The 56052-nt window shown below is 71.9% G+C and carries 56 protein-coding genes and 1 pseudogene (1 of these 57 only partly in view); 23 read left to right on the forward strand and 34 right to left on the reverse strand.

Going from position 1 to position 56052, the window contains the following annotated elements:
- Together ABT070_RS41095 and ABT070_RS41100 are read left to right on the forward strand one after the other, a co-directional pair.
- Positions 1–156 (forward strand): alpha/beta fold hydrolase (locus tag ABT070_RS41095; protein WP_451103037.1); only part of this gene is annotated, 156 nt, incomplete at its 5' end.
- A gap of 136 nt (positions 157–292) precedes the next feature.
- Positions 293–799 (forward strand): hypothetical protein, encoded by a 507-nt coding sequence (locus tag ABT070_RS41100; RefSeq protein WP_351768070.1) that lies wholly within the window; start codon positions 293–295, stop codon positions 797–799.
- A gap of 26 nt (positions 800–825) precedes the next feature.
- Here the strand turns inward: ABT070_RS41100 and kstD are convergent.
- Positions 826–2603 (reverse strand): annotated as a pseudogene (gene kstD, locus ABT070_RS41105) (3-oxosteroid 1-dehydrogenase).
- Between the two features lie 121 nt (positions 2604–2724).
- Complete coding sequence (locus ABT070_RS41110) at positions 2725–3186, reverse strand: ATP-binding protein (RefSeq protein WP_351768071.1); 462 nt, start codon at positions 3184–3186, stop codon at positions 2725–2727.
- Positions 3187–3310: 124 nt separating this feature from the next.
- Between ABT070_RS41110 and ABT070_RS41115 the strand changes: the two genes are divergently transcribed.
- Complete coding sequence (locus tag ABT070_RS41115; RefSeq protein ID WP_502990201.1) at positions 3311–4177, forward strand: helix-turn-helix domain-containing protein; 867 nt, start codon at positions 3311–3313, stop codon at positions 4175–4177.
- On the forward strand, positions 4174–4416 hold the full coding sequence (locus tag ABT070_RS41120; protein ID WP_351768074.1) for a DUF397 domain-containing protein: 243 nt from the start codon (positions 4174–4176) through the stop codon (positions 4414–4416). The genes ABT070_RS41115 and ABT070_RS41120 overlap by 4 nt, the downstream gene beginning before the upstream one ends.
- A 5-nt stretch (positions 4417–4421) precedes the next feature.
- On the opposite strand, the gene ABT070_RS41125 is transcribed toward ABT070_RS41120, so the two are convergent.
- Complete coding sequence (locus tag ABT070_RS41125) at positions 4422–5507, reverse strand: DUF5937 family protein (protein WP_351768075.1); 1086 nt, start codon at positions 5505–5507, stop codon at positions 4422–4424.
- 98 nt (positions 5508–5605) lie between these two features.
- Here ABT070_RS41125 and ABT070_RS41130 point away from each other — a divergent pair, with 98 nt between their 5' ends.
- Positions 5606–6898: an MFS transporter gene (locus ABT070_RS41130; protein WP_351768076.1), complete on the forward strand. Its 1293-nt coding sequence runs from the start codon at positions 5606–5608 to the stop codon at positions 6896–6898.
- Here ABT070_RS41130 and ABT070_RS41135 read toward each other — a convergent pair.
- The 3 genes from ABT070_RS41135 to ABT070_RS41145 all read right to left on the reverse strand — a co-directional run bounded on the left by ABT070_RS41135 (position 6814) and on the right by ABT070_RS41145 (position 10853).
- On the reverse strand, positions 6814–7308 hold the full coding sequence (locus ABT070_RS41135; protein WP_451102816.1) for a hypothetical protein: 495 nt from the start codon (positions 7306–7308) through the stop codon (positions 6814–6816). The two genes, ABT070_RS41130 and ABT070_RS41135, sit on opposite strands and share 85 nt — an antisense overlap.
- Positions 7309–7350: 42 nt before the next feature.
- Entirely contained in the window at positions 7351–9285 is a 1935-nt protein-coding gene (locus ABT070_RS41140) for an AMP-dependent synthetase/ligase (protein ID WP_351768079.1), read from the reverse strand.
- A 209-nt stretch (positions 9286–9494) separates the two neighbouring features.
- The gene (locus ABT070_RS41145) at positions 9495–10853 is read right to left on the reverse strand and encodes an acetyl-CoA C-acetyltransferase (RefSeq protein ID WP_351768081.1); all 1359 of its coding nucleotides are present in this window, start codon (positions 10851–10853) and stop codon (positions 9495–9497) included.
- A gap of 101 nt (positions 10854–10954) precedes the next feature.
- Between ABT070_RS41145 and ABT070_RS41150 the strand changes: the two genes are divergently transcribed.
- The 3 genes from ABT070_RS41150 to ABT070_RS41160 all read left to right on the forward strand — a co-directional run bounded on the left by ABT070_RS41150 (position 10955) and on the right by ABT070_RS41160 (position 15111).
- On the forward strand, positions 10955–12301 hold the full coding sequence (locus tag ABT070_RS41150) for a 3-oxoacyl-ACP reductase (protein ID WP_351768082.1): 1347 nt from the start codon (positions 10955–10957) through the stop codon (positions 12299–12301).
- Entirely contained in the window at positions 12301–13161 is an 861-nt protein-coding gene (locus tag ABT070_RS41155; protein ID WP_351768083.1) for a MaoC family dehydratase, read from the forward strand. The genes ABT070_RS41150 and ABT070_RS41155 overlap by 1 nt, the downstream gene beginning before the upstream one ends.
- Before the next feature lie 195 nt (positions 13162–13356).
- Positions 13357–15111 carry an eCIS core domain-containing protein gene (locus ABT070_RS41160; RefSeq protein WP_351768084.1) on the forward strand — a complete coding sequence of 585 codons (1755 nt, stop codon included), beginning with the start codon at positions 13357–13359 and terminating at the stop codon, positions 15109–15111.
- A 28-nt stretch (positions 15112–15139) separates the two neighbouring features.
- On the opposite strand, the gene ABT070_RS41165 is transcribed toward ABT070_RS41160, so the two are convergent.
- From ABT070_RS41165 to ABT070_RS41200, 8 genes are all read right to left on the reverse strand, one after another.
- On the reverse strand, positions 15140–15820 hold the full coding sequence (locus ABT070_RS41165; RefSeq protein WP_351768085.1) for a TetR/AcrR family transcriptional regulator: 681 nt from the start codon (positions 15818–15820) through the stop codon (positions 15140–15142).
- Between the two features lie 61 nt (positions 15821–15881).
- On the reverse strand, positions 15882–16190 hold the full coding sequence (locus ABT070_RS41170) for a DUF4229 domain-containing protein (protein ID WP_351768086.1): 309 nt from the start codon (positions 16188–16190) through the stop codon (positions 15882–15884).
- Positions 16191–16292: 102 nt separating this feature from the next.
- Positions 16293–16817 carry a GNAT family N-acetyltransferase gene (locus ABT070_RS41175; protein ID WP_351768087.1) on the reverse strand — a complete coding sequence of 175 codons (525 nt, stop codon included), beginning with the start codon at positions 16815–16817 and terminating at the stop codon, positions 16293–16295.
- Positions 16818–16943: 126 nt separating this feature from the next.
- Positions 16944–18107, reverse strand: a complete 1164-nt coding sequence (gene mqnE / locus ABT070_RS41180; protein WP_351768088.1) for an aminofutalosine synthase MqnE — start codon at positions 18105–18107, stop codon at positions 16944–16946.
- Between the two features lie 144 nt (positions 18108–18251).
- Positions 18252–18707: an Lrp/AsnC family transcriptional regulator gene (locus ABT070_RS41185; RefSeq protein ID WP_020130097.1), complete on the reverse strand. Its 456-nt coding sequence runs from the start codon at positions 18705–18707 to the stop codon at positions 18252–18254.
- Between the two features lie 68 nt (positions 18708–18775).
- Entirely contained in the window at positions 18776–19447 is a 672-nt protein-coding gene (locus ABT070_RS41190) for a UbiX family flavin prenyltransferase (protein ID WP_351768125.1), read from the reverse strand.
- A gap of 146 nt (positions 19448–19593) precedes the next feature.
- Positions 19594–20496, reverse strand: a complete 903-nt coding sequence (mqnP, locus tag ABT070_RS41195) for a menaquinone biosynthesis prenyltransferase MqnP (RefSeq protein WP_351768089.1) — start codon at positions 20494–20496, stop codon at positions 19594–19596.
- A complete protein-coding gene (locus ABT070_RS41200) occupies positions 20493–21950 on the reverse strand; it encodes a menaquinone biosynthesis decarboxylase (RefSeq protein ID WP_351768090.1) in 1458 nt (485 codons plus the stop codon). Before ABT070_RS41200 ends, mqnP begins: the two co-directional genes overlap by 4 nt.
- 157 nt (positions 21951–22107) lie before the next feature.
- Between ABT070_RS41200 and ABT070_RS41205 the strand changes: the two genes are divergently transcribed.
- Complete coding sequence (locus ABT070_RS41205) at positions 22108–22521, forward strand: PLD nuclease N-terminal domain-containing protein (protein ID WP_351768091.1); 414 nt, start codon at positions 22108–22110, stop codon at positions 22519–22521.
- Between the two features lie 96 nt (positions 22522–22617).
- Here the strand turns inward: ABT070_RS41205 and ABT070_RS41210 are convergent, their stop codons facing one another.
- Complete coding sequence (locus ABT070_RS41210; RefSeq protein WP_351768092.1) at positions 22618–23928, reverse strand: S8 family peptidase; 1311 nt, start codon at positions 23926–23928, stop codon at positions 22618–22620.
- A gap of 140 nt (positions 23929–24068) precedes the next feature.
- Between ABT070_RS41210 and ABT070_RS41215 the strand changes: the two genes are divergently transcribed.
- Positions 24069–24893 carry a MerR family transcriptional regulator gene (locus ABT070_RS41215; protein WP_351768093.1) on the forward strand — a complete coding sequence of 275 codons (825 nt, stop codon included), beginning with the start codon at positions 24069–24071 and terminating at the stop codon, positions 24891–24893.
- Here ABT070_RS41215 and ABT070_RS41220 read toward each other — a convergent pair.
- Positions 24832–25617, reverse strand: a complete 786-nt coding sequence (locus ABT070_RS41220) for a CDP-alcohol phosphatidyltransferase family protein (protein WP_351768094.1) — start codon at positions 25615–25617, stop codon at positions 24832–24834. The two genes, ABT070_RS41215 and ABT070_RS41220, sit on opposite strands and share 62 nt — an antisense overlap.
- Before the next feature lie 251 nt (positions 25618–25868).
- On the opposite strand from ABT070_RS41220, the gene ABT070_RS41225 reads away from it, so the two are divergent.
- The 4 genes from ABT070_RS41225 (at position 25869) to ABT070_RS41240 (ending at position 31196) form a co-directional block, all read left to right on the forward strand.
- Positions 25869–26327, forward strand: coding sequence for a nucleoside deaminase (locus tag ABT070_RS41225; RefSeq protein ID WP_351768095.1), 459 nt, complete (start codon positions 25869–25871; stop codon positions 26325–26327).
- A 61-nt stretch (positions 26328–26388) separates the two neighbouring features.
- Positions 26389–27339, forward strand: coding sequence for an isopenicillin N synthase family dioxygenase (locus tag ABT070_RS41230; protein ID WP_351768126.1), 951 nt, complete (start codon positions 26389–26391; stop codon positions 27337–27339).
- 120 nt (positions 27340–27459) lie between these two features.
- Entirely contained in the window at positions 27460–29640 is a 2181-nt protein-coding gene (locus ABT070_RS41235) for a hypothetical protein (protein ID WP_351768096.1), read from the forward strand.
- Positions 29640–31196 (forward strand): type 1 periplasmic-binding domain-containing protein, encoded by a 1557-nt coding sequence (locus tag ABT070_RS41240; RefSeq protein WP_351768097.1) that lies wholly within the window; start codon positions 29640–29642, stop codon positions 31194–31196. The genes ABT070_RS41235 and ABT070_RS41240 overlap by 1 nt, the downstream gene beginning before the upstream one ends.
- A gap of 69 nt (positions 31197–31265) precedes the next feature.
- On the opposite strand, the gene ccsB is transcribed toward ABT070_RS41240, so the two are convergent.
- The 7 genes from ccsB to hemL form a co-directional block, all read right to left on the reverse strand.
- Entirely contained in the window at positions 31266–32360 is a 1095-nt protein-coding gene (gene ccsB / locus ABT070_RS41245) for a c-type cytochrome biogenesis protein CcsB (RefSeq protein WP_351768098.1), read from the reverse strand.
- Positions 32357–34093 (reverse strand): cytochrome c biogenesis protein ResB, encoded by a 1737-nt coding sequence (gene resB, locus ABT070_RS41250; protein WP_351768099.1) that lies wholly within the window; start codon positions 34091–34093, stop codon positions 32357–32359. The genes ccsB and resB overlap by 4 nt, the downstream gene beginning before the upstream one ends.
- A 3-nt stretch (positions 34094–34096) precedes the next feature.
- Positions 34097–34867 carry a cytochrome c biogenesis CcdA family protein gene (locus ABT070_RS41255; RefSeq protein WP_351768100.1) on the reverse strand — a complete coding sequence of 257 codons (771 nt, stop codon included), beginning with the start codon at positions 34865–34867 and terminating at the stop codon, positions 34097–34099.
- 1 nt (position 34868) lies between these two features.
- On the reverse strand, positions 34869–35501 hold the full coding sequence (locus ABT070_RS41260) for a TlpA family protein disulfide reductase (RefSeq protein WP_351768101.1): 633 nt from the start codon (positions 35499–35501) through the stop codon (positions 34869–34871).
- Positions 35502–35567: 66 nt separating this feature from the next.
- A complete protein-coding gene (locus ABT070_RS41265; protein ID WP_351768127.1) occupies positions 35568–36881 on the reverse strand; it encodes a polysaccharide deacetylase family protein in 1314 nt (437 codons plus the stop codon).
- A gap of 177 nt (positions 36882–37058) precedes the next feature.
- Positions 37059–37706 carry a histidine phosphatase family protein gene (locus ABT070_RS41270; RefSeq protein WP_351768128.1) on the reverse strand — a complete coding sequence of 216 codons (648 nt, stop codon included), beginning with the start codon at positions 37704–37706 and terminating at the stop codon, positions 37059–37061.
- A 110-nt stretch (positions 37707–37816) separates the two neighbouring features.
- Complete coding sequence (gene hemL / locus ABT070_RS41275) at positions 37817–39136, reverse strand: glutamate-1-semialdehyde 2,1-aminomutase (protein WP_351768102.1); 1320 nt, start codon at positions 39134–39136, stop codon at positions 37817–37819.
- Positions 39137–39699: 563 nt separating this feature from the next.
- Between hemL and ABT070_RS41280 the strand changes: the two genes are divergently transcribed.
- The gene (locus ABT070_RS41280) at positions 39700–40137 is read left to right on the forward strand and encodes a hypothetical protein (protein WP_351768129.1); all 438 of its coding nucleotides are present in this window, start codon (positions 39700–39702) and stop codon (positions 40135–40137) included.
- A 245-nt stretch (positions 40138–40382) separates the two neighbouring features.
- Positions 40383–41240, forward strand: coding sequence for an SAM-dependent methyltransferase (locus tag ABT070_RS41285; RefSeq protein ID WP_351768103.1), 858 nt, complete (start codon positions 40383–40385; stop codon positions 41238–41240).
- 157 nt (positions 41241–41397) lie between these two features.
- On the opposite strand, the gene ABT070_RS41290 is transcribed toward ABT070_RS41285, so the two are convergent.
- Both ABT070_RS41290 and ABT070_RS41295 read right to left on the reverse strand, forming a co-directional pair.
- Positions 41398–42027: a sigma-70 family RNA polymerase sigma factor gene (locus ABT070_RS41290; protein WP_351768104.1), complete on the reverse strand. Its 630-nt coding sequence runs from the start codon at positions 42025–42027 to the stop codon at positions 41398–41400.
- Between the two features lie 177 nt (positions 42028–42204).
- On the reverse strand, positions 42205–42891 hold the full coding sequence (locus tag ABT070_RS41295; protein WP_351768105.1) for a hypothetical protein: 687 nt from the start codon (positions 42889–42891) through the stop codon (positions 42205–42207).
- Positions 42892–43153: 262 nt separating this feature from the next.
- On the opposite strand from ABT070_RS41295, the gene ABT070_RS41300 reads away from it, so the two are divergent.
- Both ABT070_RS41300 and ABT070_RS41305 read left to right on the forward strand, forming a co-directional pair.
- The gene (locus tag ABT070_RS41300) at positions 43154–43765 is read left to right on the forward strand and encodes a response regulator transcription factor (protein WP_351768106.1); all 612 of its coding nucleotides are present in this window, start codon (positions 43154–43156) and stop codon (positions 43763–43765) included.
- Between the two features lie 219 nt (positions 43766–43984).
- Positions 43985–44362: a hypothetical protein gene (locus ABT070_RS41305; protein ID WP_351768107.1), complete on the forward strand. Its 378-nt coding sequence runs from the start codon at positions 43985–43987 to the stop codon at positions 44360–44362.
- Positions 44363–44432: 70 nt separating this feature from the next.
- Here ABT070_RS41305 and ABT070_RS41310 read toward each other — a convergent pair whose 3' ends face one another.
- From ABT070_RS41310 to ABT070_RS41325, 4 genes are all read right to left on the reverse strand, one after another.
- On the reverse strand, positions 44433–45863 hold the full coding sequence (locus tag ABT070_RS41310; protein WP_351768108.1) for a sensor histidine kinase: 1431 nt from the start codon (positions 45861–45863) through the stop codon (positions 44433–44435).
- An 85-nt stretch (positions 45864–45948) separates the two neighbouring features.
- A complete protein-coding gene (locus ABT070_RS41315; protein ID WP_351768109.1) occupies positions 45949–46686 on the reverse strand; it encodes a response regulator transcription factor in 738 nt (245 codons plus the stop codon).
- Between the two features lie 203 nt (positions 46687–46889).
- On the reverse strand, positions 46890–47531 hold the full coding sequence (locus ABT070_RS41320) for an FMN reductase (RefSeq protein ID WP_351768110.1): 642 nt from the start codon (positions 47529–47531) through the stop codon (positions 46890–46892).
- Complete coding sequence (locus ABT070_RS41325) at positions 47528–48655, reverse strand: LLM class flavin-dependent oxidoreductase (RefSeq protein WP_351768112.1); 1128 nt, start codon at positions 48653–48655, stop codon at positions 47528–47530. Before ABT070_RS41325 ends, ABT070_RS41320 begins: the two co-directional genes overlap by 4 nt.
- Positions 48656–49148: 493 nt before the next feature.
- Here ABT070_RS41325 and ABT070_RS41330 point away from each other — a divergent pair, with 493 nt between their 5' ends.
- Positions 49149–49946 (forward strand): AraC family transcriptional regulator, encoded by a 798-nt coding sequence (locus ABT070_RS41330; protein WP_351768113.1) that lies wholly within the window; start codon positions 49149–49151, stop codon positions 49944–49946.
- A gap of 162 nt (positions 49947–50108) precedes the next feature.
- On the opposite strand, the gene ABT070_RS41335 is transcribed toward ABT070_RS41330, so the two are convergent.
- Entirely contained in the window at positions 50109–51002 is an 894-nt protein-coding gene (locus ABT070_RS41335) for an NADP-dependent oxidoreductase (RefSeq protein ID WP_351768114.1), read from the reverse strand.
- Between the two features lie 144 nt (positions 51003–51146).
- Between ABT070_RS41335 and ABT070_RS41340 the strand changes: the two genes are divergently transcribed.
- Complete coding sequence (locus ABT070_RS41340) at positions 51147–51599, forward strand: winged helix-turn-helix transcriptional regulator (protein WP_351768115.1); 453 nt, start codon at positions 51147–51149, stop codon at positions 51597–51599.
- A gap of 5 nt (positions 51600–51604) precedes the next feature.
- Here the strand turns inward: ABT070_RS41340 and ABT070_RS41345 are convergent, their stop codons facing one another.
- From ABT070_RS41345 to ABT070_RS41360, 4 genes are all read right to left on the reverse strand, one after another.
- Positions 51605–52381 carry a TIGR03943 family putative permease subunit gene (locus ABT070_RS41345; protein WP_351768116.1) on the reverse strand — a complete coding sequence of 259 codons (777 nt, stop codon included), beginning with the start codon at positions 52379–52381 and terminating at the stop codon, positions 51605–51607.
- Positions 52378–53415 (reverse strand): permease, encoded by a 1038-nt coding sequence (locus tag ABT070_RS41350; RefSeq protein ID WP_351768117.1) that lies wholly within the window; start codon positions 53413–53415, stop codon positions 52378–52380. Before ABT070_RS41350 ends, ABT070_RS41345 begins: the two co-directional genes overlap by 4 nt.
- Before the next feature lie 7 nt (positions 53416–53422).
- Complete coding sequence (locus tag ABT070_RS41355; protein WP_351768118.1) at positions 53423–53896, reverse strand: MarR family winged helix-turn-helix transcriptional regulator; 474 nt, start codon at positions 53894–53896, stop codon at positions 53423–53425.
- 68 nt (positions 53897–53964) lie between these two features.
- A complete protein-coding gene (locus ABT070_RS41360) occupies positions 53965–54438 on the reverse strand; it encodes a hypothetical protein (RefSeq protein WP_351768119.1) in 474 nt (157 codons plus the stop codon).
- 173 nt (positions 54439–54611) lie between these two features.
- Between ABT070_RS41360 and ABT070_RS41365 the strand changes: the two genes are divergently transcribed.
- From ABT070_RS41365 to ABT070_RS41375, 3 genes are all read left to right on the forward strand, one after another.
- On the forward strand, positions 54612–54950 hold the full coding sequence (locus tag ABT070_RS41365) for a YnfA family protein (RefSeq protein ID WP_351768120.1): 339 nt from the start codon (positions 54612–54614) through the stop codon (positions 54948–54950).
- Positions 54951–55012: 62 nt separating this feature from the next.
- Positions 55013–55789 (forward strand): SDR family NAD(P)-dependent oxidoreductase, encoded by a 777-nt coding sequence (locus tag ABT070_RS41370; protein WP_351768130.1) that lies wholly within the window; start codon positions 55013–55015, stop codon positions 55787–55789.
- 37 nt (positions 55790–55826) lie between these two features.
- A protein-coding gene (locus ABT070_RS41375; protein ID WP_351768121.1) for a GNAT family N-acetyltransferase crosses the window boundary here: on the forward strand, positions 55827–56052 show its beginning. 1031 nt of this gene lie beyond the right edge of the window; the window shows 226 of its 1257 coding nt (coding positions 1–226); its start codon is at positions 55827–55829; its stop codon lies beyond the right edge, outside the window.

Consider the following 56052-nt stretch of genomic DNA (forward strand, 5'->3'; position numbering starts at 1 on the left):
GACGCCATCGCGCCCCCGGGGGTCGGCGCCTACGTCCACCGGTCGATCCCCGGCTCGACGCTGATCACGCTCGACGCCACCGGGCACTGCCCGCACCTCTCCGCCCCCGAGGCCACCAACGAGGCGATCACCGGCTTCCTCGCGGGACTGCGCTGATGTGCCGCCCCGGCGACGCTCTCCCGCTCCGCACCGACGGACTCACCGAGGCCCGGACCGGCGAGGACCGGAGCGACCTGTACTGAACGAGCGCCCCACTATTGAACGCGTTCAAAAAATCTGACAGGGTCTCGGCATGAGATGGCGCCTGAGAAGGGCGGCGCTCGCGCTGTCCGTGACGTCGGCGGTCGCGCTGAGCGCGTGCACCGCCGGACCGGCCGGCCCCTACCAGTACTACGGCGGCACCGGCCTGCACGACGCCACGGCGGCCGAGGCGTCGGGGACCTGGTCGGGCGCCGAGGAGACACAGCTGACGCTCCGGCCCGACGGGACGGCCGCCCTGCGCCTGCTCGACGGCCAGGACTTCGACTTCGACGACGCCTGGCGCGTGACCGGTTCGGGGACCTGGAAGCTCACCGACGACTCCGACGGCCAGGAGATCAGCCTCTCCCTGACGACCCGGACGGCGACCGGGACACGCGCGGCCACCCCGGCGCCGACGGCGTCGCCCGAAGCGCCCTCGACGTACACCTGGCGGTTCCACGTGGACCGCGACACGGACAGGGAGCTGGTGCTGTTCTTCTTCTACGGCGATCCCGACGCCGGCAACACCTACCTGCTGACCCGCGCCGACGGCGGGTGACGCCGGTGGGTGACGCCGGCGGGCCCCTAGAGTCCCCCGGCGAGATCGAGGGCCGCGAGGTAGCCGAAGGTCATCGCGGGGCCGATCGTCGAGCCCGCGCCGGCGTAGCTGTGGCCCATGACGGCGGCGCTGGCGTTCCCGGCGGCGTACAGGCCGGGGATCGTCGATCCGTCGGCGCGCAGGACGCGGGCCCGGGCGTCCGTGCGCAGGCCGCCCTTGGTGCCGAGGTCGCCGGGGACGATCCGGAAGGCGTAGTACGGGGGCAGCCACAGGGGCGCGAGGCAGGAGTTGGGCAGGACGGAGGGGTCCGTTAGTAGTGGTCGTAGGCGCTGTCGCCGCGCTGGAAGTCCGTGTCCTTGCCCCTGAGGGCCAGGGAGTTGAAGCGGTCGACGGTGGAACGGAGCGCGGCGGCCGGGACGCCGATCGAGGCGGCCAGGGCGTCGAGGGTCCAGGCCTTGCGCGCGGCTCCCGAGGTGTACCAGTCGTCGGGGAGCACGAAGGTCGGGGCGACGTCCTTGAAGAGGTACCGGTTGCGGTAGTTCTGGTCGACGACCAGCCACGCCGGGATGTCGGGGGCGGTGGGGTGACGGTCGTACATCGTGTGCACCACGTCGCTGTAGGGGCCGGCCTCGTTGACGAAGCGGGCACCGGCCTGGTCGACCATCAGGCCGCCGGGAAGGGTGCGTTCGGCGAGGCAGAAGTAGGGCTCGCCGGGGAGCGGGATCGCGGGCCCCCACCAGGCGTCGTCCATCAGCGCCAGCGCCCCGCCCGCGCGCTGACCGGCGCGTATCCCGTCCCCGGTGTTCTCCTTCGCCCCGATGGTCCACTCGGTCCCGATCGGCTGCCGCTGGTACTGCGCCCGCATCGCCGCGTTGTGCTCGAAGCCGCCCGAGCCGACGATCACACCCCGCCGGGCCCGCAGGAGTCCCGGCACGCCGTCGCGCGCGACGACGGCCCCCGTCACCACCCCGCCCTCGGCGTACAGATCGGTGAGCGGGGTGTTCAGCCACACCGGCACCTGGGCGGCGAGCAGGCCCGCGCGCAGGCCGGCGGCCAGCGACTGGCCCATGGTGAGCGGCTTCTGCCCGAGCAGGGCCGCCCTGGTCCCCCGCGCCAGACACTCGGTGGCGACGGCGGCCCCCTTGACGTTCACGGCGGCCAGCGCGAGCCACTTGTAGTCCGCGCTGAAGACGACCATGCCCGCCGGCACGGCCATGTACGGCGGGTTGAGGCGGGCGAGTTCGGCTCCGAGGAGGTTGCCGTCCAGTTGGTCGGGCTCGACGGAGCGGCCGCCGGGCAGCCCGCCCGGCAACTGCGGGTAGTAGTCGCTGTACCCCTCCATCCAGCGGAAGCGCAGCGGACTGTTGGCCATGACGAAGGAGAGCATGGCCGGCCCGTGCGCGAGGAAGGCGGCCTGCCGGTCGGCCGGGACGTCCGCCCCGACCACGGCGGCCAGATAGGCGGCCGCCTTGGCGGGCGTGTCCGGGACCCCGGCGGACAGGATCACGGAGTTGTTCGGGATCCAGATCCCGGCCCCCGAGCGGGCGGCCGACCCGCCGAACGTCGGCGCCTTCTCGACCACGACACAGCTGAGTCCACGCTTCGCCGCCGTCAGCGCGGCGGTCATCCCGGCGGCGCCGGAGCCGATGACGACGACATCGTAGGTACCGAGGACGGGAAGGTCGGCGGCGGTCGCCTCCCGGCCGGCGGCGGCCAGCGCCAGCCCGGCACCGGCGGAGGCGCCGAGCACGGCCCTCCGGGAGGGAAGGCCGACATGTCTCGCAGGGTCCGCGCTCGTGGTCATGGCCACTCCAGCCGGCTGGGAACGAATGGATGGATTCGGGTGCGGAGCCCGGAATGTCGCGCGGGGGTCTTGTGAAGTCAAGAGCCGTGCGGTGGCCGGAACTCCTCCCTCGGGTCCCGCCTCAGGTCCTCCCGCCGCGGAGAGGCAGTTCGGCCCAGACCGTCTTGCCGACGTCCCGCTCCGCGACACCCCATGTGCGGGCCAGCACCCAGACGAGGATCAGTCCCCGGCCGCCCTCCTCCTCCGGGTCCGTGACGATCCGCAGTCGCCGGTCCGCGCGGGCGTCGCTCACCTCGACACGCAGCGTGTCCTCCGGGAGCAGCCGGAGCCGCAGCTCGAAGTCCCGGCCCGGGACGCGTCCGTGCGTGACGGCGTTGGCGGCGAGCTCCGCGACGACCTGCTGCGCGGTGTGGTTGGCGTCGCCGCCGTACGGATGTCCCCAGGCCGTGAGCTGATGACCGGTGAGACGGCGGGCCAGGCGGGCCCCGCGCGGCGTCGCGCTGAGGCGCAGGGTCAGTTCACCGAGAGGGGTGTCCCGGGCGGGTTCCCGGGTGGAGATCTGGGTGGAGATTTCGGAGTTCACCTGACTGAGCGTGGCCGGTTGTCCCTACCCTGACCAGGAGCGGCTCGGCGACTCTGGGTAGTTGTACGGCTGCGGTGGGGCAGGCGTACGGGTCGTCGGCCGTGACCACGGAGGCGGGAGGGTGGTGGCGTACGTGACGGACGACCGCAGGCCGGAGACACCGGCGGAGGCCGACGGGACGACAGGGCTCTTCACGGCCCTGGGCAAGATGCTGAAACTGCTGCGGGAGCGCAAGGGGCTCACCCAGAAGGAGTTCGGGGAGCTGGTGGGGTACGGCCCGGACGCCATCTCCGCGATGGAGCGGGGCGTACGGACGATCCGGCCCGAGGTGCTGGAGAAGGCGGATGAACTGCTGTCCGCCGGGGGCCTGTTCAAGGAGGCCGTCCCCGAGGTCAGGGAGGCGATGAGCCGGGTCCGGACCCGGCATCCGGAGTGGTATCGCGGATATGCGGCGATGGAGGCCGAGGCCGTCGAGCTGCACCAGTACTCCATCAACGCGGTGCATGGGCTGCTCCAGACCGCGGACCACGCCCACGCGGTGTTCGCGAACCGGCGTCCCTTCCTGAACGAGGAGACCATCGAGAGGCGGGTGGCCGACAGGCTTTCGCGGCAGCAGGTCTTCGACCGTTGGCCTGTGCCGATTGTGAGTTACGTGATCGAGGAGACCGTCCTGGACCGGCCGATCGGCGGGCGGGACGTCCATGCGGAACAGTTGCGGCGCTTGCTGACGGTCAGCCACATGCGGAACGTCGAAATCCAGGTGATGCCGACCAGGGTGGAAGAACACCCCAACCTGGGTAGTGCATTCAACCTTCTGACGCCCAAGAAGCATTCACAGGTCGCCTACACAGAGGCGCAGGGATATCCCCGGTTGATCACCGACCCGGAAGAGGTCCGGAAGATCGCCGACCGCTATGGGAGCATGCGGGCAATGGCTCTCCCGCCCAGGGAAACCCGAACGCTGATCGAGAAAAAGCTGGAGGAGCTGTGAACAGCGAGGACCTCACCTGGTTCAAGTCCAGCTACAGCGACGGCGAGGGCGGCGATTGCCTCGAAGTCGCTTACGTCTGGCGGAAGTCGACGTACAGCGGTGGCGAAGGCGGCGAATGCCTCGAAGTGGCCGTCTGTCCTCGGGCCATCCATGTCCGGGACTCCAAGAACCCCGACGGCCCCCGCCTCTCCCTCGCCACCGGCGCCTGGGCCGAGTTCCTCGCGTACGCCGTGAAGTGACCGCCTCAGCGCAGCACGGCCGCCAGCAGGTCGGCGCCCAGTGCCGTCAGGCCGGGCGCGTCGAGCGTGTACCGGACGTAGCGACCGTCCCGCTGGGCCGTGAGCAGGCCCGCGCGGCGCAGGACGGCGAGGTGGCGGGAGACCTCCGGGGGCGTGAGATCCCATGCGTAGGCCAGCTCACGGTTGGTCTGCGGGCTGCGGGCCAGGGTGCGCAGCAGCCGCAGCCGTACCGGATGGGCGAGTGCCTCCAGCCGTAGGGTGACCGTCTCCAGCGACACCGGCTCCGCCGGACCCGGCTCGCCCACCGGGTACTGCACCACCGGCTGCCACCCGGGCGCGTGGACCGCCACCAGGTGCGGGCGGCCGAAGACGCTGGGGATGAAGGTGACCCCGGCGCCGTGGGCGGCCGTCGCCTTGTCCTGCAGCTTGTCGACGACGATGCAGTCGCCGTCCGGTGCCAGGGTGACGGCGTCGGAGACCGACGCGAGGGCCGCCCCGATGCCCTGGCGCCTCAGCAGGTCGTTCTTCAGGCGCAGGTCGGTGGCGAGTCGCACGGCGACACCCGCCCAGGTGGCGTCGAAGAAGGCCTCGGCGCACTGTTCGAGGGTGTCGCGCACCCGCGCCCGCACGGCGGCCGGGTCGGCGAGCAGCCGTTCCGCGAAGGCCTCCTGCAGCGCGCCGCGGGACTGGGCCAGGTCCAGGGCCCGCTCGCGCGCGGTCGCGTCGGTGAGCGGCGACGGCATACCGAAGTGGACCCGGTTGCTGCCGCACGTGGTGACGAGCGCGGCGGTCACATACCGCTCGTCGTCGATCCGGTCCACGTCGTCCAGCTCCTCGGCGAGGGTCGGCCGGGGCCGGGCGGGGATCAGGAAGTCCGCCTGCGAGGAACGCCAGAGGAACTCCGCCTCCCGCAACCGCTCGGCCAGCTCCGGCCGCAGCCCGGTCCAGACGTCCCCGGCCCAGCCGGCGAGCTGCGGATGGTGCCCGGGTTCCGCCAGCACGTGCAGCATCGCGGTCAGCTCGGCCAGCGGGGAGGCGGCGAACCGCAGTCGCTCCGACGGCAGTCCGCTGATGTCGATCCTCAACGTCATCCCTCATCATCACCGACCGGGCGGCCGACGACGGCGTCGGTTGACGGTCTCCGTCAACCGACGTGCCCGGCCCGGCGGCCGAACCCACCGTTGCCGCCATGGCAACCACCACCAGAATCCGGGCCCGCGCCCTCGTCCGTGCCTCCGGAGGCCCCCGCTACGCCGTCGCCCTGACCGTGGACGCGCTCGGCACCGGCATGCTGCGGCCCTTTCTGCTGATCTACGGGGTGACGGTGCTGAGGCTGTCCGCGCCGGTCACCGGCATCGCCATGACGGCCGGCGTCGTCGTGGGCCTGGCGTGCATGCCCCTCGTGGGCCGATGGCTGGACCGGGGCGCCCGCAGCACCGTCGTGGCGGCGTCGATGCTGGTACGGGTGCTGGGTGTGGTCCTGTTGCTGGCCACCCCGGCGGGACACGCCTGGCCGTTCGCGACGGCGGCGCTCGTCCTCGGCGTCGGCAACCAGGCCTGGCCGGCCGCCCACGCCGCTCTCGTGGCCACGATCGCCCACGGCCGGGAACGCGACACCGCTCTCGCGGCTGGCCGCGCCCTGCGCAACGCCGGCCTGGGCACCGGCGCGCTCCTCGCCACCGCGTGCCTGGCGGGCGGCACCGCCGCGTTGCAGGCGCTGGCGGCCGTCACCGGCGTCGCCTATCTCGCGGCGGCGGCCCTGGCCCGGTCGGTCCACCTGCGCGCGTATCCGGCCGCGTCCCCGGCCGAGGACAGCGCCGACGGGCCCGCTCCCGCTCCCGCGCCCGCCCCTCGGATGCGCGCGCTGCTGGCCGCCAACGTGATCTACGCCTTCTGCCTCAACGTCCCCGAGATCGCGCTCCCCCTGGTCCTGCTGACCTGGTTGCACGCGTCCCCGGTGTGGTCGGCGGCCATCTTCGTGGCCAACACGGTGCTGGTGGTCACCCTGCAGGTCCCGGTCACCGTCCTGATGTCCCGCTTCTCCCGGCGGACCGTGCTGGCTCTGGCCGGCGTGGTACTCACCGTGTCCTACCTGGGCTTCCTCGCGGCCACCTCGCTCGGACACGGCTGGGGTGCGCCGGCCGTCGCCGCGGTGTCCGTGGTCTGCACCCTCGGCGAGATCATCTATGCCGGCAGCGCCACCGCGCTCGTCACCGTCCTCGCCCCGGCACGTCTCCTGGGACGCACCCTCGCCCGCTTCGAGCTGTCCACGGGCTTCGGCCTGGCCGTCTCCCCGGCGGTCATCACCGCCCTCGCGCCGCACGGCCCGGCCGCGCTCTGGGGCGGTCTCGCCGGTGCCACGCTCCTGTCCGCCTCCGCCGTCGCCACCGAGAAGGATCAGGGAACGCGGCCCAAGGAGTCCGGGGCCGGGCCCAGCGGGTCCGCCGCCGGCACCTCCGGCGCGCTCAGCGCCTCCTCGTAGGCCTGCCGCTCGAAGACGAACGGGCCCAGGGGCAGTTCGCCCCACTCCTCACGCTCCGGGTAGCGGAAGCCGGACCAGGTGACCGTCGTGGGCGTCATGGCGACACGGGCCATGAGGGGCCAGCACTGCCAGATGCCACAGGGGCAGCCGAGGAGCGGGGTCCGGTCTGCCGTACGCAGAAACGGGTTCTCGGTGAAGTCGAGAACGCCCAGCCCGCCGTGCTGACCCCAGATCAGCTCGGCCGACTCACGCTCCTGGTCCTCGAACTGCCCCTCCAGCTCCGGCCGCCACAGCTCCCGCGTCGCACGGGCGGTCAGCGCCCGCAGATCGACGCCGTCGACACGGACACCCCAGACCGGGGCGGCGGGGCGCTCGTCCCAGGGACAGTGGAAGAACTCGACGCGGTTCACCGTCCGCATGCTCCCGGGCCGGGGGCCGTCCGCGCGAATCCTTTACCGCGTCTGCTGTTCGTACAGCCCCTCCACCTGGTCCGCGAAGTCGCGCAGGACCGCCTCGCGGCGGAGTTTCATCGAGGGGGTGAGGTGGCCGGTGTGTTCCGAGAAGTCGGTCGGGAGGATGGCGAAGCGGCGGATCGACTCCGGGCGGGAGACCAGCTTGTTGGCCTCGTCGATCGCTCGCTGGAGGACGGCGTGCAGTTCCGGGTCGTCCATCAGCAGCTCCACCGGGACCGGGTGCTTGCCGTGCATCTGGCGCCAGTGGGTGAGGCCGTCCGGGTCGAGGGTGAGGAGGACGGAGACGTAGGGGCGGCCGTCGCCGAGGACCATGGCCTGCGAGATCAGGGGGTGGGAGCGCAGCCAGTTCTCCAGGGGCGCGGGGGCGACGCTCTTGCCGCCCGCGGTGATGATCATCTCCTTCTTGCGGCCGGTGATCGTCAGATAGCCCTCGTCGTCCAGTTCGCCGAGGTCGCCGGTGGGCAGCCAGCCGTCGGGGGCGGCGGGGACCACTCCCCCGGCCGCCGGGTCCCAGTAGCCCCGCAGGACGTGGTCGCCGGCGATCAGGATCTCGCCGTCCGCCGCTATGCGGATCTTCGTCCCCGGCAGGGGCCAGCCGACCGTGCCCAGGCGGGGTTTGAGCGGCGGGGTGACCGTGGACGCGCCCGTCGTCTCCGTCAGGCCGTAGCCCTCGTAGATCTCGATGCCCGCGCCGAGGTAGAAGGCGGACAGGCGTTGGCCGAGGGGGGAGCCGCCGCAGATGGCGTGGCGGACGCGGCCGCCCATGGCGTTGCGGATGCGGCGGTAGACGAGCGGGTCGTAGAAGGTGCGGGCGGCGCGGAGGGTGGCCGCCGGACCGGATCCCCGGCCGGTCTTCTGCGCCTCGACCGCCTCGCCGTAGCGGCGGGCCACGTTGACCGCGCGGTCGAAGGAGGACAGCTTGCCGCCGGCCTCGGCCTTCGCGCGGGCGGTGTTGAAGATCTTCTCCAGCATGTACGGGATGGCCAGCAGACAGGTGGGTCTGAAGGCCGCCAGGTCCGGGAGGAGTTCGTCGGCCTTCAGGCTCGGGGCGTGGCCGAGGCGGACCCGGGCGCGGACGCAGGCGATGGCGACCATGCGGCCGAAGACGTGGGACATGGGGAGGAAGAGGAGGACGGAGAGGTCCTCGTCGTTCTTGGACCTGAAGACCGGGGAGAGGAGCTCGATCGCGTTGTCGACCTCGGCGAAGAAGTTGCCGTGGGTGAGCGCGCAGCCTTTGGGGCGGCCCGTGGTGCCCGAGGTGTAGATGAGGGTGGCGAGCGTGTCGGGGACCAGCATTCCCCGGCGGATCTCGACCTCGGCGTCCGGCACGTGCTCGCCCGCCTCGATCAGCCGGTCCACATGCCCCTTCTCCATCACCCACAGGTGGCGCAGATCGGGCAGCCGGTCGAGTTCGGGCCCGAGGGCGGCCGCCTGGGCGGTGCTCTCGGTGACCAGCGCGACCGCGCCGGAGTCGTGGAGGATCCAGCGGGTCTGGAAGACGGAGGAGGTCGGGTAGATGGGGACGGTGACCAGGCCGGCCGCCCAGGCCGCGAAGTCGAGCAGCGTCCACTCGTAGGTCGTGCGGGCCATGATGGCGAGCCGGTCGCCGGGCACGAGACCCTCGGCGATCAGCCCTTTGGCCACCGCGTGGACCTGGGCGGCGAAGCGTTCGGCCGTGATGTCCGTCCACTCGCCGTCCTGGCCCTTGCGGCTGAGGACCACCGATCCGGGGACGGCGGCCGCGTTGTCGTAGGGCAGGTCGGCGAGCGAGCCGTATGTCACCGGGCGCGCGAGCGCCGGCACGGACGCCTCCCGTACCGCGCCGTCCAGTCGTCGTGTCTCGGGCTCCACGAGGGTGGGTGGAGCGTCGCGGTCGGCGTAGGCCGAGTCGGCAGCTGGATACGGCGTGGACACGGGCGGCTCCCTGGGCGTGCAGCGACGAACTGCTTGCTGCATGACGTACGTGCCTCGCGCACCGAGGCGTTCAACCGGGATGCCCACTAAGAAAGGGGTTACCGCCGGTTAGGTAGGGGATCGTACGGCGCTCACGTGTGGGGCTTGTGCGTGTTCCGGGATGTTCCGGGGCTGGGGATGTGCAATCTCGGGGGTTATCTAAGGAACGTTCACGTTCGTTCCAGAATCGCCGTAACCCCCTGCCCGCCCGCCGCGCAGATCGAGATCAACCCCCGTGCGGGACCCTCCCGTTCGGCGAGCAGCTTGGCCAGGGTCGCCACGATGCGGGCGCCGGTCGCCGCGAAGGGGTGGCCGGTGGCGAGGGAGGAGCCGGCCACGTTCAGACGGTCGCGGTCCACCGGCGCGAGGCCCTGCTTCTCCCAGGCCGCGAGTGTCGCCAGCACCTGGGAGGCGAAGGCCTCGTGGATCTCGAACAGGTCGAAGTCCTCGATGCCCAGGCCGGTCCGCGCCAGCATGCGCGGGACAGCGTACGCGGGCGCCATCAGCAGCCCGTCCTCGCCGCCCGCGACATCGCCGCGTACGAAGTCCACGGCCGCCGTCTCGTACGCGGTGAGGTAGGCGAGCGGCTCCAGGCCCCGCGCCTCGGCCCACTCCTCGGAGGCGAGGAGCACGACCGCCGCGCCGTCCGTCAGCGGTGTCGAATTGCCCGCCGTCATGGTCGGGTTCGGCCCGTCGGTGCCGAACACCGGCTTGAGCGCGGCCAGTTTGCCGACCGTGGAGTCCGGGCGCAGGTTCTGGTCGCGGGCCAGGTCGCGGAAGGGGACCACCAGGTCGCCGAAGAAGCCGCTCTCGTAGGCGGCCGCGAGCCGCTGGTGGCTGGCGGCCGCGAGTTCGTCCTGGGCCTCGCGCTCGACGCCCCAGGCGCGGGCGGTGACCGCCGCGTGCTCGCCCATGGAGAGCCCGGTGCGCGGTTCGGCGTTGCGCGGGATCTCGGGGATCAGATGGGAGGGGCGGATCTGCGCGAGAGCCCTGACGCGGTCGCCCGTCGACTTCGCCCTGCGGGCCTCGAGGAGGATCCGGCGCAGGCGGTCGTTGACGCCGAGCGGGGCGTCGCTGGCGGTGTCGGCGCCGCCCGCGATCGCGGAGTCGGTCTGACCGAGGGCGATCTTGTTGGCGGCGGCGATCACGGCCTGGAGGCCGGTGCCGCAGGCCTGCTGGATGTCGTAGGCGGGGGTGCGGGCGTCGAGCTTCGAGCCGAGGACGGTCTCGCGCGCGAGGTTGAAGTCGCGGCTGTGCTTGAGGACGGCCCCGGCGACCAACTCGCCCACGACTCCGGGCACATCGAGCGCGTAGCGGTTCGCCAGGCCGTTCACGGCCGCCGTCAGCATCTCCTGGTTGGAGGCGGTGGCGTAGGGGCCGTCGGAGCGGGCGAAGGGAATGCGGGTGCCGCCGACGATCGCGACGCGGCGGATCCGCGGCAGTTCCGGGCGGGGCGCGGGCGCGCCGCTCTCCGCGACCTTCAGGTGGCTCACTCGCCGGCTCGCCTGTGACGGTTCCGAGGTACTCATCTCGACCTGCTCCTCACCCGCGACCTAGACTTACCCACGGTAACCTTACTTCAGAGTAAGCACCCGGTACGACGTGTGCGCCGAGCCCGTGGGAGATCATCATGGCCGACCGCTATCTGAGCTTCACCGCCACGGCCCCCGGCCGGTTCCTCACCTCGCGGCTCGGGCTCCCGCAACCGGCCGCGCTCCGCCGCTGGACGGCCGAACGGCCCTCCCTGGACGGCTGCTTGCTGCACCTCACGGCCGGCGGACCGGCCGGGCTCGACCTCGCGCCGGTGCTGGCCCGCACCGGGCTGCCCACGACCACCGAAGCGGCCACGGCCGCCACCGGCGCCGGCACCGGATCCGCCGGCCCCGCCGCCGTCGTCCTGGACGCGACCGGTGTCCGTGACGTCGACACGCTCGCCGAGGTGCACGCGGCCCTGCACCCGGTCGTACGGTCGGTCGCGGCGAGCGGACGGATCGTCGTGCTGGGCGCGCCGCTGGACGCCCGGGACCACCACCAGGCGGCCGTACAGCAGGCCCTGGAAGGCTTCGTACGGTCACTGGGCAAGGAGATCGGGCGGGGCAGGACCGTCAACCTCGTCCGGCTGACCGACGCGTCCGCCGCCGAGTCCACCCTGCGCTTCCTCCTCTCCCCCAGGTCGGCGTACGTCAGCGGCCAGGTGATCGGGGTGGGGGCCACCGGAGGGCCCGACGGCCCCGTCGACCGGGATCTCCCCCTCGCCGGGCGCACCGCGCTCGTCACCGGCGCCGCCCGCGGCATCGGCGCGGCCGTCGCGCAGACACTGGCCCGGGACGGCGCCCATGTCGTCGTACTGGACGTGCCGCAGGCCGCGGAGGACGCCCAACGGGTCGCCGCGCGGCTGGGCGGCAGCGCCCTCACCCTCGACATCACGGCCGCCGACGCGGGCGAGCGCATCGCCGCCGCGCTCCCCGACGGACTGGACATCCTGATCCACAACGCGGGGATCACCCGGGACCGGCGGCTGGTCAACATGCCCGCCGAACGCTGGAGTTCGGTGCTCGACGTCAATCTGGCGAGCGTGCTGCGCACCACGGACGCGCTGCTCGCCAAGGGCGCCCTGCGGCCGGGCGGGCGGATCGTGGCCACCGCCTCCATCGCCGGACTCGCGGGCAACGCGGGACAGACCAACTACGGCGCGAGCAAGGCGGGCGTCGCCGGTCTGGTCCGCGCCCTCGCGCCGCGGGCGCTCGCCGAGCACGGGGTGACGGTGAACGCGGTGGCGCCCGGCTTCATCGAGACGAAGATGACGGCCGCGGTGCCGCTGTTCATCCGCGAGGCGGGCCGCCGGATGAACTCCCTCGCCCAGGGCGGCCTGCCCGTCGACGTGGCCGAGACGACCGCCTGGCTCGCCCATCCGGCGTCCGGCGCGGTGAACGGCCAGGTCGTGCGCGTGTGCGGCCAGAGTCTGCTGGGGGCGTAGTGACCGGCGTGGTGACCTACCTGTCCGGGCCTCCGTCGCTCGGTCCGCTGCTCGCCCTCGGCGCGCTGCGCTCACCGTTCAAGCGGCCCCGGCCGGGCGTCGCCTACCCCGGCGCCGGCGACCGGCTCGTCCTGCCCGAGCTGCGGGTGGACCTGGACCGGCTGGCCGCCTACGAGCGGGTGTGCGGCTTCCCGACCGGCGAGGACTCCCTGCCGCTCACCTACCCCCATGTCCTGGGCTTCCCGCTGGCCATGCGGATCATGAGCGGCCGCGGCTTCCCGCTGCCGCTGCTCGGCCTCGTCCACACCTCGATCGAGATCACCCGCCACACCGCCCTCGCGGCCACCGGCGGCTACGAACTCGCCGTGCACGTCGAGCGGTTGGCGGCGCACCGGCGGGGGACGGAGGCAGTCGTCGTCACGGAGCTGCGGGACGGCGGCGCCCTCGTATGGGAGTCGACGAGCACCTATCTGGCCCGGCACCGCACCGAGGCCGCGCCCGCCCCCCGGGAAGCGGAACCCGGCCCGCTCCCCGTACTCGACGAGTGGCGGCTCGCCGCCGACGTCGGCCGGCGCTACGGCGCCGCGTCGGGCGACCGCAACCCCATCCACCTCCACCCGCTCACCGCCCGCCTCTTCGGCTTCCCCCGGGCCATCGCGCACGGCATGTGGACCGTGGCCCGCTGCCTCGCCGCGCACGGCGCCCCCCAGGCCGTACGGGTGCGCGCGGAGTTCCGGGCGCCGGTCCTGCTGCCGGGAACGGTCGCCTTCGCGGCGGACGGCGAACGGTTCGAACTGCGCGGGACGGGAGAGGCGGCACGCGTGCACGTGAGCGGCCGGGTGACTCCGCTCTCGCCGTGACCCGCCCCAGATGACCGGCGGACCGCTGCGCCGGCCGGGCCCGCTTCCCCCCGTCCGCAGCGGCACGCTCCTGCCGGAGCGCCCGGCGATCCTGCGCGATCGGCCCCCGACACTGCCCTCAAGGTCCTTACCCCGGTCGCGTCCGGTCGAGCACAGTGGTGGGTTCAGATCGCTCTGTCGCTGAAGGGAGTGTCCATGCGCGCGCAGGACCAGGAGAACGACCTGGGCGGTAACCGCCGGTCCGCGGCCGGGAGGGGCTCCGCACGGTCGTCGCTCCCGGGGCCGGCGGCGGGACTGCTCGCCCTCCAGCGCTCGGCGGGCAACGCGGCCGTGACGCGTGCCATCGAGGAACAGCGGCACGAGCACGGCCCCGGCTGCGAACACGCGGACCGGTCGGTCCAGCGGGCCGCGGAGACCGACGAGGCACAGCAGGCGACGGTGCAGCGCGAGACGTCGCTGGCCGAGGTGACCGGCTCCGGCGGCAGCGGGCTGGACCCGCGCATCCAGGCCAAGGCCGAGCAGGCGTACGGCATGTCGCTCGGTCACGTGCGCGTGCACAACGACGCGACCGCCCAGCGCGCGAGCGCCGACTTCAAGGCCCACGCCATGACCGTCGGCCATCACATCGTGCTCGGCTCGTCACGGGTGGACGACGAGACGATGTTCCACGAGCTCGACCACGTCCGGCAGCAGTCGCAGGGCCCGGTGGCCGGCACCGACAACGGCTCGGGCGTGAAGGTGTCCGACCCGGGGGACGCCTTCGAGCGCCAGTCGGCCGCCAACGGCCGCCTGGTCGCGCAGGGTTCGACCCCCGACCTCTCGCTGCCCGGCTCGGCGGGCCACGGGGCTCCGGTACAGCGGGCGGCGGCCGGGACCGGCGAGCGGCAGAGCGTGCAGCGGATGCCCAAGGAGTTGACCAAGTCCAAGGCTGCCGGCAAGGGCGGCAAGAAGGCGACCGTGGCGCAGGCGATCACCAAGGCGCTCGTGCAGAACCACGGCTGGAAGGAGTACGGCGGGCAGCAGAACAAGACCGTGCACTTCCCGGTCGCCTCCGACAACGCCCCCGCCCACGCGAAGAGCGAGGGGCTCAAGGGCGCCGCGCTGAGCGCGATGTACCACGGCACCAGCAACATCCGGAAGGAACGCTCCTTCTCGGCGGAACGCCCGGAGCAGGCCCTGCGCTGGATCTCCACCGTCACCTTCAACTACCTCAACGACCTGCGCAAGCAGCCCGAGGAAGTACAGGCGGGCGTGAGCGCCGTCCAGCAGGAGGGGCCGGAAGGCGCCGCCACCCGGTTCCAGCTGTACATCTCGTCGAACAAGGACGGCGCCAACAAGGCGCTCTCCGACCTGTACGAGGGCAAGGCCAGCGCCGCGGAGTTCCTCACCGCCGTCCTGAAGGCCGGCGAGCCGAATCTCTCCAGCCGCACGGCGCTCGAGCAGCGGCACGCGCAGAAGCTGGCCTCACGTCTGCTGGGTGACGGGCAGGGCAGGGAGGCGTACAGCGCGGTTCTCCAGGCTCTCGGTGGCTCGGTGAGCGTGCCGCCGAAGCGGGAGGACGCCGCCACGGACGGCCTGCACGCCGAGCGCCGCATCGTGGAGAGCGCGCCGGCGGGAAGCATCTCCGCGATCGCCGGCGTCAAGCGGCCCTGCATGGTCTGCTACATGGAACTCTTCGTCGGCGACGACTCCAAGCGCCCCGGCCCCTACTGGCCGAGCAAGGCCTCCAACATCGGGGAATCCGACTACACCATCGGGAACGCCGACATGCTCGCGCTGCGCATCCATACGGCGGCGGTGACGGGCGGCGGCACCCACGTCAGCCTCCGGGTCGACTGCGAGGGCCAGGAGCGGGTGGACACCGGGTACGGTTCCGAATCCGACTCCTCGGCCTCGGACAGCGAGCAGGCCCCGGATCTGATACCGGCGGAAGCCATGGACCTGAGCTGAGGCGACACCGTGGCCCTGCCGGAGATCCTCAGGTCTCCGGCGGGGTCCAGGGACGGCCGTCCATGAGGTTGCCCAGGCCCGCCCAGGCGAAGTTCATCAGGGTCGCCGCCGCCTGCCGGGCCGTGGTGCCGTCGGCGGTGTTGGCCCAGGCGGCGAGGGACTCGGCGGCGCCGACCAGCGCCTCGGCGAGTCCGGAGACCTCACGTTCGGGCAGATCGGGGTCCGTGGGGGTCCCCGCGCACGAGCGCAGCCGAGGGTGCGGGAGGGCTTCCCTGGCGGCGACCACGATGAGCTGCGTCACGAAGGCGACGATCTCCTCGCGCATCGCCGTGACCTCGGCCGCGAAGGGCTCGCCGTGCGTGCGGGCCTGAAGGTGCAGGACGGACCAGGCGTGCGGATGCTCGGCGGTGTGCGCGAAGAACGCCCGCAGACCGTCCCAGAGTTGGCGGTCGGCGGGCAGATCGGTGCGGACGCCGGTACGCACCGCCTCGACGAGCGCCTTGGCCTCGCGCCGGATGCAGGCGGTGAAGAGGTCTTCCTTGGAGTTCAGGTACAGGTACACCAACGGCTTGGACACGCCCGCGAGTTCGGCGATCTCGTCCATCGACGCGGCCATGTACCCCCGGCGGCCGAAGGTCTCCACGGCGGCGTCCAGCATCTGCTGCTCACGGACCGCACGCGGCATCCGCTTGGTCTTCACGGTCCCCATGGACACAGCGTAGTTGGACCCACCCGTACCCCGGCCCGGCCCGCCCCGCCGCGTGACGCGACTACGAGGTCTGCGTCTGGCCCTGGGTACGCGTCGCCTCGTCGATCGCGGCGTCCTCCTGGGACTTGTTGGCCTCCAGGTTGGCCTTCATACGGTCCACCCGCTCCACGACGTGCACCGAGGCGCGGTCGCGCTCCTTGCGCAGCACCACGAAGCTGATCGGCGCGGAGATCACCAGCGAGAGCAGCAGGACCCACATGATGTTGGAGTCGCCGAGACCGCGCGGGACGACACCCGAGTAGACGAGACCCCAGACGACCACGAGGCAGCCGGCGAAGACACCGAGACGCATCAGTGTGTAGCGGAGCATGTCAATCCACTCTTCCGAATCCAAAAGGGGCCGTCATCCAGTGAAGCACGCCGGGGTGCCGATCTTGCATCGGGGTGCGAGCGGTCGGAGCCGTCGGAGCCGTCACATCAGCGGCAGCAGCATGATGATGTCGTCGCGGTCGTCGTCCGGCGCGACCCGGATGGCGCCGGGTATCCGGCCGACCTCCTTGTAGCCGCAGGAGCCGTAGAAGTGCTCCAGGCCGTGTCCGCCCCGGCAGGTGAGCCGTATCGCGTCGATGCCGTCGAAGGCGCGGGCCTCGCGGGCGGCGGCCGCCAGCAGGTCGCGGCCGTAGCCCTTGCCCTGGTGCCGGGGGTGCACCATCACCGTGTAGAGCATCACCCAGTGGGTCTGGAGCCGGTGGGTGTTGAAGCTGAGGAACGCCGTCGCGGCCACCTGGCCGGCCGCGTCGTGTCCGACGAGCAGCCGGGTGCGGCCCTCGGCCATCTGGACGAGGTGACGGACCAGTTCCGGCCGGATCGTCTCGCGCTCCACCGGCGCCACGAAGCCGACGGCTCCGCCCGCGTTGGAGACGTCCGTCCACAGGTCGAGGATGCCGTCGCGCACAGCGGGGGTGACGGCGGGGTCGAGAGTGAAGGTAAGGGACACCCCAGGATCGTAATCCTTACGGCGTGATGCGTGCCGCGGCTCTCGGATCCTGGAACGGCCCCCGGCGGACGCCCTCGCGCCCGCCGGAACCCACACCGACGCCCCCGTCCATACCCGTACCCGTACTCACACCCGCATCGGCTGCGGCGACTCGCGGAGCGCCGGGTCGGGGCCGTCGTACTCGCGGATGATCTCGTACCGCGTGTTGCGCTCCATCGGGCGGAAGCCCGCGTCCCGGATGAGGTCCAGCAGGTCGTCGCGGGTCAGCTTGTTCGGGGTGCCGTAGTTGTCGGCGTCGTGCGTGATCTTGTACTCGACGACCGAGCCGTCCATGTCGTCGGCGCCGTGCTGGAGCGCGAGCTGCGCGGTCTGGACGCCGTGCATGACCCAGAAGACCTTGACGTGCGGGACGTTGTCGAACAGCAGCCGGGAGACCGCGAAGGTCTTGAGGGCCTCCGCGCCGGTCGCCATCTGGGTGCGCGCCTGGAGCCGGTTGCGGACCTTGCCGTCCTGCATGTCGACGAAGTCGTGCTGGTAGCGCAGGGGGATGAAGACCTGGAAGCCGTTCGTCTCGTCCTGGAGCTCACGCAGGCGCAGGACGTGGTCGACGCGGTGGCGGGGCTCCTCGATGTGGCCGTACAGCATGGTGCACGGGGTCTTGAGCCCCTTCTCGTGCGCCAGCCGGTGGATGCGCGACCAGTCCTCCCAGTGGGTGCGGTGGTCGACGATGTGCTGGCGGACCTCCCAGTCGAAGATCTCGGCGCCGCCGCCGGTCAGCGACTCCAGACCCGCGTCGATCAGCTCGTCGAGGATCTCGGAGGCGGACAGCCCGCTGATCGTCTCGAAGTGGTGGATCTCCGTCGCCGTGAACGCCTTCAGGGACACGTCCGGAAGCGCGGCCTTCAACTCCCGCAGCGAGCGCGGGTAGTAGCGCCACGGCAGGTTCGGGTGCAGGCCGTTGACGATGTGCAGCTCGGTGAGGTTCTCGCCCTCCATCGCCTTGGCGAGCTTCACCGCCTCCTCGATGCGCATCGTGTACGCGTCCTTCTCGCCCGGCTTGCGCTGGAAGGAGCAGTAGGCGCAGGAGGCCGTGCACACGTTCGTCATGTTGAGGTGACGGTTGACGTTGAAGTGCACGACGTCGCCGTTCTTGCGGGTCCGCACCTCGTGCGCCAGTCCGCCCAGCCACGCCAGGTCGTCCGACTCGTACAGCGCGATGCCGTCCTCACGGGTCAGCCGCTCACCGGCCCCGACCTTCTGCTCCAGCTCGCGCTTGAGTCCGGCATCCATGCCCACACCTCTCTACGACTTCCTGCGACTTCCTGCGACTTCCTGCGGTGACGCCACCGGCGACCAACCGTACGCCCCCGTCCTTCGGGCGGGCGGTGCCCCCGAACGGCCCCGGACCGGCCCCGGATCGGCCCCGGATCGGCCCTAGACCTCTTCGGGAAGCTCCCCGACCCGGTTCTCCCACTTGGTGGAGAGCACGATGGTGGTACGGGTCCGGGACACGCCCTTGGTCCCGCTGAGCCGCCGGATGATCCGCTCGAGCCCGTCCACGTCGTTCGCCCGCACCTTGAGCATGAACGAGTCGTCGCCGGCGATGAACCAGCAGTCCTCGATCTCGCCGAGGTCCTTCATCCGGTTCGCCACGTCCTCGTGGTCGGCGGCGTCGGAGAGCGAGATGCCGATGAGGGCGGTGACGCCGAGACCGAGCTGGGCGGCGTTCACCGTGGCGCGGTAGCCGGTGATGACACCGGCCGCCTCCAGCCGGTTGATGCGGTCGGTGACGCTGGGTCCCGACAGACCGACGAGGCGCCCCAGCTCCGCGTACGAGGCCCGGCCGTTCTCCCTCAGGGCCTGGATGAGCTGCCTGTCCACCGCGTCCATGCGATCGAAGCCTTCCGGTGAGAAGAAGAGATGAAGTGGTGTGGGGGGAGTACCTGAGGTGGTGGGGCTCAGGCAGGGGGGCGGGAGCCGCCGCCGATCTCGCCCTTCCAGCGGCGGTACAGCCCGTGCCCGACGCCCGCCGCGTCGAGGACCCGCCCGGCGACGAAGTCCACCAGGTCCTGGATGTGGGTGGCGCCCGCGTAGAAGGCCGGGGAGGCCGGCACGACGCTCGCGCCCGCCTCGTCCAGAGCGACCAGATGACGCAGGGTCTGGCCGTTCAGCGGGGTCTCCCGCACGGCCACGACCAGCGGGCGCCGCTCCTTGAGCGTCACGCTCGCCGTCCGCTGGAGAAGGTCCTTGGAGAGCCCGAGGGCGACCCCGGCCACGCAGGCGGTGGAGGCGGGCACGATCAGCATGCCCTTCGTGGCGTACGACCCGGAGGACGGCCCGGCGGCCAGGTCCCCGGCCGCCCAGTACCGCACCCGGCCGCCGTCGCCCTCGTCCGCGAGGTCCACGTCGAAGGTGCCCGGCTTCCCGTCGGCCCCCCGAGCGAGCCATTCCCGCAGGTCGTCGCGCCAGTGCGCGTCCCGGAAGGAGATCCCCGTCTCGTCGAGGAGGGTGAGCCGCGAGGCCCGGCTGACCACCAGGTCGACGCTCTCTCCCCCGGCGAGCAGGGCGCGCAGCACAGCGGCGGCATAGGGCGTACCGGACGCCCCGGACACCCCCACGATCCAAGGCACGCGCTGCGTTTCTCCTGCGTTCACACCTTGAGCGTACCGGTGAGCGGAGAGGTCTTCAGGACCGGTCGGCCCTGGAGCCCGCGTGCCCCCTTCGCTCCCCCCGCCCGCCCGTTCACCCGGACGGACCGCACGGACCGGACAGGCCCCTAGACCGTGAGCCCCCGCACCAGCAGGTCGACCAGCGCGCACCCGAACAGGCTGATCCCGATGAACCCGTTCGTCGAGAAGAACGCCCTGTTCAGACGGGTCAGGTCGTGCGGCCGCACGATGGTGTGCTCGTAGACGAAGGCGCCCGCGACGATCACCAGACCGAACCAGAAGAAGGCGCCGGCGTCCGTGGCCAGGGCGTACCAGACGAACAGGGCCGTGGTGATCGCGTGGCAGACGCGCGCGCCCCGGATCGCCGCCGGGATGCCGAAGCGGGCCGGGACCGACATGACGCCGACCTCGCGGTCCGTCTCGACGTCCTGGCAGGCGTAGATCAGGTCGAAGCCGCCGATCCAGATGCCCACCGCCAGGCCCAGGATCACCGCGTCCCAGGACCACTCGCCGGTGATCGCCAGCCAGCCGCCGATCGGGCCCATCGCCTGCGCCAGACCGAGGATGGCCTGCGGGAAGTTCGTGAAGCGTTTGCCGTACGGGTACACCACCATCGGGATCACCGCGACGGGGGCCAGGGCCAGGCAGAGCGGGTTCAGCAGGGCCGCCGCGCCCAGGAAGATCACCAGGGCGATCAGGGCGCCGGTCCAGGCGTGCCGCACCGACATCGCGCCGGTCACCAGCTCGCGGTGCGCCGTGCGGGGGTTACGGGCGTCGATCTCGCGGTCGATGATCCGGTTGACCGCCATCGCGAAGGTGCGCAGTCCCACCATGCAGACGGTGACCAGCAGCAGCCTGCCCCAGTGGATGTTCCCGTCGGTCCGGTACATCGCCGTCAGCGCGGCGATGTAGGCGAAGGGCAGCGCGAAGACCGAGTGCTCGATCATCACCAGCCGCAGGAAGGCCTTGGTGCGTCCCGGCTGCGGAAGCGCTGCGGATGCGGAACTCACAGCCCGTACTCCTTCCAGCGGCGGTCGACCTTCGCCGCCGTGTCCGGGTCGGACAGGACCATCTCCGGCCAGCCGCCGTCCCGCGTGTACCCCTCCTCGGGCCATTTGCGCGTCGCGTCGATGCCCGCCTTGCCGCCCCAGAACTGCTGGTAGGAGGCGTGGTCGAGATGGTCGACCGGTCCTTCGACGACGGACAGGTCACGGGCGTAGTCGGTGTTGCCGAGCGCCCGCCACGCGACCTCGTGCAGATCGTGGACGTCGCAGTCCGCGTCGACGACCACAATCAGTTTGGTCAGGGACATCATGTGGGCGCCCCAGACCGCGTGCATGACCTTCTGCGCGTGCTTGGGGTACTTCTTGTCGATCGAGACGATCGCGCAGTTGTGGAAGCCGCCGGCCTCGGGCAGGTGGTAGTCCACGATGTCCGGGACGATGATCTTCAGCAGCGGGAGGAAGAAGCGTTCCGTGGCACGGCCCAGCGGGCCGTCCTCCGTCGGCGGCCTGCCGACCACGATCGACTGGAGCAACGGGCGCCTGCGCATCGTCACGCAGTCGATCTTCAGGGCCGGGAACGGCTCCTGCGGGGTGTAGAAGCCGGTGTGGTCGCCGAACGGGCCCTCCGGGAGCATCTCGCCCGGCTCCAGCCAGCCCTCGATCACGACCTCAGCCTGCGCGGGCACCTGGAGCGGCACCGTCTTGCAGTCGACCATCTCGATCCGCTTGCCCGCGATGAAGCCGGCGAAGAGGTACTCGTCGATGTCGCCGGGGAGCGGGGCGGTGGAGGCGTACGTCACGGCGGGCGGGCAGCCGAAGGCGATCGCGACGGGAAGCCTCTCGCCCTTGCGGGCCGCGACCTGGTAGTGGTTGCGGCTGTCCTTGTGGATCTGCCAGTGCATGCCGATCGTGCGCTTGTCGTGGCGCTGGAGGCGGTACAGGCCGAGGTTGCGGATCCCGCTCTCCGGGTCCTTGGTGTGCGTCAGGCCCAGGTTGAAGAAGGAGCCGCCGTCCTGCGGCCAGGTGAAGAGGGCGGGCAGGGCGTCGAGGTCGACGTCGTCCCCGTGCAGGACCACCTCCTGGACGGGCGCGTCCTGCGGCTTCACCTTCTTCGGCGGTACGTGCGCCATCGCGCCGAGCTTGCCGAACGCCTCGCGGACGCCGACGAAACCGTGCGGGAGCTCGGGGCGCAGCAGGCCGCCGATCTTCTCGCTGATCTCGGCGTACGACTTGAGGCCGAGGGCCTTCAGGAGCCGCCGGTCGGTGCCGAACACGTTCATCGCGAGGGGCATGGTCGACCCCTTCACGTTCTCGAAGAGCAGCGCGGGGCCACCGGACTTCTGGACCCGGTCGACGATCTCCCCTACTTCCAGATACGGATCGACCTCAGCCTTGACGCGCTTGAGGTCGCCTTCGCGTTCCAGTGCCCTGAGCAGGGAACGAAGATCGTCGTAAGCCATGTGTCCCAGTATCGCCGAGGCCCTTACGGCGCCGACGCGCGCCCCGCACTACGCCCCCGCACCGCCTCGCGGGAACGATTTCCGCCACCCGCTACCCTGGCCCGGTCACCGGGGCCGTTCCGTGCCCTGTCGCCGTCTCCTGGGGGAACCCGCCACCATGCTCAGGTATCTGCCGTTCCTGCTGGTACTGGCGCTGTGGATCTACGCCTTCATCGACTGCCTCAACACCCCCGAGGAGGAGGTGCGGGGGCTGCCGAAGGTGATCTGGGTCATCATCATCCTGCTCTTCGGCGAGGTGCTCGTCGGCCCGGTCGCCTGGCTGGTGGCGGGCAAGGCGCGGCGCGCGCCCGTGGGCGGTGGCACCGCGGCCGAGTCGCCCCGCGGCCGACGCGCCGAGTGGGTCGCGCCGGACGACAACCCCGAGTTCCTGAAGTCCCTCAAGGAGAACAAGGAAGAGGACAAGAAGGACGAGGAGGCCCTCCTCAAGGACTGGGAGGCCGATCTGCGCCGCCGCGAGGAGGAGCTGAAGCGCCGCGAGTCCGGCGAGGACCCGCAGCCTCCGCAGAGCTGAGACAGACCGACGGCGCCCTGCGGTCTCGGTGAGACGCGGGCGCCGAGGGCGTGGACGCGGGGCCCCGAGGGGGCGGCCCCTCGTCGGGGGCGGATCCTAGGCCGCGTCGTGTTCGGCGGACCTGGGCGAGCACTTGGGGGCGTGCTGCCAGTAGCAGCCGACCTGGACGAGTCCGTACCGGTATTCCGAGCCGGTGCCGGCGATGGGCCGGGCGTCCCGGCCGAGCGTGCGCAGGATGTCGCGGGCGGTCCCCCTGCAGTGGCCGGAGGTCAGGCACAGTGCGGCGGAGCCGGTGACGAAGGGCGCGGCCATGCTCGTACCGGAGAGGAAGCCGTGGTCCTCGCCCAGGGGCGTGGCGCGGGTGGGAAGGGTGGAGAGGATGTCGACGCCCGGGGCGGCGATGTCCACCCACGACGCACCGTGGTTGGAGAAGGTCGCCCGCTCGTCGAACACGGTGGTGGCGGCGACGCTGATCGCCTCCGGGTAGGCCGCCGGGTAGTTCAGCGCGGTCGTACCGGAGTTGCCCGCGGAGGCCACCAGGGCGACGCCCGCCTGGGTGGCCAGCCGGACGGCCTGGTGCACCAGCGGGCTGTCCACCGAGGTTCCCAGACTCAGGTTGGCGACCCTGATGTTCTTCGCCTTCGCGTTCCGCGCGACCCAGTTCAGTCCCGCGATGAGGTCGGAGAAGAGCCCCGAGCCGCTGTCTCCCAGCACCTTGACGTTCCACAGCCGGGTGCCGGGGGCGGTGCCCTCCACGCCGATGCCGTTGTTGAGCCCCTGGACGATGCCCGCGACATGGGTCCCGTGGCCGTGGAAGTCGTCCGCGGTGGCGGAGGTGCTGAAGTTGGCGTTCCCGGCCACCCGCAGGTCCGGGTGACCGGCGTCCACGCCGGTGTCCAGGACCGCCACCCCGACCCGGGCGGCCGCGGGGACCCGGAATCCGTGTTCGGAGCCGGCCACGGCGCCGATCCGGAACAGACCCCACTGTCCGGCGAGCAGCGGGTCGCCCTTGTACGCGACACCGCCCTCGCCCGGCTTGCCCGCCCGATGCCGCGGCGCCTGCACCGACGAGCCGTCGACGGGCTCGGGCAGGGACACCTGCTGGTCGGGTTCGACCGAGGCGACCTGCGGGTCGGCTCGGATGGCCTCGATCTGGTCCGTGGTCGCCTCCAGGGCGTAGCCCTTGAGGGCCGCCCCGTCCACGGTGGCGTCGAACACATGGCGCAGCCGGCTCCCGCCGTCCGACGCCTGCCCCTTCGCCTGCTCCTCGGCGACCTTGCCCGGATCGGCGACCGTGTCCTTCAGCTGTACGATCCACCGCTCCGTCGGCGCGGGCTCGGCGGCCTGCGCGGAGCCGGGCACGACCGCGGCGGCCGTGAGGACCGACAGCGCGGCACAAGCGATCAAGCCGTTACGGAGCGGAATCTTTCCGAGTCTTCGCACCTTTGTCCTCCACACCCTGCACACCGAAGATCGACAAGGTCGGACAATAGGAGCGGATACATGTCCCCCATGGGTGGCGCACCCCGGAAGCGTCCGAACCGATCATGAAATCACCTGATCGGTCGATCGATGAGCCCAGGAGGCCGGGCCCGGCGGGCGACCGCCCGCTGCGCTCCGTCGACCTCGCCCGACTCGCCGGGCTGTCGACCCAGCAGATCCGCAACTACGAGGAGGCGGGCGTCCTGCCGCCGGCCGCACGCACGGCGTCCGGCTACCGCACCTTCACGGACGTCCACCGGCAGGCGCTGACGACCTACCGGACGCTGGTGAAGGGGTACGGACCCGTGGTGGCGGCCCGGATCATGCGGACCCTGCACGCCGGCGACGTCCCGGCCGCCCTCGCCCTCGTGGACGGGGCGCACGCCGCGCTGCACGAGGAGCGCGGCGCGCTGCGGGCGACCGGCGAGGCCCTCGCGGCACTGGGCCCGCCCGGGCCGGTCACGGCGGGGACGGGTTCGGCGGCGCCCCGCTCCGGGCTGCGGATCGGCGAGGTCGCCGCGCTGCTGGGCGTGCGGACGTCGGCGCTGCGGGTGTGGGAGGCTGCCGGACTGCTCGACCCGCCGCGCCGACGGGGCACCGGATACCGCGTGTTCGGCCCCGCCGACGTACGCGACGCCCGGGTGGTCGACGCCCTGCGGCGCGGCCACTACCTGTTCCGGCAGATCCGTCCGGTGCTGGAGGGACTGCGCAGGGAGGGCGGCGGCGAGCCCCTGCGGGCGGCGCTCACCGCCCGCGGGGAGGCGTTGACGGCCCGCACCCGCGCGATGCTGGAGGGCGCGGGCGCCCTCCACGGTTACCTCGCCCGCGTCACCGCAGCCGGGACGACGACAGGATCGACAGCAGATGGGCCGGGACCATCAGCCAGGTGATCGCGGCGATGGCCGCCAGCGCCCAGCGGGTCGGCCCGACACCGCCGGTCGCCGCGTCCAGGGCGGCCACGGCCAGCAGGACCAGGGAGGCCTCGATGCCGTTGGTCACCCGGTGGATCTTGAAGGCGGCGGCGAGGCGGCGCAGCGAGGCGACGCCCTGGGAGCGGGGCGCGGTGGCCTCGTCGTCGGCGACGGCGAGCCCGCGCCGGGCCCGGGCCACGTCCACCAGGTCGGTCGAGGCCTTCAGCAGCACCACACCGAGCGCGGTCGCGAGCCCCAGCGACACCCAGCCGTTGAAGCCCGCCCAGCCGCCGAGGCCGGACTCGGCGGCCCGGAAACCGAAGCCGATCATGAGCGCCGCGTCGGCCAGATAGGCGCCGAGCCGGTCGACGTAGATGCCGGTCGCGCTGTTCTGTCCCTTCCAGCGGGCGACCTCGCCGTCCACGCAGTCGAAGAGCAGGAACAACTGCATCAGCAGCGCGGCGAGCACGGCCCCGGTGAGACCGGGGACGAGGAGCGCGGCACCGGACAGCACCCCGCACACCACCATCGTCCAGGTCAGCTGGTCCGGGGTGATCCGGGTGCGCACCAGCTGGCGGGTGAACCGCAGCGAGACACGGCGCATGTAGAGGCGCCCCGCCCAGTGCTCCCCGTTGCGACTGGCGAGCTTGGCCTGCGGCTGGCAGACCTCCCGCAGCTCCTCCAGAACAGGAGCAGCAACCATGAACTTTCCTTCCGCCCGGGGCTCAACTGCCGCGCCTGCGGCGGTGATCGGCACAGGCTACTTGACCCGCTCCCGGACCTTTCCCGGGGGCGTTCCGGCGCGGTCGGGTGCGGTGTCGGGACCCGTTCGACGGCCCGGGCCGGGTCACCTCGTGCCGGCCGGGCCACACGATCGCGTGAGCGCCCGCGTCGGCGCGGACTCCTCCGGGAACGGATCGTGGTGAAGGCACGCGGCTCGTCGAGGAGGACCTCATGCATCCGGTGGACCAGGCGACGGCACGGTCGTGGCTCGCCACCGCCGTCGAAGAGGCGCGGGCCGGTCTCGCCGAGGGCGGTATCCCGATCGGGGCCGCGCTCTACGGCCCGGACGGCACCCTGCTGGGCCGCGGCCACAACCGGCGCGTCCAGGACGGCGACCCCTCGACGCACGCGGAGACGGCCGCCTTCCGCGCGGCGGGGCGGCAGCGCTCGTACCGCGGCACGACGATGGTGACCACCCTGTCCCCCTGCTGGTACTGCTCCGGGCTGGTCCGCCAGTTCGGCATCTCCCGGGTGCTCGTCGGCGAGGCGCGCACCTTCCACGGCGGCCACGACTGGCTGGCCGGGCACGGCGTCGAGATCGTGCTCCTGGACGACTCCGAGTGCATCGCCCTGATGCGCGACTTCATCGAGCGGAACCCGGCTCTCTGGAACGAGGACATCGGTGAGTAACCCCCCAGCCGCCCACACCTCCCGCGCCTCCCGCGCCTCCCGCACGCCTCGCGTCTCCCGCATCCCGACCGTCGACCTCGGGCCCTGGCTCCACGGTGACGCCGGCGCCCGCGCCACCATCGCCCGTACCGTCGACGACGCCCTGCGCACCGCCGGGTTCCTGCTGGTCACCGGGCACGGGATCGACCCCGCCCTGCGCGACCGCATCCGGGACGCCGCCCGGGCGTTCTTCGTGCTGCCCGCCGACGTCAAACAGGCGTACGGCGCGAAGGTCGGCGGGCGCGGCTGGCTGGGGCCGGGCGCGGAGGCCAACGGGTACTCGGAGGGGACACAGACCCCGCCGGACCTGAAGGAGTCCCTCACCTTCGCCACGCACGAACCCTTCGACGACCCGGTGGTCAACGCGGAGTGGTACGCGCCGAACGTGTGGCCCGCGCAGGTACCGGAGCTCCAGGGGCTGTGCGAGGAGTACCTGACCCTGATGGGTGAGCTGGAGAAGCAGCTGCTCTCCCTGCTCGGGGAGGCCCTCGGCCTCGAACCGGACTTCTTCTCCCGGCACATGGACCACCCGACCTACGGTTTCAACATCAACTGGTATCCGGGGACGGAGGTGGTCGGGGAGCCGCAGCCGGGCCAGTTCCGGATCGGCCCGCACACCGACTTCGGCACCGTCACCATCCTCGACCGGCAGGCCGGCAAGGGCGGGCTCCAGGTCTGGACGGACGAGGGCGGCTGGGAGGACGCGCCCTTCGACCCGGCCGCCTTCACCATCAACATCGGTGACCTGATGGCCCGCTGGACCGGCGACCGGTGGCGCTCGGGCAGGCACCGCGTGCTGCCGCCCCCGGCCGACGCGCCCGCCGAGGAGCTCATCTCCCTCGTCTACTTCGGCGAGTGCACCCCGGGCACGGTCGTGGAGTCCGTACCGGCGCCCGTCGGCCGTGTGGCGTACGAGGCGGTCGACTCGCATGTGTATCTGCGGGAGAAACTGAACTCGATCACGGTGGAATGACGGGCCCATTCCGCTCAGGTCCGGAAGTTTCGTGACCCAACGGACACCAGGCGATCTGGCACTTACCAACTCCCTCTCCTTACCCTTGCGTCGGGAACCGAGCCCTGGGGGAGGTGCGCGGTGCACAGACGGTTGTACGGGCGTGGCGCGCTGTTCGACGTCGAGCCCGCCGGTCTCGTACCGCGGCTCGTGGGGATCCGTCCCTACGAGCTCCACGCGGAGAAGCCCGAACACCCCGCCGGGCCGCCCCTGCTGGTGCTGGCGGGCGGCCGGGGTCTGGGCAAGAGCACGGTGCTCGCCGAACTGTGGGACGCCTACACGGAACACACCCGCAGGGGCGAGGCCCGCAGACGCACCCCGGTCGCGTTGATCGACTGCGAGGACGAGCAGTTCGCGCGGCCGCCGCACGAGGAGAGCCCCGAGTCCTGGTCGCCGGTGTGGCAGGCGCTGCTGGTGGTCGCCGAGCAGCTGACGGAGCCGGTGCGGGCCGCCGGGCAGCTCACCTTCCCGCGGCTGACGGCCGGGCTGGTCGCGGTCCGGGCCAGCGACTGGAGCGGCCGGACCGACTCCGACCGCATCCGGCGGGAGCTGGTGCGGATCCTGCTGCTGAACGAGCGCGCACCCCGGTTCAGCCTGGCCGGACGGTGGGCGGCCAAGGTCGCCTCGAAGGTGATCGCGGCGGCGAGCGGCGGCGGCCCGTTCGTCGCGGCGACCGTCGAGGCCACCCTGGAGGCGCTCTCCGAGGGCGTCACACACCGCAAGGAGCAGAGGCCGGCCACCTGGTACCGCTCCTATCCGAACGCGGGCGGCAACGCCAAGCGGGGACTGCTGCTCCTCGCCGGGAACTTCCGGGCCGGCGGCACCTCGCGCGAGCACGCCGAACGCTGGCTGGTGCGGGCGCTGCTCGCCGACCTGGCCGAGGCCTACTCGGGCCTCGGCTCGCATCTGACCCGGCTGGGGCGGCCGCTCGTACTGCTGGACAACGCGCGCAGTGGTCCGGGCCCCGGACTGCTGGACGCCGTCCTGCGGGACCGGGCCGACGGGGTCGCCGACCAGGTCGTGTGGGTGGCGACGGTGCGCGGCACGAGCCATCCGGCGCTCGGCGACGCCGTACGCCGTGAACTGCCGGAGGTGGCCCGGTCCACGGACTGGGCGCCGGGCAGTTCGCCCTCCTCGCGGGCCCTGCTCGTACCGCTGCCGCCGCTGTCCCCCGACGACACCCTGCACATGGTCGGCGCGGTCTGCGACGACACCGAGCTGCCGCCCCGGTTCCCGCACGCCACACACCGGTTGACCGGCGGCAACCCGCTCGGCATCGTGCTGCTCGCGACCGCCGCCCGCCAACACCCCGGGCGGGCCGACTCGTTGGGGCGACTGCTCACCGCGAAGGTCACACTGGAGGAGGGGCAGGCCGACGACGGCCGGCCCGCCTACGCCGAGTTGCTGAGCCGCCTGGTCCCCGCCGACCGGCTCGACGAGCTGACGGTCCTGGCGGCCGCCCACGACCACGACTCCGCCGTCGCCCTCGCCGACGACCGGCTCCCCGACGACTTCGGTTCATCGGGCGTCCGGTCGCTGCGGGCGCGGCTCGCCGCGGAGGGGCTGCCGGCCGCGCCGGGCCACTTCGTCGGCGACCCCTTCACCCGCACCCTGCTGCTGCTCCGGCTGCACCACCGGCCCGCCGACCACGCCAAGTGGCGCGAGGTGCACGAGACCCTGATCCGGCACTACACCCACGCCGACGGCCGCGACCCGGACGGCCAGGACCCCGCCCACGCCCGGTACCGGCTCTACCACGAGCTGGCGCTCGGCGACACGACCGGCGCGGTGGCCTACCTCCGCGACACGTTCACCGGCCTGCGCACCCGCACCTGGCTGGACACCCTGCGGTTCCTGGCCTCCGCGCCCTACTTCCACGCGCACGACGCGGCAGGCCGCGACTCCGACGGCCGAGGCGACCACCGGTCGGCGATCGCGCTGGGCCGCACCGACGCGGGCCAGGAGCCGCCCGAGGGCGTGAACGCCTCCCTCCACCTGCGGATACGGCGGCTGCTGCACGCGGTCTGGCAGGTGACCGACCCGCTGGTGCTGCCGGACCCGAAGGTGTGCGGGCGGCTGGAGTTCGAGCTGCTCCAGCTGTCCGACCAGCGGCCCGCCGGGGGCGCGCTGCTGTTCGCGACCTCCCAGGCCTGGCCCCGGGACGCCCTCGCGGGCCGCCCGCTGCGCACCCCGGCCGAGGACGAGGACGGCGACACGGACGGCGACGGGCACGGACCGGACGACGGGGACGGGGTGGCGTGATGGCCGACGGAGTCAGAAGCCCGCTGGCGCGCCGGCTGCGGGAGGTCTGGGAGATCCGCCTCCACCGCTATCTGGCCCTGCTGGTCACGGCCGCCGTACTGACCGGGCTGGTCTTCGCCGTGCGGGCGGTCACCCACGAGAACCGGTCCTGCGCGCCCGGGGTGGCCCGTCCGGCCGGCAGCGACGAGTGCGTGGGCGTGGCCACGGGCGCGTACGACTTCGGGCATCCCCAGCTGCGGGACGCGGTGCGGGCGATCGACCGGGAGAACGACCGGCTCAAGGCGGGCGGTTACGTCACGGTCGCGCTGATGCTGCCGTACACCGCCTCCACCCCCTCGACGCTCAGCGACATCCAGCACGAGCTGCAGGGCGCCTACCTGGCCCAGTGGCAGGCCAACCACACCTCCAACGGGCAGGCTCCGGCGATCCGCCTGGTGCTCGCCAACCCGGGTGCCACCAGCGACCACTGGGAGACGATGGTCGACCAGCTGGAGCGGATGGCGAAGGGCGACGACCGGCTGCGCGCGGTCGCCGGGGTCGGGCAGAGCACCGACAACAACAAGAAGGCCGTCGCGGAACTGACCCGGCGGGGCATCCCGGTCGTCGGCGCCTCCATCACCGCCGACAACCTCGCCAACGGACAGAACGGCAAGGACCCCTTCCCCGGCCTGGCCCGGGTCTCCCCCACCAACACGGACGAGGCACGCGCCCTGGCCTCGTTCGCCAAGGTCGACGCGGGCCGGGCCCTGCTGATGTACGACAAGCCCGGCGACCCGTACACACGGACGCTCCAGACGTCGTTCGCCGCGCTGCTGAAGGGTTCGCCCTACGAGCCGCAGCCCTTCACCCCGCCCGCCGACCGCACCCAGGAGGGGACGACGGCGAACACCTTCCGGCAGATCACCCACCTGGTGTGCGACACCTCCGCGGGGACCGACACGATCCTCTTCGCCGGCCGGCACACGCAGCTACGGCAGTTCGTCAACGCGCTCGGCACGCGCGGCTGCCAGAACCGGAAGTTCACGGTGCTGACGGGCGACGAGGGCTCGTACCTGTCCGGCGACAAGAAGCTGGACCGCACCGCCCTCACCCACAACCTCTCCGTCCGCTACACCTCGCTCGCCCACCCGGACGCCTGGGTGAACGCCCCCGTGGAGCTGCCGGGCGGCTCCGCGCAGGACGCGAAGGTCCTCACCGGCCTCCTCGCCCGCAGCGCCCGTGAGCCGGTCGGCCCGATCGGCGAGGTCGCCCTGGAGGACGGCCAGCTGATCATCGCCTTCGACGCGATGACGCTGGCCGTGCACGGCATCCGCGAGGCCACGCCCGACGGCGCGGCCGTCCCGCCCCTCGCCGACGTCGGCCTCCAGTGGCCACAGGTCAAGGGCTCGCTGCGGGTGAGCGGGGCGAGCGGCTGGATCTGCCTGGACGTGCACGGCAATCCGTACGACAAGGCGGTGCCGATCGTGGAACTCCACGCCGACGGCGGCTCCCGCTTCGTCCGCATCGCCTGGCCGGAGGGGAAGCCCCCGGCCAGGGAGTGCCTGCCGCCGTCCTGACGGCTCGACGGAAAAAGGCCGGTTCCCGTGACCCCGGGGTCACGGGAACCGGCCTTCGCCGTGGGGCGGCTACACGCCCGCGTACGAGTGCTTTCCGGAGACGAAGATGTTGACGCCGTAGTAGTTGAACAGCCAGCAGCCGAACGCGATCAGGGCCAGGTAGGCGGCCTTGCGGCCCTTCCAGCCGGCCGTGGCGCGGGCGTGCAGATAGCAGGCGTAGGCGACCCAGGTGATGAACGACCAGGTCTCCTTGGGGTCCCAGCCCCAGTAGCGGCCCCAGGCGTCGCCCGCCCAGATCGCGCCCGCGATGATCGTGAACGTCCACAGCGGGAAGACGGCCGCGTTGACGCGGTAGGCGAACTTGTCGAGCGAGGCCGAGGCGGGCAGCCGGTCCAGGACCGAGTTGGCGAACCTGCCGGGCTTGCCGCCGGTCGCCAGCTTGTTCTCGTAGGCGTCCTTGAACAGGTACAGGATCGTGGCGACCGCGCCGACGTAGAACACCGCGCCGCAGAAGATCGCGGTGGAGACGTGGATGTACAGCCAGTACGAGTGCAGCGCCGGGACCAGCTGGTCGCTCGCCGTGTAGAGGACGGTGACCGCGAGACCCAGGTCCAGCAGGACCGAGGTGATCAGGAACAGACCGAGCCAGCGCACGTTCTTCTTCAGCGCCAGCAGGCCGAGGTACACGCCGACGGCCACCGTGGAGAAGGTGAGGTTGAACTCGTACATGTTGCCCCACGGCGCCCGCTCCACCGAGGCCGCGCGGGCGATCACGCCGCCCAGCTCGACCAGGAACGCGAGCACGGTGAGGGAGATGGCGATCCGGCCGTACATGTCGCCCTGCTCGTCACCGCCGTGCGCGCCGGGCCCGTCGGGCACGTCACGCGCGCCGGCCGCGGAGCGCACCACGACCTGCGGCCGCTCCAGGACGGCCGTGCCGCCGTTCTTCTTGACGGTGACGGCCGGGCCCGCGGCCGCGGGCGTGGCGGTGAGCGCGGCGGCGGTACGGCCGACCTTGCTGCGGCTGCCGAGGAGCCACTCGGCGATGTACGCGAAGAAGGCCAGGGTGTAGACGGCCATCGCGGAGTAGATCAGCGTGTTGCTGATGCTCGCGAGGTTCTCGTTGGTGGCGGCGGCAAGCTCCGTGGTGGCGGCGAGAGTCACTTCTCAGCCCCTTCGGCAGGTACGGCTTCGGGTTCGGGGGACGCGGAGGAAGCGGGCGGTTCGGGGGTGTCGGGGTCGGAGGTCGAGGGAGCCTGGTCGTACAGGATCCCGGCGAGGTCGCCGAGCTCCTCGGGTACCTTGGCCGACTCGCTGCGGCCGAGCCCGCCCATCTCGACCACCGTCACCCCGTCGGCGCCGCGCGAGGCGCGCACCCAGACCCGGCGGCGCTGGAGGAACAGGGAGCCGGCGAGGCCGAAGATCGCGGCGATGGCGCCGCCCAGCGCCCAGCCGCTCGCGGGCTGCTGGGTGACCTGGAAGTTCGCCCACTCCTTGGTGCCCTCGTAGGTCACCGAGCCGGCGCCGTTCGGGAGGGTCATCGTCTCGCCGGGCTTCAGGTTCTCCCGCAGCTGCGCGCCCTTGGAGTCCTTGAACTCCTTCATGTGCGCCTTGTCGAGCTGGTACACGCTCTGCGGGATGCCCGAGTCGACCCCGAGGTCGCCGTGGTACGGCGCCAGGTTCAGCACCGGGTTGCGCAGCGCCGGGAACGTCGAGGCCGCCTCACTGCCCTTGGTGTACGTCGGCAGGAAGAAGGCCGAGATGCCCAGCTGCTCCTCGGCGCCCTTGGCGTCCCGGTAGCCGTCGAGGACCTTGATCACACCGCTGGAGGTGATGTTGGAGTCGAGCGGCAGCAGCGGCACCGCGTCGCGGTAGACGACGTCGCCCTTGCCGTCGCGGACGGTGATGACGGGCGCGTAGCCGTGAGCGGTGAGGTAGATCTTCGAGTCGTCGATCTCCAGCGGGTGGTTGACCTTGACGAGGGCCTTCTTGTCCTTGCCGTAGGCGCCCACGCTGTAGGTGAGGGCGGACTGGAAGGTGCGCGCGGTGCCCGTGTTGGGACCCGAGGTCTCGTACGTGCCGGTGAACTTGTCCAGGGTGAAGCTGAACGGGTTCAGGTCGTCGGTGCCGAAGAGGTTGCCGGACTTGAAGTCGTTGTACTGGGTGAGGGTGTTGGAGAAGCCGTCGCCCTCGACGACCAGCTTGTTCCCCTCGGACTTGTAGAGCTGGCCGCAGGCGAAGGCGACCAGCATCACGATCAGCGCGATGTGGAACGAGAGGTTGCCCACCTCACGGAGGTAGCCCTTCTCCGCGGCGACGGCGTCCCCGGCGAGGTGGGCGCGGAAGCGACGCTTCTTCAGCAGGGTGAGCGCGGCCTCGCGGACCTGTTCCGGCTCGGCGTCGGTGCGCCAGGTCGTGTACGCCGGCAGCCGGGTCAGCCGTTTCGGCGCACCCGGCGGGCGGCTGCGCAGCTGGCCGACGAACTGCCAGGTGCGGGGCACGATGCAGCCGATGAGGGAGACGAACAGCAGGATGTAGATCGCGGAGAACCACACCGAGCTGTAGACGTGGAAGAGGCCGAGCCTGTCGTAGACCGGCGCGAGCGTCCCATGGGCCTGACGGAAGTCGGCGACCTTGGTCTCGTCGGTGCCGGACTGCGGGATCAGCGAACCGGGGATCGCGCCGAGGGCCAGCAGCAGCAGGAGCAGCAGCGCGACCCGCATCGAGGTGAGCTGCCGCCAGAACCAGCGGACCCAGCCGACGATCCCCAGGGTGGGCCCACTGGCCAGCGTGTCCACGGGCGCGGTGGACAGCTGGGAGCCGGCGGCGCCGAGATCCTGCTCGTCGGGGGCGGCCGGGGTCTCGCCGGGGGCGTCGCCGACGGTGCTCTTGCTCATGAATCAGATCCCCACAGTGAAGCCGACGGACCAGGACTGGATGTCCTGCACGAGGCGGTCCCAGGCGCCGGTCAGCAGCAGCAGACCGGTCACGATCATCATCGTGCCGCCGATCCGCATCACCCAGACGTAGTGACGCTTGACCCAGCCGAAGGCGCCGAGCGCCTTGCGGAAGGCGACCGCAGCGAGGACGAAGGGCACGCCGAGGCCGAGGCAGTAGGCGACGGTCAGTATGGCACCGCGGCCCGCGCTTCCCTGCTGGGAGGAGAGGGCGATCACGGAGGCGAGGGTGGGCCCGATGCAGGGGGTCCAGCCGATGCCGAACAGGGCGCCGAGCAGCGGGGCGCCGGCCAGTCCGGCGACGGGCCGCTTGTGGAAGCGGAACTCCCGCTGGGTCATCCAGGGCATCAGCCCCATGAAGAAGACGCCCATGAGGATCATGAGCCCGCCCAGCACCTTGGACAGCACGTCCTGGTTGGCCTGGAGGTTCTCGCCGAAGTAGCCGAACAGGGCCCCGCTGGAGACGAACACGGCGGTGAAGCCGAGGACGAAAAGCGAGGCGCCGGCGATCATCCGTCCGCGGCGGGCCTCGGCCAGGTCGGTGCCGGCGACGCCGGTGACGTAGGACAGGTAGCCGGGGACGAGCGGCAGGACGCACGGCGAGAAGAAGGAGACGAGCCCGCCGAGCAGCGCGATCGGCAGCGCGGCCAGCAACGCGCCGTTGAGCACGGTGTCGTTGTAACCCGTCGCGGCGAGCGTGGTGACCGCGCTCACGTCACTTCTCCGCGAGGACGGGAGCGATCATCTTGCGCAGCCTGTCCTCGCTGAGCGCGGCCAGCGACCGGGCGGCGATCTTGCCCTCCCTGTCGATGACCAGCGTGGAGGGGATGGCCTGGAGGCTGAGCGTGCCCTTCTTGAAGCGCAGCAGCAGCTTGCCCTTCGGGTCGGACAGGCTGGGGTACGTGATGCCCTGCTGCTTCTCGAAGGCGAGGGCGTTGTCGTTGCTGGTGTCGAGGGTGTTGATGCCGACGAACTGCACGCCCTGGCCCTTGAGGTCCGTGTAGACCTTCTGGAAGCCCGGCGCCTCGGCACGGCACGGGGCGCACCAGGAGCCCCACACGTTGAGGACGACGACCTTGCCCTTGTAGGCGGCGACGTCGAGCTGTTGTCCCGCGACGGACTTGCCGGACAGGTCGGGGGCCGCGGCGCGCGATCCCTTCTTCGCGGTGGAGATGCCGTCCTTGCCCATCACGAAGTTGGTGTCACCGCCTCCGCCCGCGGTGCCCCCGGAGGTACAGGCGGACAGCAGCAGTGCGGCGACGGCTCCGCCGGCGGCCGTGGTCAGGGCGGCACGGCGCGAACGGTTCCGGCTGGTCGAGCACAGGGGGGCGCGGCTGGCGGCACTCATGTGAAAAGTTTCGCATGCCCGTTCTGGGGATCTTGCGCACCCCCCTTGCGGGGAGAAAACCCCATTTCAGGCAGCGTTGGCGGCGGTACCCGCCGAGGTCGAGGCGGAGGTGGACGCGGAAGGGGTGCTCGCGCCCAGGAAGGTCTTCCAGCCGCCGGCCGGCTGCTGCCCGACGTCGAGGGTGCGCAGCTTCTCGAGGATCTCCGGCTTCTGGACGTCGATCCAGTCCACGAACTGCCGGAAGGAGACCAGCCGTACGTCCGCGCCCTTCTCCTTCTCGCGCGCGATGTGCTTGAAGGCCTCCTCGACGGCGTCCATGTAGATGCCGCCGTTCCACTGCTCGAAGTGGTTGCCGACGAAGAAGGGCGCGCGATTCGTCTCGAATGCCCGCTTGAATCCCTGGATGTACGCCTGCGAGGACTGCTGCCGCCAGCCCGGGTAGTTGTGGCTCGGCGCCTTGGTCGTGTTGATCGACTGATTGGCGAGCATGTTGTAGTCCATCGAGAGGACCTCGAAACCACGGCCGGGGAAAGGTATCTGCTGCAACGGCAGATCCCAGATCCCGTCCTTCTTGTCCGGCCACACCTGACGCCCGCCCGGCGAGGAGGCGTCGTAGCGCCAGCCGAGGGCACGGGCGGTGGGCAGCAGCTTGTCCTGGCCGAGCAGACAGGGCGTCCGGCCGCCGACGAGCTCCTTGTCGTAGTCGAAGGGGAGCGCGGGCAGGTCCTTCCAGCCGGTGTTGGTCCGCCACTCCTTCACGAACGACTTCGCCTGGTCTATCTCGCTGCGCCACTGCTGGGGCGTCCAGTTGCCGACGGTCCCGTTCCCGGAGCAGAAGTGCCCGTTGAAGTGGGTGCCGATCTCGTGCCCCTCGAGCCAGGCGCGCCGGACGCCGTCGAGCGTCATCCTGACGTGCTCGTCGGTGAGGTAGCCGATGTCGGAGGCGCCGCGCGGGTTGTTCGGGGGGTCGTAGAGCCGCTTCTTCGACTCGGGCAGCAGATACAGCCCCGAGAGGAAGAAGGTCATGCTCGCGCCGTGCGCCTTGGCGAGGTCGAGGAAGCGTGTGAAGAGTCCGTTGCCGACCTCGCCCGCCCCGTCCCAGGAGAAGACGACGAACTGCGGCGGCTCCTCGCCCGGCTGGAGCGGCACTGGCTTGGCCGGCTGGTGGGGCTGCTTGCCGGTGAAGGAGGTGGAGCCGTCGCCGAGGGGGCGGGCGGTGACCTTCGGACTGGCGCTGCCGGAGGGTTTGCCGGAGCCGCTGGAACCGCCGGGGGTGCTGGGGCCGTCCGAGTCCGTGAGGCTGCCGCAGCCCACGAGTCCGGCAGCGGCGGCAGCCCCGGCACCGAGTCCGAGTGCTCCCCTTCGGGTGATGGCGCGCATGGCAACCCCGTTCGTCACATTTTCCGATGGTCACCCATTCAGAGGACGTGACGAACGAGGAGGTTCCGCCGATAGTTCCGGATTCCGTAACAGAGGGGCTTATTTCAGCCAGGGAACCCGGCCGGCCACGAGGTCCGGTGAGCGGACTCCGGGGCCGGACCCGGCCGAGCCGTGGGCCTACGCCCCGAAGGCCTTGCCCTTCCCCTGCACCGGCTTGGCGCCGGCCCGGAGATGGGCGGGCACCAGGTCGATGGCGGGTTCGCTGTAACCGACGGACACGATCCTGTCGCCCTGGTACGTGAAGGTCGTCAGCGACGCGAGCGTGCACTGCCGCTTGCGCGGGTCGTGCCACAGCCGCCGCCGCTCGACGTAGGACCGCACAATCCAGATCGGCAGCTGATGGCTGACCAGCACCGCCTCGTGGCCGCGCGCCGCGTCCTTCGCCGCGTCCAGCGCGCCCATCATCCGGACGACCTGGTCGACGTACGGCTCGCCCCAGGACGGCTTGAACGGGTTGACGAGGTGCTTCCAGTTCTCGGGCCGGCGGAGCGCCCCGTCCCCGACGCCGAAGGTCTTGCCCTGGAAGACGTTCTCCGCCTCCAGGAGCCGCGGATCGGTGCCCAGGTCGAGCCCGTGCGCCTTGGCGATCGGCGTCGCCGTCTCCTGCGCCCGCTCCAGCGGGGAGGCGACGACATGGGTGACGTCGCGGGAGGCGAGGTGCTCGGCGACCCGGTCGGCCATCTGCCGGCCCAGCTCGGAGAGGTGGTAGCCGTCGAGACGGCCGTAGAGGACGCCGTCGGGGTTGTCGACCTCGCCGTGCCGCATGAGGTGGACGACGGTGAGGTCCTTGTGGCCCGAGGTGTTGTCGAAGGCGTCCTCGAGGGCGTCCTCGAAAGCCTTGTCGGGCGCGTTCTCGGGGGCGTTTTCCGGGGTGGTCATGCCGCTGTGGCCTCCGCAGCCGCTCGGGCCGCCGCCGGAAGGGCGTCGGCGATTCTCTGGACGGCCCGGTCGTCGTGGGCCGTGGACACGAACCAGGACTCGAAGGACGACGGCGGCAGGTAGACGCCGTTCGCCAGCAGCGAGTGGAAGAAGGCGGTGAAACGGAAGGACTCCTGCGCCCTGGCGTCGTCGTAGTCACGGACCGGCCGGTCCGTGAAGAAGACGGAGAACATGTTGGAGGCGCTCTGGAGCGTGTGCGCGACACCCTCCTTGGCCAGCGCCTCCGACACCAGGGACTGGATCCGGGTGGAGACGTCGTCGATCCTGGCGTAGGCGGCGTCGTCGAGGAGCCGGAGCTGGGCGAGCCCGGCGGCGGTCGCCACCGGGTTCCCGGAGAGGGTGCCGGCCTGGTAGACGGGCCCGGCGGGGGCGAGGTGCGCCATGACGTCGGCCCGCCCGCCGAAGGCCGCGGCGGGGAAGCCGCCGCCCATGACCTTCCCGAAGGTCATCAGGTCCGGCCGCACGCCGTCGATCCCGTACCAACCGGCCCGGCTGGTCCGGAACCCGGTCATGACCTCGTCGGAGATGAAGAGCGCGCCGTTGTTCTGGCAGGCGTCCTTGAGCCCCTGGTTGAAGCCGGGAAGCGGCGGCACGACCCCCATGTTGCCCGGCGAGGCCTCGGTGATCACACAGGCGATCTCGCCGGGGTGCCGGTGGAAGGCCTCCTGCACGGCCTCGATGTCGTTGTACGGCAGGACGATGGTGTCGCCGGCCTGGGCGCCGGTGACGCCCGGCGTGTCGGGGAGCGCGAAGGTGGCGACCCCGGAGCCGGCCGCCGCGAGGAGCGAGTCGACGTGCCCGTGGTAGCAGCCGGCGAACTTGATCACCTTGGCGCGCCGGGTGAACCCGCGGGCCAGCCGGATCGCCGACATGGTGGCCTCCGTACCGCTGGAGACGAGCCGCACCTCCTGCAGGGGCTCGATGCGGGCGACCATCTCCTCGGCGAGCGCGACCTCGCCCTCACCGGGCGTACCGAAGGAGGTACCGCGGGAGACGGCCTCCCGCACGGCGGCGATCACCTCGGGGTGCGAATGCCCGAGGATCATGGGCCCCCAGGAACAGACGAGGTCGACGTACTCCCGGCCGTCGGCGTCCGTCAGATACGGGCCGGTGCCGGACACCATGAACCGGGGCGTGCCGCCCACGGCGCGGAACGCGCGCACCGGCGAGTTCACACCCCCCGGTGTGACGGCGGACGCACGGTCGAACAGCGCCTGCGATACAGGCGCATCGTATGAATAGGGCAGTTCGCTCATGACCTGCGACTTCTCCGACCTTCTCCGACTTGCTGGACTCCGGTTGTCAGTGACCTCCCAGGGTAGGCCAGCGACGGCAGAGGCCGGCGGGGCCGTCATCCGCCTCCGCCATCTGCGAAACTGAGTCGGAACGGGCCTGATAGACGTAGCTCACACCAACCGGGTGTCCAGTGGCTGCGAAGATCCTGCGGACAGGTGTTTCACCGCACGTTTCGGCGGGCGGCCGCGGGGGAGGTCACTGACACGATGATCGGGTTGCGCGGCGGGGGCCACGCGTCCCAGAAAAGCAGTCGGGTGGAGATATGCATCGCGGTGGCGGACTGGGCGAGGGGACTGACGACCTGGGTCCTCGACGTGCCCGGCGGGGGAAGCACCGGCGCGACGCGGAGGAAGCCGGCGAAGCACGGCAGACACAGGCACAAGGTGTACCGAGTGAGCCCGAGCGGATCGACCGGATCGGTCAGATCGACAGAATCGACCAGATCGAGCGGTTCGAGCAGATCGACCGACGAGTCGACCAGCGGATCGATCCCCTGCGGGCGGGGAGCAGGAATGGTGGTCGGGTGGGGGTGACGTACAAGTACTTCGGCGCGCCCGACGGCGCGACCGCGGCCCGCGTCCCGATCTCGATGCGCCCCGAGGAACTCGGCGGCGACGAGCTCGGCATGAACGGCATGTTCACCAAGATCAAGCCGGAGACGATGGCCGCCATGGTGCTGACCGGCATCGAAGGCGTCCCCCTCAACAAGGTGCCCCCGCTGGAACTGGTCGTCCTCCACCCCGACTACGCCGTGGTGAAGCTCCCCATGACGGTCGTGGATCCGCTGCGGGACATAGGCGAGGAAGCGGTGGGCGCGGCTGCCTTCATCTGGTCGACGGTCCCCGACCGGGGCGGTCCCCGGGACGCGTTCAACGTGTACCAGCTGCTGCACGAGTGGCAGGACTTCAGCCACCGTCTGCACGAGGCGGGGCACCAGCCCTACTGTCTGGTGTGGCCGTGAACTGAACTCTGACGATGGCGGGCGAGGTCCTCGGACCTCGCCCTTTTCCGTACCCTGCTTCCGCTCGCTCCTCGGGACGGGAACTCCCTTTGCGGGTCCGGTCGTTCGGGTTCACGGAACGTGTCGACCGCCGCGGGGACGGGGCTGGTCCTCGAGCGGCCCCGCATGGTGAATGATGACCCGACAGTCACTCACGGCGGTTCGATCCGGTGGTGGGACGCGAGTCCAGGACGGAGCCAGGCAGCATGACCTCTCCCCTCAGCGGCAGCAGCGACGCCGGTAGCGGCGGCACCGGCAGCCCCTTCTTGAAGATAGACACGAGCAAGCCCCACCCCGCCCGGATGTACGACTACTTCCTCGGCGGGAAGGACAACTACGAGGTCGACCGGGATGCCGCCGAGCAGTTCATCAAGGTGGCGCCGGAGGTGCGGGAAGGGGTCCGCGCCAACCGGCACTTCATGCACCGCGCCGTCCGGCACGTCGTCGCCGAGGGCGGCGTCCGGCAGATCCTCGACATCGGCACGGGCCTGCCCACCGAGCCCAACGTGCACCAGATCGCGCACTCCATAGCCCCCGGGACCCGGGTCGCGTACGTCGACAACGACCCGATCGTCAGCACCCACTCGATGGCCCTCATGGCCGACGCCGACCCGGGCGCCGACGCCCACACCTCGGTCGTCCTGGCCGACCTGCGGGATCCCCGCGCCGTCCTCGACCACCCCGACGTCCGCAGGATCATCGACTTCGACGAGCCCGTGGCGCTGCTGCTGGTGGCCGTCGTGCACTTCCTCGCCGACGCGGACGACCCGGACGCCGTCGTCGCGACACTGCGCGACGCGCTGCCCGCCGGCTCCTACCTCGTCCTGTCGCACGCCACCGGCGACGTCCACGAGGACCGGCGCGAGAACGCGGCCTCCGTCTACAACAAGGCCAGCGCCTCCCTGAACCTGCGCCCCCACGCCCGGGTCCTGGACCTCTTCGGCGACTTCACCCTCCTCGACCCGGGCCTGGTCCCGGTCCCGGACTGGCGCCCCGAAGAGCCCCCGAAGAACGGCGCCCCGCCGATCGGCATCTACGGCGGAGTGGCCCGCAAGAACAGCTGAACGGCCTCTCAGGGCAGCCGGGTTGTCTCCAGGAGGCCGCTTGACGTGGGCGGCGCGGGCCACCGCCTCCAACGGGAGCACGGTGACCCGCCCGGGTCGTCTCAGGGACCGTAGGGGGTTGTAGGGGTCTACGGGTCGTAGGGGTCGGTCGTACGGGTCAGGCCACGAGAGTGGCGGGTTCGCCCGCCGGCTCCTCCTCCAGCAGGTCCGCCAGCGTCGCCCGCGCCCGCGCGACGCGCGACCGCACGGTGCCCACCGGGCAGTCGCTCGCCCGCGCCGCCTCCGCGTAGGGCAGGCCGGCCAGCTGGGTGAGGACGAACGCCTCCCGCCGCTCGGCCGGGAGCGAGGCCAGCAGGTCCAGCAGGACGACGCCGTCGTCGAAGCCCGGCAGATCGCGCGGCTGGGCGCGCTCGGCGGCGAGCTGCCAGTCCGGCACGTCGGACAGCCGGGGCCGGGTGGCGGCGTACCGATAGCTGTCGATCACCGCCCGACGGGCGATGGACAGCAGCCAGGAACGCGCCGAGGAGCGTCCCTCGAACCGGTGCAGGCTGCCGAGGGCACGCAGAAAGGTGTCCTGGGCGAGGTCGTCGACCGCCTGGGGATCGGCGCACAGATGGGAGACGTAGCGCAGGACGTCGCGGTGCAGAGCGCGTACGAAACGCTCGACCGCGTCCGCGTCACCGGCCCGGGCGGCGAGCGCCCATGCGGTGATCGACTCGTCGAGTGCGGCCTGAGCTGTCGGCGCGGCCTGCGATGCCTGGGGCGCCTTTGGGGCAGACGTGATCACCTGGTGTCCTTCTCGGATCATCCACGAGGGCATGAGGGAGAAACGGCCTCACACCCGCCTGCGCGGGCGTACGGCCGTGGCCCGGAGCGCGCAGGGGCAGCCCCGGGTCGCCTGCTGCCGGCACCTGTCGTCGGACATCACACGTCGGACATCGCGTCGGACATGACGCGTCGGACGTCAGGCGGCGGCAGCGGCTCCCTGGGGCGGACCCCGAGTGGTGATCGCGTGGGTGAGAAGGAGGAGCCGGGGCGCTCGCGCCGAGTCACGGCGACGGAACCGGACACGCGGCTGGTCCGGGGTGACGGGCAGGGCGAGCAGCAGCCGCAGCGGCGCGGCCAGCCGTCCGGCAAGCGCCCGCAGAATCCGGAACGCGGCCTTCTCGCCGTGCGCCAGCCACAGCCCGCACAGCAGCGCGGCGAGCAGGTGGGCGGCGAGCATCCCGAACGAGGAGGAGCCGCCCCCTCCGGCGGCCTCCCCCATGGGGCTCATGTGGCCGATATGGCCGATATGACTCACGTGATCCATATGACCCATGTCCATGTCCATGGAGTCCATGCGCATCGAGCCCATGCCCATGGCGCCCGTACCCGCGGAGGCCGGGCCACCGGACTCCGGCCCGGCCAGCGAGAAGGCGGAGTGCAGGGCCGTCTGGGCGGCGATCACGACCGTCACGATCAGCGGCAGCCCACGCTCCCGGCCCGCCAGGCACCAGCCCGCGATCCCGGTGACGCTCACGCCCGCGGCCAGCGCCCACACGGGCACCTCGGCGCCGGACATCATCACGTGGCCCAGGGCGGCGAGCAGCACGCAGACAGCCGCGAACAGCGCGGCCCGTAGCGTGCGAGTACACCGCCCAGCAGTCATGGCGCCTCATCCTCGCATCCGGACACCGCCCGTCGTACGGGGGTACGGAATTCACCCCGGTCCCGAACTCAATCCGCCGTGTATGACCTGCCTCACCCCACCGCCCGCGACACCGCCCACCGCGGCCCGGCTCCCGCCCGCGCCCCGCGGCGCGCGGTCCCCCCGGAGGGCCCAGTCCACCGCGCGGGAGGCGCCGACTCCAGCGACTCTGGGTGACGGGGCGTGTCTGTCGTGACATGTCCATCGAGAAGCGGAGGTGCCGGTGAGCGGTTGCGCCGAACGCGTGCGGATCGCGGTCATCGGGGACTGCCCCGTCTTCCGGCACGGCATCTCGAACCTGATCAGCGCCGCTCCCGACCTCCATCTGGTCGCGGCCGCACCGTCGATGGAGAGCATGGACGGCAGCCTGCGCGGCGCGCACGTCGTCCTGATGGACCTCCAGCAGCCCGCCCCGAGACTCACCGCGGCCGTGACGAAGCTGCACAGGCGAGGACATGCGGTCCTGGTCGTGTCGTCCTCCCCGCAGATCGACGCCGTCCAGGTGATCAGGGCGGGAGCCAGCGGCTATCTGAGCCGGCAGGCGGAGGCGCACGAAGTGCTGACGGCGATCCGGACCGTGGGCTCGGGCCGCAGCTACGTCTCGGCACCCGCCAGCCGCCTTGTGGGGCTGTCCCCGCATTTCACGGACCGGGAGCAGGAAATCCTGCGCCTGCTCGCGAATGGTTCAACGGACCACGAAATCGCCGCCGAATTGGGCATCAGCAAACACACCGTCCATTCGCACCTCGACCGAATCGGCGAGAAGACGGGCTCCCGACGGCGTCCCGACCTGACCCGAATCGCCGTCGAACACGGTCTCACCAGCCTGGAATAGAGCCCTCCGCAAGCTCTGCCGTGGGTGTGCCGCGAGAGGGCCGTGAGGGGGTGCCGTGGGTAGTCCTACCCCGTGCGGCGTGGGCATTTAACACCCTTGACCTGCGGCGATCGAGCCCCGATCTTGGGAGAGGACCACTTCACCACGTCCGTCGGAACAGCGAACAGGCGCTAACCCTCGGGGCCATTCGCAACATGAGCCGACAAGCTAGGAGAAGTCATGCGTAACCGCATTGCAGTTCTCGCCGCCATGATGGTGCTCCCCCTGACAGGCGTAGCCACGCTGGCGACAGCGGGCTCGGCAGGGGCCGACCCCCAGAGCGGGAAGGTCCAAGTCACCGGTAATGTCGGCGACTGCAAAAACGGAAACTCTCCCATTCGCGTGTCGATAACTGCGGGCCAGGAGAAGAAGAGCGACAAGCGGGCCACAGTAGAAGATTCAAATGAGTACGCGGTAAACTTCCAGAAGATCAAGGCCTCGGGCCAAGCCGCTGTGGCCACCGTGACCTGCGTTGGCTCCGAGTACACGCACAAGTTCACGATCAACCGCCCGCCCACGGCTTCAACCATCCAGGAAGAGGATCTGGAGCCCGCGTAGCACCCATCCTGCTCGCCAGTCGACCGGTTCTCGCACCGCGCGGGATCCGGCCGACTTGCTCACCGCGTGCTCAGCCTGTCACCTCCGGCAATCCCGCCCCCACCGTGAACCCGATCACCGAGCCGCCCCCCGCCCGCCGGAAGGCGAAGGGTCCGCCCCCGTGCGCCAGCGCCACCTCGCGGACGATCGACAGGCCCAGGCCCGAGCCCGGCAGGGAGCGCGCGTCGGGGGCGCGGTAGAAGCGGTCGAAGACCCGGGTCAGGTCGGCATCGGCGATGCCGGGCCCGCGGTCGAGGACCTCGACGCGGACGACGCCCGGCCGGGACGGCCCGGTGACGGCGATCTCGACGGGCGCCCCGCCCTCGCGGTCGAACTTGGTCGCGTTCTCCACGAGGTTGGACACCGCCCGCTGGAGCATGCCCGGCCGCCCGTAGAGGGTGGTGTCACCGCTGGTGCGGATCAGCACCTGCCGCCCGGTGCGGCGCCGGGTGAGGCCCGCGACCTCCTCCGCGATGTCGGCGAGGTCCAGCCGCCGCGGCGGCTCGGTGTCGGACTGTCCGGCCGCGAGATCGACGAGCTCGTTGACCAGGTCGGTCAGTTCCCGGGCCTCCTGGGTCAGATCCGCCACCAGTTCGTCACGGGTGTCCGGCGGCAGTTCGTCGATGCGGCGCAGCAGCGAGATGTTCGTACGCAGCGACGTCAGCGGCGTACGCAGTTCGTGCCCCGCGTCCTGGACCAGCCGCCGCTGGTCCTCCTCCGACTGGGCGAGCCGGCCGAGCATACGGTCGAAGGCGCGGCCCAGCCGGCCCACCTCGTCGTGACCGGTGACCGGCACCTGCACACCGAGCCGGCGGGTGCGGGCCACGTCCTCGGCGGCGGTGGTGAGGATCACCAGGCGGTGGGTGATGCGCCGGGCCAGCCACCAGCCGAACAGCCCCGCGGCCGTCACCACCGCGATCATCAGGATCAGGGTGCGCTGCTGGAGGGCCCGCAGCAGGTCCTCGGTGTCGCTGAACTCCTGCGCCACCTGCACCGCGCCCCGGCCGCCGCCCAGGGAGACGGTCGCGATGCGGTAGACGTCGCTGCCGACGTCGACGTCCTTGTGCTCGGTGATCCGGCCGGCCGCCGCGACCGCCGAGATCCTGCGGTCGGCGGACACGACGGGCAGTCCGGGGCTCCCGCTGTCCACGACCGAGCCGTCCGCGCCCAGCACCTGCACGTCCGTGCGGGCCGGCCGCACGATGTCGTGCCCCGGCGCGGACGAGGAGAAGTCCTCCGGCGCCATCCGGTGATCGCGCACCTCGTCCCGCAGGTCCTGCACCACCTCGTCGAAGACCGACTCCTGGTCGACCCGGACCAGCCGGGCGGCCGCCGAGTACGACAGGACGCCGACGAGCACGGTGACCGCGGCCGTCACGGCCGCGAACGACACCGCGAAGGTGGTGCGCAGCGACACCAGCTTCGGCCGCGGCCGGGACAGCAGCCGACGCAGACGACTCACTCGCGTCCTCGTCTCACTGGCGCCCTCGTCCCCTTCGTCCCCCGCGCCGCCCTTGCGGCCTTCGTCCCCCTCGCGTCCCCGCCACTCAGTCCTCCCGCAGCACGTAACCCACACCGCGCACGGTGTGGATCAGCTGCGGGGCGCCGGGCTGGTCGAGCTTGCGGCGCAGATAGCCGACGTAGACGGCGAGGTTCTTGGAGCCCGGGCCGAAGTCGTAGCCCCAGATGCGGTCGTAGATCGTGGAGTGGTCCAGGACGATCCCCGCGTTGCGCGCCAGCAGTTCCAGCAGCTCGAACTCGGTCCGGGTCAGCTCCAGCTCGCGCCCGCCCCGCCACGCGCGCCGCGCCTGCGGGTCCATCCGCAGCCCGGCCGCCTCCACATGCCGCTCCGTACCCCGCTCCGAACCCCGCTTCGGGGCCTCGGGCGGCGGCGCGGCGACCTCGGGGGCGGCGTCGGGGTTGGTGCGGCGCAGCAGCGCCCGCAGCCGGGCGAAGACCTCCTCGACGTCGAACGGCTTGACGACGTAGTCGTCGGCGCCCGCGTCCAGACCGGCGATCCGGTCGGCGGTCTCCACCAGCGCGGTCAGCATCAGGATGGGCGTGCGGTCGCCCTCGGCGCGCAGCACCCGGCAGACCTGGAGGCCGTCGATGCCGGGCATCATCACATCGAGGAGGAGCACGTCCGGTGGGTTCTTGTGGGCGTGCGCCAACGCCTCGACCCCGTCGGCGACCGCGGTCACCCGGTAGCCCTCCAGGGTCAGGGCGCGTTCCAGGGCGTTGCGGATGGCACGGTCGTCTTCGGCGAGCAGCACGGTGGGAGACACCAGGCCAGTCTGCCAAGGCCTCCGGCGGTTGGGCCGGGAGGACGGTCGTACAGTCACCCTTCTTACTGGGCTCTCACCGTTCGGATGGGCGTGTCCTGGAGGCCGCCGCCCCCGGACCCCGGCTTCCGCCCGGACGGCCTCGACCTTGAGCGCCGGACGGGCTGGACGTACCCACCCGGCGCCCGGCGCTCAGAGGTCAGCCCTCAGCGGGCGGACAGCGCTGCCAGCTGTTCGGCGAAGGGAACCACCGTGAACTCGTCCTTCTCGGCTTTCTTGCCCTTCTCGGCCTTCTCGGCCGTCTTGTCCTGCGCCTGCGTGGCGGGTGCGGACAGGCCCGTCATCAGGGTCGCCAGTTCGGCCGCCGCCCGTTCGATCCGCTCGGGCAGGCCCTCCGCACCCCAGTCCTCCGAGGCGGCGTAGACGGCGGTCGGGACGACCACGGCGCGGAGGTAGGAGAAGAGCGGCCGCAGGGCGTGCTCCAGCACCAGTGAGTGGCGCGCGGAGCCACCCGTGGCGGCGATCAGCACCGGCGTGCCCGCCAGCGCGTCCGGGTCGAGCACGTCGAAGAACGACTTGAACAGGCCGCTGTAGGACGCGGAGAACACCGGAGTGACGACGATCAGCCCGTCCGCCGCCGTCACCGCCGCCAGCGCGGCGGCCAGCTTCCGTCCGGGGAAGCCGTTGGTGAAGTTGTGGGCGATCTCGACGGCGAGGTCGCGCAGCTCCACGACCTCCACCTCCGCCTCCGCCGAGGTCCGCCCGGCGGTCGCGGCCGCCAGCCGGTCGGCCAGCAGCCGGGTCGACGACGGGACGCTCAGCCCCGCCGAGACGACGACGAGCTTCATGCGACATCCACCCCTTCCCGGGAACCCTGCGCCGCCTGCGCCACCTGGGCGGCCTGGGCGGCCTTGAGCAGCGACGCGTGGGTCGGCGCGTCCGGCACCTCGGCCGGCCGGCCGACGGCGAACTCCTTGCGCAGCACCGGCACGACCTCCTCGCCGAGCAGGTCGAGCTGCTCCAGCACGGTCTTCAGCGGCAGCCCCGCGTGGTCCAGGAGGAACAGCTGGCGCTGGTAGTCGCCGGCGTACTCGCGGAACTTGAGCGTCTTCTCGATGACCTGCTCCGGCGTGCCGACGGTCAGCGGGGTCTGGTCGGTGAAGTCCTCCAGGGACGGCCCGTGACCGTAGACCGGCGCGTTGTCGAAGTACGGCCGGAACTCGCGCACCGCGTCCTGCGAGTTCTTCCGCATGAAGACCTGCCCGCCGAGCCCCACGATGGCCTGCTCGGGCGTGCCGTGTCCGTAGTGCGCGTACCGGGCGCGGAACAGCTCGATCATCCGCTTGGTGTGGTCGGCCGGCCAGAAGATGTTGTTGTGGAAGAAGCCGTCACCGTAGAACGCGGCCTGCTCGGCGATCTCGGGCGAGCGGATGGAGCCGTGCCACACGAACGGCGGCACGTCGTCCAGCGGGCGGGGCGTCGAGGTGAAGCCCTGCAGGGCGGTGCGGAACTTGCCCTCCCAGTCGACGACGTCCTCGCGCCACAGCCGGCGCAGCAGGGCGTAGTTCTCGATGGCGAGGTTGATGCCCTGCCGGATGTCCTGGCCGAACCAGGGGTAGACCGGGCCGGTGTTCCCGCGGCCCATCATGAGGTCGACGCGCCCGTCGGCCAGATGCTGGAGCATCGCGAAGTCCTCGGCGATCTTCACCGGGTCGTTGGTGGTGATCAGGGTGGTGGAGGTGGAGAGGACCAGCTTCTCCGTCCGCGCGGCTATGTAGCCGAGCATCGTCGTCGGGGACGAGGGCACGAAGGGCGGGTTGTGGTGCTCGCCGGTGGCGAAGACGTCGAGGCCGACCTCCTCGGCCTTCTGCGCGATGGCGACCATGGCCTTGATCCGCTCGCGCTCGGTCGGCGTACGGCCCGTGGTGGGGTCCGGCGTGACATCGCCGACGCTGAAGATCCCGAACTGCATGGTCGCTCAACCTCCAAAGTTGTTGACCGTTAAACTATACCGCCCTAACGGCATCCCTCCTCCCTCTATTCCGCCGCACGGCCACGACCACGTTCCGCCCGACCGCCAGGGCCCCGACTGCCCCGACTGCCACCGCCCGTCCCTCCCGGCTGCCGCCGCCTTGTGCCGCCGTCTGCCGCCGCCCCGTCCCCCGCCCGGCTGACACGGCCCTGTCCCGCCGACCGACACGGCCCGCCCCTCCCGGCTGCCGCCGCCCTGCCCCGCTCGGCCGACACGGCCCCGACTGTCCCGTCCGCCCCGACTGCCACCGCCCGTCCCTCCCGGCCGCCGCCGCCCTGCCCCGCTCGACCGCCACGGCCCCGACTGTCCCGTCCGCCCCGACTGCCACCGCCCGTCCCTCCCGGCCGCCGCCGCCCCCGTCCCGCCCGACTGCCACCGCCCGTCCCGCCGACCGGCCCGGCCCGCTGTCAGTGCCCCGTCCTACGATCCGGACATGGCAACCCCACGCCGTGACACCCGAGGCATCGTCGACGCCGCGGACTTCCTCGCACGCGTGCGCTTCCGCCGCCCCGAACCGGCCCCGCCCCTGCGCCCCTACGTCGAGCACTACTGGCTGATCGACTGGGACCTGACCGAGCCGTACGTCTCCCACGTGGTCCCGCACCCCGCGGTCCACCTCGTCTTCCAGCGGTTCGAGGGGCAGGAGCCCTTCGTCGAGATCGCCGGCGTCCAACAGGGCCTCTTCGCCCAGAAACTGGAGGGCCGGGGACGGGTGTGCGGCGTGAAGTTCCGCCCGGGCGGCTTCCGCCCCTTCGCCCCCGAGCACCCGGTCTCCCACTGGACGGGCCGCCGGGTCCACCTCACCGGCACCGACCCTGACCCGGTCCTCGACCCGGCCGACGAGGGGGCCCGGGTGGCGGCCCTCGACGCGCATCTCCTGGCGGCCCGCATCCCCCGCCCGGACCCCCGGGCCGACCTCGCGATGACCCTCGTCGACCGCATCCGCACCGACCGCGCGATCCGCAGGGTGGCGGACCTCGCGAGCGGCGAAGGGCTGTCGGTACGCCTGCTCCAGCGCCTGTTCGCCGCGTACGTCGGCGTGGGCCCCAAATGGGTGATCCTGCGCTACCGCATCCACGAGGCCCTGGAACGGGCGGAGGCCGAGGAGGCGGTGGACTGGGCCGCCGTGGCCGCCGACCTGGGCTACGCGGACCAGGCCCACCTGGTGCGCGACTTCACCGCGACGGTCGGGGTCCCCCCTGCCACCTACGCCAGGCACCGCACCCCATGAGCGACCGCGCCCCGCCACGCGGGCGGGGCGGGGGGCGCGGGCGAAGCGAGGGTACGGGGCGCGGGCGCGGCCCGTCGCTGGGCGCGGCCCGTCGCCGGGTGCGCCAGGTGCGGCCCGTCGCCAGGTCCAGGTGCGGCCCTTCGCCAGGTGCGCCGAGTGCGGCTACGGCACCAGTACCAGGCGGCCGCGGACCCCGCCCTCCGCCAGTCGCGCGTGCGCCTTCGCGGCGTCCTCCAGGGCGTACGTCCCGGCCACCCGCAGGGTCAGCTCGCCCGCGTCGACCGCCCGCACCAGCTCCGCCAGCCGGGCCCCGTCCGCGCTCACCTCGACGGCGTCGGTCCTCACCCCCCGCTCCGACGCGGGCTGGGCCTGCGGAATCACCCCCACGTACACGCCCCCGTCCCGCACCAGGGCCAACGCCTCGGCGCCCAGCACCGCCGCGTCCAGCACCGCGTCGAAGCTCTTCTCGCCACTCCCCTCGCCGGCCGGGAAACGGGTGGCCCCCAGCGACCGGACGAACTCCTCGTCCTGCGCCCGGGCGAGCGCGGTGACCGTCACCCCGCGCCGCGCGGCCAGCTGGACGGCATACCCGCCGACCGCGCCCGCACCGCCGGTGACCAGCAACGAATCCCCCGGGGACAGGGCCAGCAGATCCAGCGCCTGCACAGCGGTCAGCGCGTTCAACGGCAGCGTCGCCGCGTGCGCCGCGTCCACGGAGGCCGGCGCGAGCGCCACCGCGTCCGTGTCGACGACGACGTACTCCGCGTGGGTGCCGAGCGGCTCGACCATCCCGTGGTCGAGCGCCACGACCTCCTCCCCCACACTCCACGCGGAGGCCACGCCGACCGCGTCCACCGTCCCGGCGACGTCCCAGCCGAGTCCGACCTGCTTGCCCGCGCCGCCGAAGACCCCGGCGCGCACCCCGGCGTCCACCGGGTTCAGCGCGGCCGCCGCCACCTTGATCCGCACCTGCCGGGCGGCCGGCTCCGGCAGCTCCGCGTCCACGAGTTCGACGGCCTCGGGCCCGCCGAACGTCCGCACCACTGCTGCACGCATGACAACTCCCCTGGATAGGCGGGTACTTGTGGGTATGTGCGGGAACCTCCCGCTTCCCTCCTGCTGCCACAACCCTAGGAAGAGCTACTATCCAGGGGGAAGTAGTTACCTGAAGGTGCCTACGTCACCGGGAGGAGAGCCACCATGGCCACCACGACCGCCGCCCAGCGGCGCGAGCAGGCCCGCAGCGAGTACGACGCCTTCCTCCGCTCCTGCCCGACCAACCAGCTCCTGGACCGCCTCAGTGACAAGTGGGTCAGCCTCGTCGTCTCGGCCCTCGCCCCCGGCCCCCGGCGCTACAGCGACCTGGCCCGCAGGATCGCCGGCGTCAGCCCCAAGATGCTGACCCAGACCCTGCGCACCCTGGAACGCGACGGCATCCTGACCCGCACGGTCACCCCGTCCGTCCCCGTCCGCGTCGACTACGAGCTGACCCCCCTCGGCAGCAACCTCGCGCTGCTGCTGACGGCCGTGAAGGACTGGGCGGAGATCCACTTCGACGAGGTCCACGCGGCCCGCCTGCGCTACGACGCGGACAACGCAGACAGCGCCGAGAGCGCAGAGAGCGCCGAGAGCGCCGACAACACCGCCCTCTGAGCGGTTCAGGAGCCGAGCGGCAGCGCGTCCATGTACGCGTTCGACGGCTTGCGCACCCGCTGCACGCCCCGCGCCTCCAACGCGACCGCCGCCGACGAGGTGCCCAGCGTGCCGCTCCCCCGCCAGCTCCCGGTGACGTTCACCCAGGTGTCGGCCTTCGGCGCCGCGACCCCCTGGACCAGCACCTTCACGGACGACGCGTCCGCCGCGCAGCAGCTGACGACGATCCGGGTCAGGTACCAGCCGTCCCGCTTCCCCGGCGCCGGGCTGACGAACCCGGTCATCACGACCGAGCGGCCCCGGATGGCCCGCGACCGGTCCTGCTGCACCCGCTGCGTGAAGTCGGTGAGCGTGATCGGCAGCGGGGAGGTCGCGGGCAGCGGATCGAAGGCGTCCTCCTGCACCGCGACGGCCTTCGCCGGCTCCCGGGAGGCCGTGTAGGAGCCGAGCGCGGGAGGCGCGTAGAAGAGCAGGCTCAGCACGGGCAGAAACAGCAGCCAGGCGACCCGCGGGACACCGGAGTGATCGTGCCCGTGCCCCTCGTGCCCGTGCCCCTCGTCTTCGTGCCCCTGCTCGGCGTGCCCGGGCTCGGCGTGTTCCTCCTTCGGCGGGGCCGCCCACGCCTCCGCCACGCCCAGCACCACCAGCAGCGCCCCGGAGGCGACCAGCAGCGGCCGCATCCCCTCCTTGACGTACCGCAGGTACTCGTCCGTGAACAGCGAGGTGTGCAACAACCCCAGACCGGCCAGCACCAGCAGCCCCACCTGCACGAACCGCCTCACAGCAGCACCCCTCCGATCACCGCGCTGCACACCACGGCGACCACCGCCGTGACCGCCGAGAACCGCACCGCGAAGGCCCGCCCGAACGTGCCCGCCTGAAGCGCGATCAGCTTCAGGTCGACCATCGGCCCCACCACCATGAACGCGAGCCGCGCGACCGGCGAGAACCCGGTCAGCGAGGCCGCGACGAACGCGTCCGCCTCGCTGCACACCGCCAGCACGATCGCGAGCGCCGCCAGGAACAGCACCGAGAGCCACGGCGAACCCGCGAAGGTGTCGAGCAGCGTGCGCGGCACCGCCACGTTGAACGTCGCCGCCGCCATCGCCCCCACCACCAGAAAACCCCCCGCGTGCAGGAAGTCGTGCTGGAAACCACGCCGGAACTCGGTGAAGCGGCTGCGCCCCGGCACATGCCCGGTGTGCCGGACGACGGCGGGCTTCAACCACTCCTCGCGCCCCAGCCAGAGCCACAGCCAGCCCATCGCGGCGGCGGTGACCAGCGAGGCGAGCAGCCGGGCGACGACGATCTCCGGGTCGCCCGGGAACGCGACGGCCGTGGCGGTCAGCACCACCGGGTTCACGGCGGGCGCCGACAGCAGGAACGCGAACGCCGCGGCCGGTGTGACCCCCCGCCCGATCAGACTGTTCGCCACCGGCACCGACGCGCACTCGCACCCCGGCAGCACCACACCCGCCATCCCCGCGACCGGCACGGCCAGCGCGGCCCGCTTCGGCAGCAGCCTGCCGAAGACCCGCGCCGGCACGAACGCGTTGATCGCCCCCGACAGAGCCGTGCCCAGCAGCAGGAACGGCAGCGCCTGCACGGTCACGGCCAGACACACCGTCCGCCACGCCTGCATCGCCGGCTCGTCCAACGACCGCCCGACGAGCACCAGCAGCACACCCGGCGCCACCGCCGCGCCCAGCAGCATCAGCGGCCAGTGCCGCGGCAGCGCGGCACGTACGGGGTGGTCGTCCGCCCCCCGCGCTTCGCCGGCCGCCACCGCGGACGGCCGTATGTCCGTCTCCTGCATCCCGCCCCTAGACCCGGCCTTCCCGCAACCGTGCGACCTGCTCCGCGCCGAACTCCACCGTGCGCCGCATATGCCGCACGATCACCGCGAGTTCACCGTCCCCCAGGTCCTCGAAGAGCGGCATGCAGTCGCCGCCCAGCCGCTCCCACATCCGCGTGAACTCCGCGATCCGCTCCGGCACCGTCACCACGAGGACCCGCCGCCGGTCGGCCGCGTCCCGCTCCCGGACTACGTAACCCGCCTTCTCCAGCCGGTCCACCAGCCGCGTCGCCGACCCGGTGGTCAGCCCCGTCAGCTCGGCGACCCGGCCCGTCGTCACCGGCTCCCGCTCCAGCATCAGCAGGTTCAGACACTGCAGATCCGTGGGATGCAGCCCGAGACGGTCGGCGAGAGCCTGGTTGAACAGGGCGTACGCGGCCGCGTACCGACGCGACACGACGGCCAGCTCGTCCAGCAGCCGCGAGCGCACGTTCCCGGACATCGCACCCCTTCGTCGGCGCCGCCGTCAGCGCCGTCCGCAGATCGTACGACGTTCCGCTCCCGCGAACGTCAGAAGAAGTACGCGTCCCCGGTGTCCAGGACCAGCACCTGCTGCCGGTCGTTGGCCCGGTTGCGGTCCACCGACCCGCCGCCCCACAGGGTGTCGACGGCCATCGTCACCTCCGTCGGACGCCCCCGCAGCCACACCCGCAACGCGATCCGCTCCCCCAGCCCGTCCGCGGCCAGCGCCCCCGTCCGGCACACCACCTCCTGGCGGCCCGTCCGCGCGCAGCCGGCCGGCAGCCGCTGCGCCCCGGCCGCCAACGGCACCGACCAGCGCAGCCGCACGGTCGAGTCGGAGACGTCCCCCGGACCGTGATTGCGCGGGGTCAGCCGGACATCGACCCGGCCGCCGCGCATCACGGCGGAGCCGTGGTACGACAGATCGGCCTCGGTCGCCTCCTCCGCCGCCCGAGCGGGCACGGCCCCCGTCCCCACCGCCAGCACCGCGCCCCACACCGCGAGACCCCGCATCCAGCGCATGCCACCACTCCTCGTTCCTCGATCGGAAACCGCCCGGATCAGAAAGCCGGAACCGAAGGCCGGATCCGAAGGCCTGATCCGAAGGGCCGGGTACGAAAGGGATGTATCCCACGCCCGGCGCCCGGCAGGCGCCCTCCAACAGGTGACAGCACCCGCCGTGCCAAGCTGCGGCCATGCTCATCCTCCGGTCGGCCGCCCTGTTCGTCGTCGCCGCGCTCTTCGAGATCGGCGGCGCCTGGCTGGTCTGGCAGGGCGTACGCGAGCACCGGGGATGGCTGTGGGCGACCGGCGGTGTCCTCGCCCTCGGCGCGTACGGCTTCGTCGCCACCTTCCAGCCCGACGCCCACTTCGGCCGGATCCTCGCCGCGTACGGCGGCACCTTCGTCGCCGGCTCCCTGCTCTGGGGCGCGGTCGCCGACGGCTACCGGCCCGACCGCTGGGACGTGACCGGCGCCCTGGTCTGCCTCGCCGGGATGGCCGTGATCATGTGGGCCCCCAGGAACGGAGGCTGACCCCGATACCCTGGGCGACAGCTGATCGTATGAAGAACACCCCCGCGCACGAGGAGCAGCTCATGGCCACCGCCGCACCGTCCGCCGCCTCCCGCATCGCCGTCGTCACCGGTGCGAGCAGCGGAATCGGCGCCGCCACCGCCCGGCAGCTCGCCGCGGCCGGCTACCGGGTCGTCCTGACCGCCCGCCGCAAGGACCGTATCGAGGCGCTGGCCGAGGAGATCACCCGGGCCGGCGGCTCCGCGACGGCCTACCCCCTGGACGTCACCGACCGCGCCGCGGTCGACGAGTTCGCCGGCGCCTTCAAGACGATCGGCGTCCTCGTCAACAACGCGGGCGGCGCGCTCGGCGCCGACCCCGTCGCCACCGGCGACCCCGCCGACTGGCGCACCATGTACGAGACGAACGTCCTCGGCACCCTCAACGTCACCCAGGCCCTGCTCCCCAAGCTGGTGGCGAGCGGCGACGGAACGGTCGTGGTGGTGTCCTCGACCGCCGGTCACGGGACGTACGAGGGCGGCGGCGGCTATGTCGCCGCCAAGCACGGCGCCCACGTCCTCGCCGAGACCCTCCGCCTGGAGATCGTCGGCAAGCCGGTCCGCGTCATCGAGATCGCCCCCGGCATGGTCAGGACCGACGAGTTCGCCCTCACCCGCTTCGGCGGCGACGAGGACAGGGCCGCCAAGGTCTACGAGGGCGTCGCCGAACCCCTCACCGCCTCCGACGTGGCCGAGACGATCACCTGGGCGGTCACCCGCCCCAGCCACGTCAACGTCGACCTCCTCGTCCTGCGCCCCCGCGCCCAGGCGTCCAACACGAAGATCCACCGGGAACTGTGACGGCCGGGTGACGGCCGCCGCGCCCTAGGGTTTCCACGTGGACAGACACATACCGTTCGAGACACTGCACAACTTCCGCGACCTGGGCGGATACCCGACGGGGAGCGGCCACCGGGTCCGCGCGGGCAGGCTGTTCCGCGCGGACTCGCTCGGCAAGCTGCGCCCGGACACCCCGGACTGGGACCGCTTCCTCGCCCTCGGCGTCCGCACGGTGATCGATCTGCGTCACCCCTGGGAGATCGAGGCGAGGGGCCGGGTCCCGC

Origin of the sequence: Streptomyces sp. NPDC002884, from assembly GCF_040295245.1 — a bacterium.
Taxonomy (GTDB): Bacteria; Actinomycetota; Actinomycetes; order Streptomycetales; family Streptomycetaceae; genus Streptomyces.

Coding starts and splice junctions, on each gene's coding strand:
- ABT070_RS41225 (WP_351768095.1), top strand. CDS start 25,869: ATGCATCCGGTGGACCAGGCGACGGCACGGTCGTGGCTCGCCACCGCC.
- ABT070_RS41370 (WP_351768130.1), top strand. CDS start 55,013: ATGGCCACCGCCGCACCGTCCGCCGCCTCCCGCATCGCCGTCGTCACC.
- ABT070_RS41170 (WP_351768086.1), bottom strand. CDS start 16,190: ATGCTCCGCTACACACTGATGCGTCTCGGTGTCTTCGCCGGCTGCCTC.
- ABT070_RS41335 (WP_351768114.1), bottom strand. CDS start 51,002: ATGCGTGCAGCAGTGGTGCGGACGTTCGGCGGGCCCGAGGCCGTCGAA.
- ABT070_RS41100 (WP_351768070.1), top strand. CDS start 293: ATGAGATGGCGCCTGAGAAGGGCGGCGCTCGCGCTGTCCGTGACGTCG.
- ABT070_RS41205 (WP_351768091.1), top strand. CDS start 22,108: ATGCTCAGGTATCTGCCGTTCCTGCTGGTACTGGCGCTGTGGATCTAC.
- ABT070_RS41305 (WP_351768107.1), top strand. CDS start 43,985: ATGCGTAACCGCATTGCAGTTCTCGCCGCCATGATGGTGCTCCCCCTG.
- ABT070_RS41285 (WP_351768103.1), top strand. CDS start 40,383: ATGACCTCTCCCCTCAGCGGCAGCAGCGACGCCGGTAGCGGCGGCACC.
- ABT070_RS41145 (WP_351768081.1), bottom strand. CDS start 10,853: ATGAGTACCTCGGAACCGTCACAGGCGAGCCGGCGAGTGAGCCACCTG.
- ABT070_RS41160 (WP_351768084.1), top strand. CDS start 13,357: ATGCGCGCGCAGGACCAGGAGAACGACCTGGGCGGTAACCGCCGGTCC.
- ABT070_RS41330 (WP_351768113.1), top strand. CDS start 49,149: ATGGCAACCCCACGCCGTGACACCCGAGGCATCGTCGACGCCGCGGAC.
- ABT070_RS41150 (WP_351768082.1), top strand. CDS start 10,955: ATGGCCGACCGCTATCTGAGCTTCACCGCCACGGCCCCCGGCCGGTTC.
- mqnE (WP_351768088.1), bottom strand. CDS start 18,107: ATGGATGCCGGACTCAAGCGCGAGCTGGAGCAGAAGGTCGGGGCCGGT.
- ABT070_RS41365 (WP_351768120.1), top strand. CDS start 54,612: ATGCTCATCCTCCGGTCGGCCGCCCTGTTCGTCGTCGCCGCGCTCTTC.
- ABT070_RS41185 (WP_020130097.1), bottom strand. CDS start 18,707: ATGGACGCGGTGGACAGGCAGCTCATCCAGGCCCTGAGGGAGAACGGC.
- ABT070_RS41260 (WP_351768101.1), bottom strand. CDS start 35,501: ATGAGTGCCGCCAGCCGCGCCCCCCTGTGCTCGACCAGCCGGAACCGT.
- ABT070_RS41355 (WP_351768118.1), bottom strand. CDS start 53,896: ATGTCCGGGAACGTGCGCTCGCGGCTGCTGGACGAGCTGGCCGTCGTG.
- ABT070_RS41295 (WP_351768105.1), bottom strand. CDS start 42,891: ATGACTGCTGGGCGGTGTACTCGCACGCTACGGGCCGCGCTGTTCGCG.
- ABT070_RS41360 (WP_351768119.1), bottom strand. CDS start 54,438: ATGCGCTGGATGCGGGGTCTCGCGGTGTGGGGCGCGGTGCTGGCGGTG.
- ABT070_RS41130 (WP_351768076.1), top strand. CDS start 5,606: ATGGCAACCACCACCAGAATCCGGGCCCGCGCCCTCGTCCGTGCCTCC.
- ABT070_RS41350 (WP_351768117.1), bottom strand. CDS start 53,415: ATGCAGGAGACGGACATACGGCCGTCCGCGGTGGCGGCCGGCGAAGCG.
- ABT070_RS41340 (WP_351768115.1), top strand. CDS start 51,147: ATGGCCACCACGACCGCCGCCCAGCGGCGCGAGCAGGCCCGCAGCGAG.
- ABT070_RS41215 (WP_351768093.1), top strand. CDS start 24,069: ATGAAATCACCTGATCGGTCGATCGATGAGCCCAGGAGGCCGGGCCCG.
- resB (WP_351768099.1), bottom strand. CDS start 34,093: ATGAGCAAGAGCACCGTCGGCGACGCCCCCGGCGAGACCCCGGCCGCC.
- ABT070_RS41125 (WP_351768075.1), bottom strand. CDS start 5,507: ATGACGTTGAGGATCGACATCAGCGGACTGCCGTCGGAGCGACTGCGG.
- ABT070_RS41165 (WP_351768085.1), bottom strand. CDS start 15,820: ATGGGGACCGTGAAGACCAAGCGGATGCCGCGTGCGGTCCGTGAGCAG.
- ABT070_RS41320 (WP_351768110.1), bottom strand. CDS start 47,531: ATGAAGCTCGTCGTCGTCTCGGCGGGGCTGAGCGTCCCGTCGTCGACC.
- ABT070_RS41325 (WP_351768112.1), bottom strand. CDS start 48,655: ATGCAGTTCGGGATCTTCAGCGTCGGCGATGTCACGCCGGACCCCACC.
- ABT070_RS41265 (WP_351768127.1), bottom strand. CDS start 36,881: ATGCGCGCCATCACCCGAAGGGGAGCACTCGGACTCGGTGCCGGGGCT.
- ABT070_RS41240 (WP_351768097.1), top strand. CDS start 29,640: ATGGCCGACGGAGTCAGAAGCCCGCTGGCGCGCCGGCTGCGGGAGGTC.
- ABT070_RS41200 (WP_351768090.1), bottom strand. CDS start 21,950: ATGGCTTACGACGATCTTCGTTCCCTGCTCAGGGCACTGGAACGCGAA.
- ABT070_RS41220 (WP_351768094.1), bottom strand. CDS start 25,617: ATGGTTGCTGCTCCTGTTCTGGAGGAGCTGCGGGAGGTCTGCCAGCCG.
- hemL (WP_351768102.1), bottom strand. CDS start 39,136: ATGAGCGAACTGCCCTATTCATACGATGCGCCTGTATCGCAGGCGCTG.
- ABT070_RS41270 (WP_351768128.1), bottom strand. CDS start 37,706: ATGCGGCACGGCGAGGTCGACAACCCCGACGGCGTCCTCTACGGCCGT.